Raw genomic sequence first — 56,663 nt, 5'->3', positions numbered from 1 at the left:
ATGGTGTGCACCACCGGGCTGAGCACGCCGGCGTGGCGCGGGGTGCGGATCACATGCACGCCCTCGGATTCAACGAAGTTGCTGTCCTGGTCGGCGAACACGAACAGTTCGCCACCGCGCGCACGCACTTCCTGCATGTTGGATTTGACCTTCTCCAGCAGGCTGTCGTTCGGCGCGATCACCACCACCGGCATGTCTTCATCCACCAGCGCCAGCGGGCCGTGCTTGAGCTCACCGGCCGGGTAGGCTTCGGCGTGGATGTAGGTGATTTCCTTGAGCTTGAGCGCGCCTTCCAGCGCGATCGGGTAATGCAGGCCACGGCCCAGGAACAGCGCACTGCTCTTGCGCGCGAAGCGCTCGGCCCAGGCGGCGATCTGCGGCTCCATGTTCAGCGCGTGCTGCACGCTGCCCGGCAGGAAGCGCAGCTGCTCCAGGTACTCGGCTTCCTGCGCGGCATCCACCCGCCCGTGCAGCTTGCCCAGCACCACGGTCAGCTGGAACAACGCGGCCAGCTGCGTGGTGAACGCCTTGGTCGAGGCCACGCCGATCTCGGCGCCGGCGCGGGTGTAGCAGACCAGTTCGCTGGCACGCGGGATCGCGCTTTCGGGCACGTTGCAGATCGACAGCGTGTGCAGGTGGCCCAGCGACTTGGCGTACTTCAGCGCTTCCATCGTGTCCAGCGTTTCGCCGGACTGGGAGATGGTCACGATCAGGTGCTTGGGGTTGGCATACGCGGCGCGGTAGCGGTACTCGCTGGCAATTTCCACGCTGCACGGCAGCCCGGAAATCGACTCGATCCAGTAACGCGCGGTCAGCCCGGAGTAGTAGCTGGTGCCACAGGCCAGGATCTGCACGCCCTCGATGCCCGACAGCACCGCTTCGGCATTCTTGCCGAACAGCTCGGCCGGGAACCCGCCGGCGTCGATCGCCGCTTCGATGGTGTCACCCAGCGCGCGCGGCTGCTCGTGGATTTCCTTCTGCATGAAGTGGCGGTACGGGCCCAGTTCCAGCGAGGCCAGCGACACGTCGGACAGGTGCACGCCGCGGTCGATCGGCTGGTCGTGCTCGTCGAACACCTGCACGCCGTCGCGGCGGATGTCGGCAGTGTCGCCCTCTTCCAGGAAGATCACCCGGCGGGTGGACGACACGATGGCCGAGACGTCCGAGGCCACGAAGTTCTCGCCCTCGCCCAGACCCACCAGCAACGGGCAGCCCATGCGCGCGCAGACGAAGTGGTCCGGCTCGGCGCGGCTCATCACCGCCAGCGCGTAGGCACCGGTCAGCTCCTTGACGGTGTGCTGCAGCGCGGTCAGCAGGCTGTCACCGCCCTTGAGGTGGTGGTGCATGAGGTGCGCGATGACCTCGGTGTCGGTCTGCGACTCGAACACGTAGCCCAGCGCGCGCAGCTTCTCGCGCTGTTCTTCGTGGTTTTCGATGATGCCGTTGTGGACCAGCGCCACGCCGTGGCTGATGTGCGGATGGGCGTTGGCTTCGGTCACGCCGCCGTGGGTGGCCCAGCGGGTGTGGCCGATGCCCAGCAGCGCGTCGAAGCCCTCCGCGGCCGCGGCCTTCTCCATCTCGGCCACGCGGCCGGTCCGGCGCACCCGGCGCACGTCGGCCTGGGCAGCGGAGCGGTCGATGACGGCAATGCCGGAGGAATCGTAGCCGCGATACTCCAGCCGCTTCAGTCCTTCGATGAGTACCGGTACCACGTCGCGATTGGCGATCGCTCCCACAATGCCGCACATAGTTTCTGATCCCTGCCGTTGATGCCTGCATTCTAGCGTGGCGGCCGGGGACGCTTGGCGCCTGTCCGCTTAACGAAAGTGTCCGGGGCACTGTCCGCGGACGCCCGGACACTCCGGTGGCGCATGCAACCCATTGATTTCAATGGCCGAAAAGTTGGCACGCGGTGTGCTTTGTACTGGGCAACCCAACCGCGAACGAGCCCGATGATCCGCGACACTTCCGCACAGGACCAGACCCTCTCCGTTGCCGGCACCCCTGCCCCGTGGAAGCGCTGGCTGTGGCCGGGCCTGGCCGCGCTGGTGGTGCTGCTGGCCATCGGCTTTGCCGCCCGTGCCTGGCTCGGCGCCAGCCGGTCCTTCGATAGTGCCCGGGTGCGCGTGGCCGAAGTCACGCGCGGCGACCTGGTGCGGGACATCGCCGCCGACGGCCGGGTGATCGCGGCCAACAGCCCGATCCTGTACGCCATCTCGGCCGGCACCGTGGACCTGAAGGTGGTCGCCGGCGACGTGGTCAAGAAGGGCCAGGAACTGGCGGTGATCGACAGCCCCGAGCTGCGCAGCAAGCTGGCCCAGGAGCAGTCCACCCTGGCCGGCCTGGAAGCCGAAGCCAGCCGCGCCAATCTCGATGCCACCCTGGCCCGGGCCAAGGCGCGCAAGGAAACCGACCAGGCCAGCATCGAGCGCCAAGCCGCCGAGCGCGACCTGCAGCGCTACCAGCGCGGCTTCGACGGCGGCGCGGTGCCGCAGATCGACCTGGCCAAGGCCAACGACAGCCTGAAAAAGGCCGACATCCAGCTGGCCAACGCACAGACCGACGCGCGCCTGCAGGGCCAGGGCGCCGACCTGGACGCACGCAACAAGCACCTGCTGGCCGAGCGCCAGAAGGCGGTGGTGGCCGAAGTGCAGCGCCAGGTGGACGCGCTCACCCTGCGCGCACCGTTCGACGGCCAGGTGGGCCAGGTGCAGGCCACCCAGCACACCAACGTGATCGCCAATGCGCCGATCCTGGGCGTGGTCGACCTGTCGCGCTTCGAGATCGAAATCAAGGTGCCGGAGAGCTTCGCCCGCGACCTGGCGATCGGCATCCCGGCGCAGCTGACCAGCGGCAACGGCCAGCCCTTCCCCGGTGAAATCAGCGCGGTGTCCCCGGAGGTGGTGGCCGGTGAAGTGAATGCCCGCATCCGCTTCTCGGACAAGCAGCCGCAAGGCCTGCGCCAGAGCCAGCGGATGCAGGCGCGGGTGGTGCTGGATACGCGCCGCAACGTGCTCAAGATCGAGCGCGGTCCCTTCGTCGAACAGGGCAACGGCCAGGCCTACGTGATGAGCGGCAGCACCGCCGTGCGTCGCCCGGTGAAGCTGGGCGTAAGCAGCCTGGGCGAAGTGGAAATCCTCTCTGGCCTGCAGCCCGGCGACCGCGTCGTGGTGTCTGGCAGCGACCTGTTCGGCGATGCCGAACAGGTGTCCATCAACTGATCCCTCTCCATCCTTCTGAACGAACTGCAAAGGAAAACAGTCATGCTCGAGATGCGCTCGGTCGCCAAAGTGTTCCGTACCGAACAGGTGGAAACCCATGCCCTGCGGTCGCTCGACCTGCATGTGCGCGAGGGCGAGTTCGTCGCTGTCACCGGCCCGTCCGGGTCGGGCAAGACGACCTTCCTCAACATCGCCGGCCTGCTGGAAACCTTCACCAGCGGCACCTACCTGCTTGATGGGCAGGACGTGAGCAAGCTCGGCGATGACGCGCGCAGCCGCCTGCGCAACCAGAAAATCGGCTTCATCTTCCAGGGCTTCAACCTGATCTCCGACCTCAACCTGTTCGACAACGTCGACGTGCCACTGCGCTACCGCGGCATGCCGGCCGCCGAGCGCAAGCAGCGCATCGAAAAGGCGCTGGGCCAGGTTGGCCTGGGCTCGCGCATGAAGCATTACCCGGCCGAACTGTCCGGCGGGCAGCAGCAGCGTGCCGCGATCGCGCGCGCCCTGGCTGGCAGCCCGCGCCTGTTGCTGGCCGATGAACCGACCGGCAACCTGGACAGCCAGATGGCCCGCGGCGTCATGGAGCTGCTGGAGGAAATCAACGCCGCCGGCACCACCATCGTCATGGTGACCCATGATCCGGAACTGGCCGCGCGCGCGCAGCGCAACGTGCACATCGTCGACGGCCAGGCCACCGACCTGGTGCGCGAACCGGTGCTGGCCACCCCGCGCCCCGCCATCGTCACCGTCAACGACTGAGGCCTGCCATGTTCGCCTACTACTTCCGACTGGCCCTGCGCAGCTTCCGGCGCAACAAGGTGCTGACCGCGCTGATGGTGATCGCCATCGCGCTGGGCATCGGTGCGTCGATGACCACCCTCACCGTGTTCCATGTGCTGTCTGGCGACCCGATCCCGCAGAAGAGCGATCGCCTGTTCGCCGTGCAGGTCGATCCGCGGCCGATGCTGGGCTACCAGGCCGGCGAAGAGCCGGAAGACCAGATGACCCGCTTCGATGGTGAAGCCCTGCTGCGCGAAAAGCACGCAAAGCACCAGGCGGTAATGACCGGTGGCGGCGTGACTGTCGAATCGGACAAGGCCTCGTTGCGGCCCTTCGATACGGACGCACGCTACACCTCCACCGACTTCTTCCCGATGTTCGACACCCCGTTCCTGTACGGCCGCGCCTGGCCGACCAGCGATGACGAAGGGCGCGCGCGGGTCGCGGTGATTTCGCGCACGCTCAACCAGAAGCTGTTCGACGGTGCCGACAGCATCGGCAAGCCGCTGCGCATGGACGGCCACGTGTTCACCGTGGTCGGCGTGCTCGACGAGTGGGCCCCGAACCCGCACTTCTACGACCTGGAAACCGGCCGCTATGGCGGCAGCGAAGACGTGTACCTGCCGTTCGCCACGGCCATGGACCTCAAGCTGGGCCGCAACGGCAACATGAACTGCTGGGGCAACAGCAACGGCGACTCGGAAGCCATCAACGCGCCCTGCACCTGGCTGCAGTACTGGGTGGAACTGCCCTCGGCCGCCGATGCAGCCAGCTACCGCGCTTACCTGGACAACTACTCGGCCCAGCAGAAGGCGGCCGGTCGTTTCGAGCGCCCGGCCAACGTGCGGCTGCGCAACGTGATGGAGTGGCTGGACTACAAGCAGGTGGTGCCCAGCGATGTGCGCCTGCAGCTGTGGCTGGCGATGGGCTTCCTGCTGGTCTGCCTGATCAACACCGTGGGCCTGCTGCTGGCCAAGTTCCTTCGCCGCAGCGGCGAGATCGGCGTGCGCCGTGCACTGGGCGCCAGCCGCGGACAGATCTTCCTGCAGTCGTTGGTTGAAGCCGGCACCGTCGGCCTGGCCGGTGGTGTGCTGGGGCTCGGCCTGGCCCTGGTCGGCCTGTATGCGGTCCGCCAGCAGCCGGTGGAGTACGCCAAGCTGGCCACGCTGGACGGGCAGATGCTGTTGCTCACCTTCGGCCTGACCCTGGTGGCCAGCCTGCTGGCCGGATTCCTGCCCGCGCTGCGCGCGATGCAGGTTGCGCCCGCCATCCAACTCAAATCGCAGTAAGGCACCGGAGCACATCATGGATATCCGTCCCATCCTGTCCACCCTGCGCCGGCACAAGACCGCCGCAGCGTTGATCGTGCTGGAGATCGCGCTTACCTGCGCCATCGTCTGCAACGCGCTGTTCCTGATCGGGCAGCGCATCGACACCATCAGCCAACCCAGCGGCATCGCCGAAAATGAGCTGGTGGAAGTGCGTCTCGGCGGCATCGGCAAGCAGGTCAACGTTGAAGCCCGCACCCGCGAAGACCTGGCCGCGCTGCGCGGGATTCCCGGGGTGAAGAGCGCGGTGGCGATCAACCAGCTGCCGTTCCGCCGCAACTCGTGGAACAGCAGCCTGTCGCGCGTTCCCGACCAGGAACGCCCGACGTTGAGCGCCGCGCAGTACTACGCCCGCGAGGGCACGCTGGACACGCTGGGCGTCGAACTGATCGCCGGCAGCGACTTCCAGCCGGGTGAGTACCGCGAGTACGACGAGGTCGTCAACGATCCCGAATCTGAAACCAAGGGCAGCTCGGTGATCCTGACCAAGTCCGCCGCCGACAAGCTCTTCCCCGACGGCGATGCACTGGGCAAGACGGTGTACAGCGGCCGCATGCCGCTGCGCGTGACCGGCGTGGTCAAGGTGCTGGGTCGCCCCAGCCGGGTCGAGGGCAATACGCAGCACTCGATGGTGCTGCCGATCCGCATGTCCTACGACATGGGCTTCTACCTGATCCGGGTTACCGACCCGTCGCGCCGCGATGAAGTGCTCAAGGCCGCCGTGACCGCACTTGAACGGGTGGATTCCAGCCGCCTGGTGCGGGCCAAGGTCACCTACGAGGAAACCCGCAACAAGTACTTCGCCAATGACCGCGCGATGGTCGGCCTGTTGATCACCGTGTGCGTGGCCCTGCTGGTGGTCACTGCGCTGGGCATCGTCGGCCTGGCCAGCTTCTGGGTGCAGCAGCGCACCAAGCAGATCGGCATCCGCCGTGCACTCGGCGCCACGCGGGGGCAGATCCTGCGCTACTTCCAGACCGAGAACTTCCTGCTGGCCACGGTGGGCATCGTGCTGGGCATGTTGATGGCCTACACCATCAACCTGTGGCTGATGAACACCTACGAGCTGCCGCGCATGCCCATCAGCTACCTGCCGATCGGCGCGGTGCTGCTGTGGCTGCTGGGCCAGATCGCGGTGTTCGGCCCGGCCCGCCGCGCCGCCGCCGTGGCGCCGGCCATCGCCACCCGGAGCGCCTGACATGCGCCTGCCTGCCCCTTCCCTGGCGCTGTGCCTGCTGCTGGCCAGCGCCCCGGCACTGTCGGCCACCCACCGCGAGTCATCGCGGCTGGACTGGCGCGAAGACGGCCATCACCTGGCACTGGATGCCGAACAGAGCGTGGTGCGCGTGCGCAACGCCACGCCAGCCGGGCATTTCGGCGTGCGTGCCGGCGACCGCGTGCTGCGGGTGGGCACGCAGCCGGTGCGCAGCGTGGATGACCTGACCACCGCCCTGGGCCGCAGCGGCCCGGGCTCGGTGCCGGTGACCGTGCAGCGCGACGGCCGCGAACAGACCGTGCAGGTGGCCACCGCCGCGTGGCGCGGGGTGCTGCCCCCGCCGGCCCCTGCACCGCCACCACCGCCACCACCACCGCGGCGGTAGCCGGGACGGCGCCGGCGGCCCTGCCCGCCGGCGCCGTGCTCCGGTACTCTCTGTCCTTCTCCCGGTGCCCTGTCGACGCATGCCTTCGATCCTGATCATTGATGACAACGCCAGCGTCGGCACCGCACTGGAAGTGCTGTTCTCGCTGCACGATATCGACGCGTTGCACGCGCTGTCGCCCGAGGCCGGGCTGGCGCTGCTGGAACAACAGCCGGTGGACCTGGTGATCCAGGACATGAATTTCACCGAAGACACCACCTCCGGCGAGGAAGGCGAAGCGCTGTTCCAGCAGATCCGCGCACGCCACCCCGACCTGCCGGTGATCCTGCTGACCGCCTGGACCCACCTCAGCAGCGCGGTGGACCTGGTGCGTGCCGGCGCGGCCGACTACCTGGCCAAACCATGGGACGACCGCAAACTGCTGGTCACGGTGAACAACCTGCTGGAGCTGTCCGAAACGCGTCGCGAGCTGGACCGCCGGCGCGACCGCGAGCAGCGCGACCGCACGGCGCTGGAAGCACGCTATGACCTGCGCGGCGCAGTGGTCGCCGACCCCGCCAGCGAGCGGGTGGTGAACCTGGCCTGCCAGGTCGCACGTTCGGCGCTGCCGGTGTTGATCACCGGTCCCAACGGCGCCGGCAAGGAAAAGATCGCCGAGATCATCCAGGCCAACTCGCTGGTGGCCAAGGGCCCGTTCGTGGCGCTCAACTGTGGCGCCATTCCGGCCGAGCTGATCGAAGCCGAACTGTTCGGCAGCGAGGCCGGTGCCTACACCGGCGCCAACAAGGCCCGCGAAGGCAAATTCGAAGCCGCCGATGGCGGCACGCTGTTCCTCGACGAGATCGGTAACCTGTCACTGGGCGGACAGATGAAACTGCTGCGCGTGCTGGAAACCGGGCGTTTCGAGCGCCTGGGCTCCAACCGCGAACGCCAGGTCAAGGTGCGCGTGGTCAGTGCCACCAACGCCGACCTGCCCGCGATGATCCGCGACGGCAGCTTCCGCGAAGACCTTTACTACCGCCTCAATACCGTTGAACTGGCGCTGCCCCCGCTGGCCGAGCGCCCGGGCGACATCCTGCCGCTGGCAGAACGCTTCCTCAGTGGCGGCAAGGCGTTGTCCAGTGCGGCCGCCACGGCACTGCAGCGCCACCCCTGGCCGGGCAACGTGCGCGAGCTGCGCAACGTCATCCAGCGCGCCGAACTGCTGGCCCAGGGCGCGCGCATCGAAGTGGCCGACCTCAACCTGCCGCGGGCGCCGGCAGCGGCGCGGCCCACCGCACCGAGCGCCGATCCGGATCGCAGCCGCATCGAAGCGGCGCTGGCCCACAACCACGGCATCATCGCCCAGGCGGCCGCCGAGCTGGGCCTGAGCCGCCAGGCGCTGTACCGGCGCATGGATCGCCACGGCATCCCGCGCGAATGACACGCCGCTCCTTCACCTTCCGGCTGTTCCTGCGCCTGCTGCCGGTGCTGGCGCTGGCCGCTGCGTTTCCCTGGTACCTGGCGTTCTGGCTGGACCATGGGTGGGCGGTCAGCGTGGTGTCGATCATCGTGCTGCTGTCGGTGATGTGGTTCAGCCTGCGCCGCGCCACCGCGCCGGTGCGTTCGCTGCTGCGGGCGTTGTCGGGCACCACCAGCAGCTACCGCGACGGCGAATACAATTTTTCGGTGTACTGGCCGGGCGACGACGAACTGGGTGACCTGGTGCAGGCGCACCGCGAGCTGGGCGACGTGCTGCGCGAACAGCGCCAGGGGCTGGTGCAACGGGAACTGCTGCTGGACACCATGGTGCAGAACACGCCGGTGTCGATGCTGCTGCTGGCCAACGGCGGCGACGGCATCCAGCGCGTGGTGTTCTCCAACCTGGCCGCGCGCAAGCTGCTGCACAACGGCTGGAAGCTGGAAGGCCAGCGCATGCAGGACGTGCTGGAAACGATGCCGGTGGAACTGCGCGATGCGATCGTGCGCGGCGGCGACAGCCTGTTCGCGGTTCGCCAGGACGACAGCGACGATGAAGAAGACGAGCAGGTGTACCACCTGTCGCGGCGCAACTTCCATCTCAACGGCCGCCCGCACGACCTGCTGCTGATCCGCCTGCTCACCGCCGAGCTGCGCCGCCAGGAAGTGCAGACCTGGAAGAAGGTGATCCGGGTGATCAGCCACGAGCTCAACAACTCGCTGGCGCCGATCGCTTCGCTGGCCCATTCCGGCGGCGAGCTGGTGCGGCGTGGCAAGACCGAGCGGCTGGAAGAAGTGTTCGCCACCATCGAGGAGCGGGCGCGCCATCTGGAAGGCTTCATCCGCGGCTATGCGCGCTTTGCCAAGCTGCCGCAGCCGCAGCTGCAGAACGTGCAGTGGATTCAGTTCCTGACCAGCCTGCAGCACCAGATTCCATTCCGCATGCAGGGCATCGGCGACGACCTGCACAGCCGGGTGGATATCGCCCAGCTTGGCCAGGCGCTGCTGAACCTGCTGAAGAACGCACATGAAGCGGGCGGCGATGCCGAGCCGCCCAATGATGATGTCGAGGTCCGCCTGACCCGCCTGCCGCAGTGGCTGCGCCTGGAAGTGCTGGACCGCGGCAAGGGCATGAATGAAGCCGTGCTGCAGAACGCGTTGATGCCGTTCTACTCGACCAAGCGCAACGGCACCGGGTTGGGGTTGGCGCTTACCCGGGAAATCGTGGAAGCGCACGGCGGTCGGATTTCGCTGCAGAACCGCCGCGAAGGCGGGTTGTGCGTGGCGATTTTTTTGCCCGTTTGATCGGGTTGCCGGGCAGAGCCCGGCATTACGGGGGCGTTGGCATCGTCGGGTTGCCGGCCAGCGGCCGGCACTACCGGGATCGCTTGGTTGCCGGCCAGCGGCCGGCACTACCTGGATCGCCTGGTTGCCGGCCAGCGGCCGGCACTACCCGGATCGCCTGGTTGCCGGCCAGCGGCCGGCATTACCGGGTGCGCGATGGCGCGTGTCAGCGCTTGGTGGGGCGCTTCCAGCCGTCGATGGTTTCCTGGCGTGCGCGGGCCAGGGTGAGCTTGCCGTCGGGGGCGGTGCGGGTGATGACCGAGCCGGCGGCAATGGTGGCGCCTGCGCCGATCACCACCGGGGCCACCAGCGCGCTGTTGGAGCCGATGAAGGCGTTGTCGCCGATGGTGGTCTGCGACTTGTTCACCCCGTCGTAGTTGCAGGTGATGGTGCCCGCACCGATGTTGACCTTGGCCCCGATCACCGCGTCGCCCAGGTAGGTGAGGTGGTTGGCCTTGCTGCCCGGTCCCAGCGTGACCTTCTTGGTTTCCACGAAGTTGCCCACGTGGCTGCCGGCGGCCAGCACCGTGCCCGGGCGCAGGCGTGCGAACGGCCCGATGTCCGCCGCGCCTTCGCTGACCACGCCGTCGAGGTCGCAATGCGCCTTGACCACGGTGCCCGCGGCCAGCGACACGTCCTTGAGCCGGGTGAACGGCCCGATGCTGACGCCGTCGCCCAGTTCGACCCGACCTTCCAGGATCACGTTGACGTCGATCTGCACGTCGCGCCCGACGCTGACCGTGCCGCGGATGTCCAGGCGCGCCGGGTCCAGCACCCGCGCGCCCTGCGTGCACAGCGCCCGGACCGCGCGCAGCTGCCACGCGCGTTCCAGCTGCGCCAGCTGCCACGGGTCGTTGGCACCCTCGGCTTCCTGCGCGTCCTCGACGAACGCCATGTCGGCCGGGGTGTAGTCATGCGCGGCGGCGGCGAACACGTCGGTCAGGTAGTACTCGCCCTGCGCGTTGGCATTGGACAGCTGCGACAGCCAGGTGCGCAGCGCCGTGGACTCGGCGGTGATGATGCCGGTGTTGATGGTGCGGATGGCCAGCTGCTCGTCGCTGGCGTCCTTCTGCTCCACGATCGCCGCGACCCGGCCCTCGGCATTGCGCACGATGCGGCCGTAACCGGTGGGGTTGGCCACTTCAGCCACCAGCACCGCCAGCCGGCCCGGCTGCGCCAGCAGGTGGCGCAGGGTGTCGGTACGGATCATCGGCACGTCGCCGTACAGCACCAGCACGGTGGCCGCGTCGGGCACGTTCGGCATGGCCTGCTGTACCGCATGGCCGGTGCCCAGCTGTTCGCGCTGTTCGGCCCAGAGCAGGTCGGTCTGGCTGGCGAAGGCCTCGCGCACCGCATCGCCACCGTGGCCATACACGACATGGATGGCGGCGGGCTGCAGGTCGCGGGCGGCATCGATCACGTGGGCCAGCATCGGGCGGCCGGCAATCGGCTGCAGCACCTTGGGCAGGTCGGATTTCATGCGCTTGCCAGCGCCGGCGGCGAGGATGATGACGTGCAGGGCTTGGGTCATGGGGCAGCGTGTGTGGGCGGTAGTGGCTGCGATTCTAGAACGCGGACAGTTAACATGCTGCGTTTCCGCACCGGTATCGCCGTCCCGTGAGTCTGATCCGCCAAGGCAGCCGCTTCATCCTGATCGGCCTGGTGCAGTTGGTCGTGGACTGGGCGGTGTTCGTCGGTGCCACGGCATTGGGCGTGCCGACCGTGCCGGCCAACGTGCTGGGCCGGGTATGCGGGATGCTGCTGGGGTTCTGGCTCAACGGTCGCTATACGTTCGCTGCCGACGGCGACCACCGCCTCGGTTGGGCGCGGTTCGCACGGTTCCTGGCGCTGTGGCTGCTGTTGACCGTGGTCAGTACGCTGTTGGTGAGCACGACGGCGCACCACCTTGGCCTGGCCTATGCCTGGCTGGCCAAACCGGTCGTCGAAGGCGGTCTGGCCGCCGTCTCGTTCCTGCTGTTGCGGCGCTTCGTCTACCGCTGAGCGGCCGGCGCAGGAACCGGGCACCGGTGCGGTGCCCGGCCGGGGTCACCTTATTCGCACTTCAGCGCGCTGACCACCTGGGCGAACTGGTCGTTGGCCGACTTGCAGCCGGCTTCCAGCGCGGTCTTGTCCTGCATGGTGGCCCACTGGGCCTTGGCCTGGTCCACGCCCTGCTGGAAGGCAGCGGCCGTCTGCGGGTTGGACTTGTCGAAGCAGGCCTTGGCGCGGGTCAGGTAGGCCTCGCAGGCCTGCGGCAGGCCCGCGCCGATGCCGGCGTCAGCAACCGGGGCAGCGGTGGTCGGCGCAGCCGCCGCCGGGGTCGGGGTGGCCGGCGCGGCTGCGTCGTCCTTCTTGCCACACGCCACCAGGCCGGTGAGGGCCACTGCGAGAATCAATGCGTTCTTGAACATGGTCATTCCTTGATTGAACGGTCAGGGGTTTCGAATGCCTGCATGACAGTCTCCGGCCGCGCACGTCCGGGTGCATGTCTGGCAGGTGCACTTCTAGCATCAATGCCCGGCGGCGTCATTCTGCGCCGCACCGGCTGCGCCCCCGGCTGGCACCCCGTCGTGCGGGCAGAAGCCCAGCGTGGCCCGCACCAGGGCAATGCGCGTAGCGTCATCCAGCGGCTCGCTCTGCGTGCCCTGCCGGGCGATGGCCCGCGCCAGCTGGCGCGGGCAGTCCGGGGCGGACCGCACATCGTCCAACTGCGCCCAGTGTGAGAGCAGGCGCTCATCGAGGGTATCGATGCGTTCGCGAATGGCGTCCAGCGACGGCGGCGGCGAGGGCGTCCTGCCCAGCAGGAAATGCTGGATATCGACGTGCTGCAGCAACTTGTTGGCCTCGATCAGCTGGCGGTAGGCGGCCTCCACCGCGTCCGGGTCCAGTCCCAGCTGCACGGCGCGGTCGCGCTTTCCGGCGAGCACGGCTGCCTCGCGCTGCGGGTCTTCGATCGGGCGTCCGGCAACAAACTTGTAGGCCGCCACGTCGTGGGCGATCGCGTTGCGCGCCGCCACCCGTTGTACCCAGACGCCCAGGCTGTCCAACGGCGCGAGCGCGGATACGCGGGCAGACAGCAGCAGGCTGCAAAGGACCGCAATGACCAGCGGGGTGCGTGCAGGATTCATCATAAGGACTCTGGCAAAGGATGCCGCCGATTCTGCCCGCCCTGCCCGCGCGCCGATGCCGTGTCGATCACAGTCCGGGCCATCGGGTCGCCCGCTGGCCCAGATACGACAACGCCGGCACAAGGCCGGCGCGGTCGAACACCAGCAGGCGAGCTGCTTAGTGCTTGAGCGTCTTGCGCAGGCGCTCCAGCGCCTGCAGCTGGACCACCGCTTCGGCCAGCTTCTGCTGGGCTTCGGCGACGTCCATGGCTTCGCCACGGTTGGCCAGCACGCGTTCGGCTTCTTCCTTGGCCTTGCGCACCGACGCTTCGTCGATGTCCTGGGCACGGATCGCGGTGTCGGCCAGCACGGTAACCACCTGCGGCTGCACCTCGAGGATGCCGCCGGAAATGGCGAAGTCGAGCTGCTCGCCGTTCGGCGTGGTCACTACCACCTTGCCCGGCTTCAGGCGGGTGATCAGCGGGGCATGCTTGGGCGCAATGCCCAGCTCGCCCAGCTCGCCGGTGGCCACGACCAGGGTCGCTTCACCACGGAAGATTTCCTGCTCGGCGCTGACGATGTCGCAACGGATGGTGCTCATGTAACTCTCTTCGCTAGGGGGCGGGTGTGACCCACCGCAGGGATTCCGCAGCGGTGGGCAGATGCCCACCCCGTGTCACGGTCGGGACGGGCGTGTGCCCGTCCCCGCCGCCTCAGGCCTTCTCGGCCATCTTCTTGGCCTTCTCGACCGCTTCTTCGATGCTGCCGACCATGTAGAACGCCTGCTCCGGCAGGTGATCGTACTCGCCATCGACGATGGCCTTGAAGCCACGGATGGTGTCCTTCAGGGTCACGTACTTGCCCGGCGAGCCGGTGAACACTTCGGCCACGTGGAACGGCTGGCTGAAGAAGCGCTCGATCTTGCGGGCGCGGGTCACGGCCTGCTTGTCTTCTTCGGACAGTTCGTCCATGCCCAGGATGGCGATGATGTCCTTCAGTTCCTTGTACTTCTGCAAGGTCTGCTGGACGCGCTGGGCGGTGTCGTAGTGTTCGTTGCCGATGACCAGCGGGTCCATCTGGCGGCTGGTCGAATCCAGCGGATCCACGGCCGGGTAGATACCCAGCGAGGCGATCGAACGCGACAGGGTCACGGTCGAATCCAGGTGGGCGAAGGTGGTGGCCGGCGACGGATCGGTCAAGTCATCGGCGGGCACGTACACGGCCTGGATCGAGGTGATCGAGCCATTCTTGGTCGAGGTGATGCGCTCCTGCAGGACGCCCATTTCCTCGGCCAGGGTCGGCTGGTAGCCCACTGCCGACGGCATACGACCCAGCAGTGCCGACACTTCGGTACCGGCCAGGGTGTAGCGGTAGATGTTGTCGACGAACAGCAGCACGTCCTTGCCCTTGCCGTTCTCGTCCTTCTCGTCGCGGAAGTACTCGGCCATGGTCAGGCCGGTCAGCGCGACGCGCAGGCGGTTGCCCGGCGGCTCGTTCATCTGGCCGTACACCATCGCGACCTTGTCCAGGACGTTGGAGTCCTTCATCTCGTGGTAGAAGTCGTTGCCCTCACGGGTACGCTCACCCACGCCGGCGAACACGGACAGGCCGCTGTGCGCCTTGGCGATGTTGTTGATCAGTTCCATCATGTTGACGGTCTTGCCGACGCCGGCGCCGCCGAACAGGCCGACCTTGCCGCCCTTGGCGAACGGGCACATCAGGTCGATGACCTTGATGCCGGTTTCCAGCAGCTCGGTGGCCGGGGACTGGTCTTCGTACGACGGGGCTTCACGGTGGATTTCCCACGTGTCGCTGGCGGTCACCGGACCGGCTTCGTCGATCGGACGACCCAGCACGTCCATGATGCGGCCCAGGGTGCCTGCACCGACCGGCACCGAGATGGCGCGTTCGGTGTTGGTGGCCACCAGGTTGCGCTTCAGGCCGTCGGTGGAGCCCAGCGCGATGCAACGGACCACGCCGTCGCCCAGCTGCTGCTGCACTTCCAGCGTGATTTCGGTGTTGTCCACCTTCAGCGCGTGGTACACCTTCGGCACCGACTCGCGGGGGAATTCGACGTCGACGACGGCGCCGATGATCTGAACGATCTTGCCCTGACTCATTGCTGCAATCCTCTAATGTGTGCTTTGACTGTGCGCGTCAGACTGCTGCCGCGCCGCCGACGATTTCGGAAATTTCCTGGGTGATCGCTGCCTGGCGGGCCTTGTTGTAGACCAGCTGCAGGGTTCCGATCAGCTTGTTCGCGTTGTCGCTTGCCGACTTCATCGCGACCATGCGGGCTGCATGCTCGGACGCGACGTTTTCCAGAACCGCCTGGTACACCAGCGACTCGACGTAACGCGTCATCACGTGCTCCAGCACGGTCGCGGCGTCGGGTTCGTACAGGTAGTCCCAGTCGTGGTGCGCGACCTGCTTCTCAGCGGCCGGCAACGGCAGCAGCTGGTCGAAGCTGGCCTTCTGCGTCATCGTGTTGATGAAGCGGTTGTAGACCAGGTACACGCGGTCGACCTTGCCTTCGGTGAAGGCATCGAGCATGACCTTGATCACGCCGATCAGCTGTTCCAGGTGCGGCACGTCGCCCATGTGGGTGACGCTGCCGACCATGTTGACCTTGATGCGGCGGAAGAAGGTCGAGGCCTTCTGGCCCACCGTCACCACGTCGATCTCGGCACCCTTGTCCTGGTACTGGCGGACTTCGCCCAGCATCTTGCGGAACAGGTTGTTGTTCAGGCCGCCGGCCAGGCCGCGGTCGGAGGAGATCACGATGTAACCGACCCGCTTCACCTCGTCACGCTGGACCAGGAACGGATGCTGGTAATCGGTGCTGGCCTGGGCCAGGTGACCGATCACCTGCTTCATCGCCTGCGCATACGGACGCGACGTCTTCATCCGCTCCTGCGCCTTGCGGATTTTGGAGGCCGAGACCATTTCGAGCGCGCGCGTCACCTTGCGGGTGTTCTGCACGCTCTTGATCTTGGTTTTGATTTCGCGTCCGCTTGCCATCTCTTCTTCCCGTATAGCGGGGCTCTGCCCCGCTGCCATTCAACGGTGAAGCGAGGCCGTCAGGCCCCGCCACACATGCGGCTTACCAGCTGCCGGTGGTCTTGAACTCGGCGATGCCCTTCTTGAAGGCCGCTTCGATGTCGTTGTCCCAACCGCCGGTGGCGTTGATCTTGCTGATCAGCTCGCCCTGGGTGTTGGCGAAGTGGGCGTGCAGGCCCTCTTCCAGTGCCAGCAGCTTGTTGACCGGCACGTCGTCGAGGTAACCCTCGTTGACGGCGTAGATGGTCAGCGCCTGGTTGGCGATCGACATCGGGGCGTACTGCTTCTGCTTCATCAGCTCGGTGACGCGCTGACCGCGCTCAAGCTGCTTGCGGGTGGCTTCGTCCAGGTCCGAGGCGAACTGCGCGAACGCAGCCAGCTCGCGGTACTGGGCCAGCGAGATACGGATGCCGCCGGACAGCTTCTTGATGATCTTGGTCTGGGCCGCACCACCGACGCGCGACACCGAAATACCGGCGTTCACGGCCGGGCGGATGCCCGAGTTGAACAGATCGGTTTCCAGGAAGATCTGGCCGTCGGTGATCGAGATCACGTTGGTCGGCACGAACGCCGAGACGTCACCGGCCTGGGTTTCGATGATCGGCAGCGCGGTGAGCGAGCCGGTCTTGCCCTTGACGGCGCCGTTGGTGAACTTCTCCACATACTCTTCGGACACGCGGGCAGCGCGCTCGAGCAGGCGGGAGTGCAGGTAGAACACGTCACCCGGGTAGGCTTCGCGGCCCGGCGGACGCTTCAGCAGCAGCGAGATCTGGCGGTAGGCCACGGCCTGCTTGGACAGATCGTCGTACACGATCAGCGCGTCTTCGCCGCGGTCCATGAAGTACTCACCCATGGTGCAGCCCGAGTAGGCGCTGATGTACTGCATCGCGGCCGATTCGGACGCGGTGGCAGCCACCACCACGGTGTGCGCCAGGGCGCCGTTCTCTTCCAGCTTGCGCACGATGTTGGCCACGGTCGAGGCCTTCTGGCCGATCGCGACGTACACGCACTTGATGCCGGTGCTTTTCTGGTTGATCACCGCATCGATGGCCAGGGCGGTCTTGCCGGTCTGGCGGTCACCGATGACCAGCTCGCGCTGGCCGCGGCCGATCGGAATCATGGAGTCGACCGACTTGTAACCGGTCTGCACCGGCTGGTCGACCGACTTGCGCCAGATCACGCCCGGGGCAACGCGCTCCACCGGCGCGGTGGCCTGTGCAGCGATCGGGCCCTTGCCGTCGATCGGCTCGCCCAGCGCGTTGACCACGCGGCCGAGCATTTCCGGACCCACCGGCACTTCCAGGATACGACCGGTGGTCTTGGCGACGTCGCCTTCGCGCAGGTGCTCATAGCCACCCAGGACCACGGCGCCGACCGAGTCGCGCTCCAGGTTCAGGGCCAGGGCGAAGGTGTTGTTCGGCAGTTCGATCATTTCGCCCTGCATCACGTCGGCCAGACCGAAGATGCGCACGATGCCGTCGGACACGCTGGTCACGGTGCCTTCGTTGCGCGATTCCGCGGCCAGCTTGACCTTCTCGATGCGGTTCTTGATCAGTTCGCTGATTTCGGAGGGGTTGAGCGTGGTTGCCATCGTCAAGTCCTAGTGCCGGCGATCACGCCGGACGTTAAATGAATTCAGTTAGCGAGCGCGGTCTGCAGGCGCGACAGCTTGCCCTTGAGCGAGCCATCGATGACCACGTCGCCGGCGTCGATGACGGCACCGCCGATCAACGAAGCATCGACTGCGGTCGAGACGTCCACTTCACGACCGAAGCGCTTGCGCAGCGCGGCCTTGATGGCGTCCAGTTCAGCGGCGGACAGTTCCGTGGCCGAGGTCACGGTGGCCTTGACCACGTGTTCGGCGTCGGCGCGCAGCTGGTCGTACATACCGGCGATTTCCGGCAGCAGCGGCAGACGGTGCGCTTCGGCCAGGATGGACAGGAAGCGACCGAAGGTCTCGCTGGACGATTCCGGCACCAGCAACGCGACGGCATCGCCGCGGTCCAGTTCCGGATTCGACAGCAAGGCCGCCACGCGTGGGTCGGCGGCTACATGGGCGGAGAACGCAAGCGCGTCCGACCACGGCGCGAACGTGCCTTCGTCGCGCGCGGTCGCGAACGCGGCGCGGGCATACGGGCGTGCAAGCGTGAGGGCCTGGCTCATCGATCAGATCTCCGATGCCAGCTCGTCGAGCAGCGCCTTGTGGGCGTTGGCGTCGATTTCGCGCTTGAGCAGCTTTTCGGCACCGCTCACGGCCAGTGCGGATACCTGCTTGCGCAGATCTTCACGGGCACGGTTGGCGGCAGCCTCGATTTCAGCGTGGGCCAGATCTTTCTGGCGGTTCGCTTCGGCGATGGCTTCATTCTTGGCGGCTTCAACGATCTGGTTGGCGCGCGCGTGGGCCTGGTCGATGATCTCGTTGGCCTTGCCGCGTGCATCCTTCAGTGCTTCGTTGACCTTTTCCTGCGCCTGGGCCAGATCCTTCTGGCTGCGGTCAGCAGCGGCGAGGCCTTCAGCGATCTTCTGCTGGCGCTCTTCGATGGCGTTCATCAACGGCGGCCAGATCTTGGTCGCGATGATCCAGATCAGACCGGCGAAAGCCAGTGCCTGGGCAACGAGGGTAAAACCGATATCCATGGGGTTCGCTCAATCTGGGGTGATGGGGTGGTTGCGCCGCCCAAGGCGGCGCAGCCTTTCCTTCATCCGCGATCAGGCGCACACGGCGCCTGATCGTTTCGCTTTCGCTGGATCAGCCTGCAACGGCCGGCAGACGGGCAACGAACTCGCCGATGGTCGGGTTGGCGAAGGCCAGCAGCAGGCCGACGGCGACCGAGATGATGAACGCGGCGTCGATCAGGCCGGCGGTGATGAACATGCGGACCTGCAGGACCGGAATCAGTTCCGGCTGGCGGGCAGCCGATTCCAGGAACTTACCGGACATGATGGCCAGACCAAGACCGGCACCGAGCGCGGCCAGGCCGATCATGATGCCGACGGCGAGGACGGTGGAGCTCTGGACTTGGGCGAGGTTGGTCAGGACGGCGAGGTACATGGTTTTCTCCTGGAACTTTGAATAGCTAAGGGTTTAGAAACAAACGGATGAAGGGTGAAGCGAAAACTCAGTGAGCGTCTTCCGACAGGCTCAGGTACACGATGGACAACATCATGAAGATGAAGGCCTGCAGCGGAATCACCAGCAGATGGAACAGCATCCAGCCCAGGCCGAATGCACCGCCTGCGATGGCGCCGGCGATACCCGCGCTGCCCAGCACCCAGATCAGCAGGAAGACGATTTCGCCGCCGAACATGTTGCCGAACAGTCGCATCGCCAGCGAGATCGGCTTGCTGAGCCACTCGACGATGTTGAGGATCAGGTTGAACGGCATCATCCACTTGCCGAACGGTGCGGTCAGGAATTCCTTGGTGAAGCCACCAATACCCTTGGCACGCAACGCGAAGAACAGCATCAGGAAGAACACGCTGATCGACATGCCCAGGGTGGCATTGACGTCGGCGGTGGGGACCGGCTTCCAGTACGGCACGCCGAGGGCTTCCAGCGGCAGGGCGATGAAGTCGGCCGGGATCATCTTGATGAGGTTCATCAGGAGGATCCAGAAGAAGATCGTGATGGCGATCGGGGTCACCAGCTTGCTGGTGCCGTGGTAGGTGTCCTTGGCCTGGCGGTCAACGAACTCCAGGCAGATCTCCACGAACGCCTGCCACTTGCCCGGCACGCCGGCGGTGGCCTTGCGGGTTGCCATCCAGAAGCCGAACACCATCAACAGGCCCATCAGGACCGAAGTCACCATGGTGTCGACGTGGATCGCCCAGAAACCACCTTCCTGCATATGGAACGTCAGGTTGTGCAGGTGATGTTGGATGTAGGAGGTGGGTGTCAGCGCCTCGCCTGCCATGTGTCCGGAACCTTGAGTTAAATAAAGGGGATCAGCGCCTGGCCAGAGCCAGGACCTGGAACATCAACCCGACGGCGATACCGGCCAACAGCGCCAATGCAGGCAGCTTGAAGACCAGGAACCCCACCATCAGGACACCGAAAACGAGTACCCACTTTGCCACCACGGCCAGGATCAGGCGGGTCATTGCCGATCCAGCCGCCTGCACCCCGCCACCCAACGCCATGCGCGCCGCGACCCAGCCACCGGCCGACACCGCCACACCCGATGCCAGCGCCCCCAGGGCGTACATCGTTCCTGCCAGCAGCAGGAAGGCCAGAGCCAGGACAGCCACTGCAGCCAGCGGGTAAACCGCTGCGCGCAGCATCAGTCGCCGACCCGAATCAACGGAGTTCAGCACACGTATGTCCTGCAAGATCTTGAGTAGAAAGGCCGAGGTCGCAAGCAAGCGCCCCGTCGAGCCGCCAAATTATAGCAACGGGACAATTTGCGAGACAACCGCCCCCTGTTCATCCCGGATAGCCGCAAGTTGCTGCATCGCCACAGATTTTGCGTTCCACCGGCGGGCTAATCCCGGCCTGACTGGCTCTACGCCTGTTGCGACGCACCAATTGAACTTTGGTCGCAGCCTCCTGTCAGATCAATCGACCTGCTCATTTCGATCCTCGTCGACGCCCTTGTGGCAGGTCTGGCACCCCAAAGTGGCCCCGAACTCTCTCCGGGGCCACTTTTTTTCCGGCCGTGGCCCGGTCGTTGGCGCCGAATCCGCGCCACGGCGGTTGCCTGAACGGGCTCCAGGGCGCGTTGCGGCCACCGATGTGACCGACGGCACGCCCCGGCGCATGAACGGTACACACAGCGTCCACCATACGTTCACGAATGGTGGACGCGGCGCTGGGCAAAGTGATTCCACATCAATGAATCACTGCAAGGACACACACCGATGCGCCTGATGCTCCCCCTGCTCGCCCTGCCGCTGGCCATGGCGGCACTGACCCACGCCAACACTGCCAGCGCCGCTGAAGGTGATGATCGCTTCGCCCTGCGCCTGGGCGCGATGAACATCGATTCGGACAACACGATCCGTGGCAACACCACCGTTGCCGGCCAGGACGTGGGCTTCTCCGAGGACTTCAAGCTGGGTGGCAAGGAGTGGGAGCCGCGCATCGACGGTATGTTCCGCATCAGCGACCGCCAGCGCCTGCTGTTCAACTACTTCAAGTACGACAAGGACCGCCGCGAGACGCTCGGCCAGGACATTTCCTACGGCGGCGTGACGGTGCCTGCCGACAGCTTCGTCAAGGGCGAGCTGAAGTATCAGGTGGCCAGCCTGGTGTACGACTACTCGGTGGTGGACACCGAGAAGTTCGACCTGGGCCTGCAGCTGGGTGCCGAGTACGCCAAGGTGAGCACCAAGGCCTATGCCGACGTGGGTGACCTGTACCAGGGCCGCTTCCTCGACGAGAAGGCCGATGGTGTGGCCCCGGTGGTGGGCGCCCGCATGAGCTTCACGCCGTCGGAAAAGTGGCTGATCACGCTGCAGGGCCAGTACCTCAACACGAGCTGGGGCAACTTCGACGACTACAAGGGCGACCTGACCCGCGCCAATGCGATCGTGGATTACCGCCTGACCAAGAACTTCGGCGTGTTCGCCGGCTACGACTGGTTCAAGCTGGACGTGGACCAGAAGGGCAGCGACGGCACCATCGGCCTGAAGCAGGAATTCAAGGGTCCGGTGGCCGGCATCAGCCTCACCTTCTAAGCAACCGCAGAACCTCTCTCCGAGCGCGGCAACAGGGCAACCTGTTGTCGCGTTTTTGTTTGGGTGGGCTGTCAGGCAACAGGTGTGGAGGGCACCAAGGAGCGACGCTGTTTCTTGCAGCAAGCGGAGCCCCTTCGTGGCCGGCAGGTCTTTCGCAAAATAAAGGAGGAGGTGACGGCCGTAGGCCGGCGCCGGGGGACATTTGCAGAAAGGCCTGCCGGTCACGAAGGGGCCCATCCGGTCGCGACCAAAGCAGGCAAAGACACAGCCCCGCCCCGCGCCACGCAGCAACGAAAAACCCCGGCGTTTGCCGGGGTTTTTGTTGAACCGGTGTCGCGACCAACGGACGTGATTTACCGCTTCTTGGGCATGTACAGATCGGTGATCGTGCCGTCGTAGATTTCCGAGGCCATCGCCACTGATTCGCTCAGCGTCGGGTGCGCATGGATGGTGTGGCCGATGTCCTCGGCCTCTGCACCCATCTCGATTGCCAGGCCGATCTCGGCCAGCAGATCACCAGCATGCACACCGACGATGGCACCACCGATGATGCGATGGCTGTCTTCGTCGAAGATCAGCTTGGTGAAGCCCTCGGTGCGACCGATGCCGATCGCGCGGCCGCTGGCGGCCCACGGGAACTTGGCCACGCCGACCTTCAGGCCCTTGGCCTTGGCTTCGGTCTCGGTCACGCCGACCCAGGCGATTTCCGGGTTGGTGTAGGCCACCGACGGAATCACGCGGGCCACCCACTCCTTCTTGTGGCCGGCAGCCACTTCGGCCGCCAGCTTGCCCTCATGCGTGGCCTTGTGGGCCAGCATCGGGTTGCCGACGATATCGCCGATGGCAAAGATGTGCGGCACGTTGGTGCGCATCTGCCGGTCGACCGGAATGAAGCCGCGGTCGGTGACCTGCACGCCGGCCTTGTCCGCGTCGATCTTCTTGCCGTTCGGCGAGCGGCCCACGGCCACCAGCACGCGGTCGAAGGTGCCCTGCGCCAATGCCGGCGTCTGACCTTCCTCGGCGGCTTCGAAGGTCACCGTGATGCCCTTGGCGTCGGCGCTCACGCCCGACGCCTTGGTCTTCAGATGAACCTCCACGCCCTGCTTCTTCAGACGGTCGGCCAGCGGCTTCACCAGGTCCTTGTCGGCGCCCGGCATCAGCTGGTCCATGAACTCCACCACCGTCACCTTGCTGCCCAGGGCCGCATACACCGTCGCCATTTCCAGGCCGATGATGCCGCCGCCCACCACCAGCAACGAACCCGGCACCTCGGCCAGCTCCAATGCATCGGTGGAATCCATCACGCGCTTGTCGTCCCACGGGAAGTTCGGCAGCTTCACCGCCTGCGAACCGGCGGCGATGATGCACTGCTCGAAACGCAGCAGCTGGGTCTTGCCGTCGTCGCCGACGATCTCCAGCTCGTTGGCCGACACGAACGTGGCCAGGCCCTGCACCGTGCGCACCTTGCGCTGCTTGGCCATGCCGGCCAGGCCCTTGGTCAGCTGGGTGACCACCTTTTCCTTGAAGCCGCGCAGCTTGTCCAGGGTGATCGTGGGCGCGCCGAACTCGACGCCGAAATCACCGGCATGGGCGACTTCATCGATCACCGCGGCAGCATGCAGCAGCGCCTTGGACGGAATGCAGCCCACGTTGAGGCAGACGCCGCCGAGGCTGGCGTACCGCTCGATCAACACCGTGTCCACGCCCAGGTCGGCCGAGCGGAACGCGGCGGTGTAACCGCCCGGGCCGGCGCCCAGCACCACCATCTTGCATTCGATGTCGGCCGGCTTGCCCGACGACAGCGCCGGCTGCGGCGCGGCCGGTTCGGCCGGGGCGCGGTGCGACGGGGTCACCGGCGGCTTGCTGGCCGGTGCGGCCTCCGCCTTGGGTGCGTCGGCCTTGGCCGGCGCAGCCGGTGCGGCGGCCTCGCCTTCGGCGTCCAGCAGCAGCACCACGTCGCCTTCGGACAGGTTGTCGCCGAGCTTGACCTTGATTTCCTTGACCACGCCGGCGGCCGACGACGGCACTTCCAGCGTTGCCTTGTCCGACTCCAGCGTGACCAGACCCTGGTCCTTCTTCACCGTGTCGCCCACGGCAACCAGCAGTTCGATCACCGGCACACCGCTGTAATCGCCGATGTCGGGAACCTTGATTTCAATTGCGGCCATTGTTGTTCTCCTGGTACTCAGCCGGCGGTGCCGGCGAGCAGTTGCTGCAGTTCGTCGAGCGACTCGTCCAGATCTTTCCAGCGACGGTCGAGCTTCTTTTCCTTGGTGTCGCTGGCTTCGATCAGCAGCGCCACCTGTTTCATCATCAGCTTGCCGGTACCGCATTCCGGGCGCGGGCCGCTGAAGCGCTGCCCGCCCACCTGGAAGGACAGCACCTCGCCGTCCAGCACCGCCGCCTTGCGGTCGGCCGGCACCGCCGCGTCCAGCGCGGCCTGCCAGCTGCGCACCAGGCGCTGTGCCAGCGCGGCCGGGATGCTGACCTGGTACTGGTCCGGCTCCTGGTCCACGCGCAGTTCAAGACCGCCCTGGCGGGCGCTGTTGTTCCAGCTGTAGACCCGCTTGTCGGCGCGGCTGTAACGCAGCGTCCATTCCTGTTCCTGGGTGCCCGGCAGCAGTGCCACGCCGGTTTCAACCCCGCTCTTGGGCAGGGTCACCAGCGACAGCGCCGGCTGTGCCTTGCCTTCGAACAGGGTTTCCACGGCCTGGCCGTAGTTGCCCACCGCCGGCGGCCAGCCGCGGCCGAGGCCGGAGCTGCAGTCCGCCGCGAGCGCCTGCGCCGCCGGCACCATGCCCAGCACCAAAGCCACGTAGAGCCGGGCTCTGCCCGGCTTCATGGCGGCCCTGCCCGGCTGCAACGCCAGGCCTTGCCTCACAGCAGCACGCGCCGCATGTCGGCCAGCACCTGCGACAGGTAGGTGGTGAAGCGGGCGGCCAGCGCACCGTCGATGACGCGGTGGTCGTAGCTCAGCGACAGCGGCAGCATCAGCTTCGGGGCGAATTCCTTGCCGTTCCAGACCGGCTGGATCGACGACTTGGACACGCCCAGGATGGCCACTTCCGGTGCATTGACGATGGGGGTGAACGCGGTGCCACCGATCCCGCCCAGCGAGCTGATCGAGAAGCAGCCACCGCTCATGTCGGCCGGGCCCAGCTTGCCGTCGCGCGCCTTCTTGGCCAGTTCGCCCGATTCCTGCGCGATCTGCACCACGCCCTTCTTGTCGACATCGCGGATCACCGGCACGACCAGGCCGCTCGGCGTATCGGCGGCGAAGCCGATGTTGAAGTACTTCTTCAGGGTCAGGTTCTCGCCGCTGGCATCCAGCGAGGCGTTGAACTCGGGGAACTTCTTCAGCGCCGCGGCGCTGGCCTTGACCAGGAAGGCGAGCATGGTCAGCTTGATGCCAGCCTTCTCGTTTTCCTTGTTCAGGGCCACGCGCAGGGCCTCCAGCTCGGTGATGTCGGCCTGCTCGAACTGGGTGACGTGCGGGATCATGGCCCAGTTGCGCGCCAGGTTGGCGCCGGAGATCTTCTTGATCCGCGACAGCGGCTGGACCTCGACCTCACCGAACTTGCTGAAGTCCACCTTCGGCCACGGCAGCAGGTTCAGGCCACCACCGGCGGCCGCGGTGCCGCCGCTGGCAGCGACGCCGCCGGTCAGCGCGGACTTGACGAACGTCTGCACGTCGCCCTTGGTGATGCGGCCACCCTTCTCGGTGCCGCTCAGCTGGTTCAGGTCCACGCCCAGTTCGCGAGCGAACACGCGCACCGCGGGGGAGGCATAGGGCACCTTCTGCGGCAGCACGCTGTCGGCGTTGAACTGCACCGGCGGGCTGGTCGGCGCGCCGGCCGACGGGGTCGCAGCGGCCGGGGCCGGCTGGGTCGGCTTGGCGGCGGCCTGCTCGATCTCGCGGGCGGCCAGCTTGTCCGGCTGCGCCGGGGCGGCAACCGGCTCGACCTTGGTCGCGGTCTCGGCGGCTTCGGTCTTGGCGGCGGCAGCCGGGGCAGCGGCAGCGGCCGGCGTGGCCTCGCCTTCGGCCACTTCGATCAGCGCCACGACCTTGCCCTCGGACAGGTTGTCGCCGATCTTGACCTTGATCTCCTTGACCACGCCCGCCACCGAGGACGGCACTTCCATCGTGGCCTTGTCCGATTCCAGCGTGACCAGGCCCTGGTCCTTCTTGACGGTGTCACCAACGGCGACCAGCACCTCGATTACCGGGATATCGCTGTAGTCACCGATATCGGGGACAAGTGCTTCCTTGATTTCGGCCATGGGGATAACTCCGGCAATCTGGTGTAGGGAATCGCCTATTGTAGGGCAGGAGGCGGCAGCGCCAACCGGCTGGGCGATTTTTTGCTGCCCCTGTCCCGGGACAAGCTGTTGCAGTGGCCTGCCTTGGCGGGCTTGTGCTTGGTACAGCACGAAGCAGTATTTTCCAGTCGGTACCGTATTGTCCGGCCCGGGCCATTCCCTCAGCCCTGCAACGCGTCCGCCAGCGGCTGCCATGCCGCCTGCAGCCGGGGCAGCGGCCAGGCCGCATTGGCCGGGCTGGTGGACGGCAGCGACCAGACCACCGGCGCGCCATCGGTGACCGGCAGCGCCGGTGCAATGCGGGCCATGAACAGCTGGTGGGCAGTGCCGCCGTTGCAGGCGATGGCCTGCAGCCGGGGCAATCCGGCCATCAGTGCAGGCAGCGCATTGGGAACTTCACTGCCGCGCACGATCGACGCATCCAGGCTGCCACGTCGCTCGCAGCGCCCGATGACATCCCACAGGCCCACGCCGGCCGCGTTGAGTGCGGCCATGCGCGCGGGGTAGGCAAGCGTTGCCTCCACGCCGCACAACAACTGCATCAGCGGCCAGAACCGATTGCGCGGATGTGCGTAGTACTGCGCGGCCAGCAGCGACGCCACACCGGGCATGGAGCCCAGCACCAACACGCGGCACTGCGGTGATACCTGCGCGGGCAAGCCGATGCACGTGGTTGCTTCCATCACATCTCCAACAGGTGCATGAACATCTTCGCCGGCCAAATTGCCCGCGATTGCAGGGATTTTCCGCTGTTCGCTGAACGGAACAAACTAAAATTTAACGCGCGTCGGATTCGATTCATGTTGCGGGGACTACGTTTGCCTCGCCCCGGAAGCAACGGGGCCCAGAACAAAAAAATACCTGAGGAGATTCCCCCATGCGCTCCATCCGTACCCTGACCCTGGCAACCCTGACCGCACTGGCCTTTGCACCGGCCGCTTTCGCGCAGGACACCACCACCACTGACGACACCGCCTCGGGCAAGCATTTTGCCGTGGTCGGCGGCGTGTCGCTGCTGCAGCCCAAGAACGATCCCATCGACGGCGTGCGCAAGGTAGACGGTGGCCCGGCGCCGACGGTCAGCTTCAGCTACTACATCAACGACAACTGGGCCGTGGAACTGTGGGGCGCAGCCGACAAGTTCGACCACCGCGTGCGCGGCACCAACGGTGCGCGCCTGGGCACGGTTGAGCAGCAGCCGATCGCGCTGAGCGGCCAGTACCACTTCGGCCAGGCCGACAATGTGTTCCGTCCGTTCGTGGGCGTCGGTTACTACGAGTCGAACTTCAGCAATGAAGACCTGGCCAGCGACGTAGGCCACATCGGGCTGGAAACCGCCAAGGGCGCCATCGGCACCGTGGGCGTGGACATGAACATCAACAGCACCTGGTTCGCCCGCGCCGATGCCCGCTACATGCATTCGCGCCCGGAACTGACCGTCAACGGTGACAAGACCGGCGACAAGGCCAAGCTGGATCCGTGGACCGTCGGCTTCGGCATCGGTGCCCGCTTCTAAGCACCGGCCAGCCAACACGCAGTAACGCAACGGGCCCCTCGCGGGCCCGTTGTTGTTTCAGGCGCACGGCCAGGCGTTCATTCCGTCTTGCCCCGCGCGCGGCAATACTGGCCCTGACGCGAAACGGGGAGCGCGCATGGGCAATACCGGAACCGGACAGGACCTTCTCGACGTGCTGGTGGTGGGCGGCGGCATCAACGGCGCCGGCATTGCCCGTGACGCGGCCGGGCGCGGCTGGTCGGTGTGCCTGTGCGAACAGGACGACCTGGCCTCACACACCTCCAGCGCCAGTACCAAGCTGATCCACGGCGGCCTGCGCTACCTGCAGTACGGCGAGTTCGGACTGGTGCGCAAGGCGCTTCGCGAGCGCAGCGTGCTGCAGCGGCTCGCCCCGCACCTGGTGGTCCCTACCCGATTCGTGCTGCCGCATGCCGCACACCTGCGGCCGGGCTGGATGCTGCACGCCGGGCTGTGGCTGTACGACCACCTGGGCCACGCCGGCAGCGCGTTCCCGCGCTCCCGGCGGCTGGACCTGCACAGCGACCCGCGCGGTGCGGCGCTGCAACCGGGCTTCCGCACGGGCTTCAGCTACTCCGATGCGCGCGTGGATGATGCGCGGCTGGTTGTGCTGAATGCTCTGGACGCGCACGAACGCGGCGCGCAGATCCACGTGCGCACCCGCTGCGAACAGCTGATCCGCCACCGTGACCACTGGTGGGCGGTGTTGCGCCACGCCGATGGCCGCGTGCAGCGCCTGCGGACCCGCGCCGTGGTCAACGCCACCGGGCCCTGGGCCGGCAACCTGCTGGAGCGCGCCGGCATGGACGCACCGATCGGGCTGCGACTGGTACAGGGCAGTCATATCGTGGTGCCCCGCCTGTATGCGCACGACAGCGCCTACCTGCTGCAGCAGCCGGACCAGCGCATCGTGTTCGTGGTGCCGTTCGAGCAGGACTTCACCCTGATCGGCACCACGGACGTGGACTACGACGGCGACCCGGCGCAGGTGCAGGCCGCCAGCAGCGAGGTGGCGTACCTGTGCGCAGCGGCCAACCGCTGGCTGCGCACGCCGGTGCAGCCGGCCGACGTGGTCTGGCAGTACAGCGGGGTGCGGCCGCTGCTGGCCGACCACCACCACGACGCGGCCAAGGTCACCCGCGATTACCGCCTGCAGCTGGATGCCAGCCAGGCCCCGCTGCTGAGCGTACTGGGCGGCAAGCTCACCACCTACCGCACCTTGGCCGAAGAGGCCGTGGACCAGCTCGGCGCGGCGCTGGGCCGTGGCGAACCGGCGTGGACCGCCGACGGCGCGCCCCTGCCCGGCGGCGACATCGGTGCTGCGCCGGTGGTGCTGGCACGCCTGCAGGAGCAGTACCCGGGCGTGTCGCCGTCGCTGCTGGCCACGCTGGCCCGACGCTACGGCAGCCGCGCCAGTGCCGTGCTCGGCGACGCGGCCAGCACGGTGCAGCTGGGCACCGGTTTCGGCGCGGACCTGTACACGCGCGAAGTGGATTACCTGATCGCGCACGAATGGGTGCGCACCCTGGATGACCTGCTGTGGCGCCGCACCAAGCTGGGCCTGCGGCTGGACGCGGCGCAACGCGACGTACTGGCCCAGTACGTCGCGCAGCGGGTGGCGGCGATGGCGTAGGCTGGGGCGCTGGCCGTGGCACGTCCCCGACCGGGCCACCCTTGATTCGTTGTACGGAGCAACGCATGGACAAGCAGTACGTGCTCGCGATCGACCAGGGCACCACCAGTTCACGGGCGATCCTGTTCGACCGCGCCGGCCGCAGCGTCGGCAGTGCGCAGCGCGAATTCAGCCAGTTGTTTCCCCAGCCCGGCTGGGTGGAACATGACCCGCGCGAGATCCTCACCAGCGTCTACACCACGCTGACCGAACTGCTCAACCGCGAGCAGGTGGACCCGCGCAGCATCGCCGCGATCGGCATCACCAACCAGCGCGAAACCACGGTGGTGTGGGACAAGGCCACCGGCCAGCCGATCCACAACGCCATCGTGTGGCAATCGCGGCAGAGCCATGCGATCTGCGAGCGGCTCCAGGCCGACGGCCATGAGCCGCTGGTGCGTGAGCGCACCGGGCTGCTGATCGATGCGTATTTCTCGGCCACCAAGATCCGCTGGATCCTGGACCACGTGGACGGCGCCCAGGCCCGCGCCGAGCGCGGCGAGCTGCTGTTCGGCACCATCGACAGCTGGCTGGTGTGGAACCTGAGCGGTGGCACCACGCACGTGACCGACTACAGCAATGCCGCGCGCACGCTGCTGTTCAACATCCATACCCTGGCGTGGGACGACCAGCTGCTGCAGGTGTTCAACATCCCGCGCGCGATGCTGCCGCCGGTGCGCAGCTCCAGTGAGGTGTATGCCACCACCCAGGCGCAGTTCTTCTTCGACCAGCAGATTCCCATCGCCGGGATCGCCGGCGACCAGCAGGCCGCGCTGTTCGGGCAGGCCTGCTTCGAGCCCGGCATGGCCAAGAACACCTACGGCACCGGCTGTTTCATGCTGATGAACACCGGCGACAAGGCGGTGGTATCGCGCAACGGCTTGTTGACCACGCTGGCCTGGGGCATCGACGGCAAGGTGGAGTACGCACTGGAGGGTTCGATCTTCGTCGCCGGTTCGGTGGTGCAGTGGCTGCGCGACGGGTTGCGCATGTTCGGCAGGTCCAGCGACTGCCAGGCCTATGCCGAACGCGTGCCCGACACCGGCGGGGTGTACCTGGTGCCGGCCTTTGTGGGGTTGGGCGCGCCGTACTGGCGCAGCGACGTGCGCGGGGCGATGTTCGGCATCACCCGCGGGACGCGCAAGGAGCACTTCATCCGTGCCGCCGTGGAGTCGATGGCCTACCAGACCCGCGACGTGCTGGCCGCGATGCAGGCCGACGCCGGGATCGAACTGAAGGAGCTGCGCGCCGATGGCGGTGCGATCGGCAACGACTTCATGGCGCAGTTCCAGAGCGACATCCTGGGCGTGCCGGTGGTGCGCCCGCAGGTGGCTGAAACCACTGCCCTGGGCGCGGCCTACCTGGCCGGGCTCGCCACGGGGTTCTGGGGCAGCCGGGACGAGATCGCCGCGCAGTGGGCGGTGGACCGGCGCTTCCTGCCGCAGATGGCGGTGGACCAGCGCGAGGCGCTGTACGCCGGCTGGCAGCAGGCGGTACAGGCCACGATGGGGTTCCGGGTGGGGTAAGTTTTTGGGTCTTCGCCCGTCTGCGGGGCCAGCAGAACCGCGGGCCCTTTCCAGGCGCGGGTGTCGTTGGGTCGGGCGCTGGGCCCCCATGCCCTTTCCGGCGAATGTCCTCCGGCGTCGGCCTGCGGCCGCCCCCTCCCCCTTTAGTTCGCCTCCAAGGGCATGGGGGCCCAGCGCCCGACCCAACGACTACAGGAAAAAGCCTTGCCTTCCGCCCATACCGCAAGCCGAGCCCCGTCGCAGCCGGTAGGCTCCTGGGCAAAATAAAGGAGGAGGCCGCCCCGCGGCCGGGGGACATTTGCACCAGGGGCCTACCGGCCGCGACGGGGCCCACACGCTCGCGACAGACCCGGAAGAACCTTTTTTGGCGGGGTGTCCGACCATGGGTCGGACCCACCTCAGTCAAAACGCCGGCAACACCGCGCCCTTGTACTTCTCGGCGATGAAGGCCTTCACTTCCGGGCTGGTCAACGCCTTGGCCAGCTGCTGCACGCGGGCGTCGTCCTTGTTGTCCGGACGCGACACCAGGAAGTTCACGTACGGCGAGTCCTTGCTTTCGATCGCCAGCGCGTCCTGGGTCGGGTTGAGCCCGGCATCCAGGGCGTAGTTGGTGTTGATCAGGGCCAGGTCAACCTGGTCGAGCACGCGCGGCAGCATGGCCGAATCCAGCTCGCGGAACTTCAGCTGCTTCGGGTTGGCGATGATGTCGCGCTGGGTGGCCAGCGCGTTGGTCGGGTCCTTCAGCGTGATCAGCCCGGCCTTGTGCAGCAGGATCAGCGCGCGGCTGTTGTTGCTGGGGTCGTTGGGGATCACCACGTCGGCGCCGAACGGCACCTCGTCCAGCGATTTGAAGCGGCGCGAGTACGCGCCGAACGGCTCGATGTGCACGCCGATGACCTTGACCAGGTTGGTCTTGCGGTCGCGGTTGTAGGCGTCCAGGTAGGGCTCGGTCTGGAAGTAGTTGACGTCCACCTGCTTCTGCACCAGCTGGTCGTTGGGCTGCACGTAGTCGTTGAACACGCGCACGTCCAGTTCCAGGCCTTCCTTCTGCAGGATCGGCTTGACCACCGCCAGGATCTCGGCGTGCGGCACGGCCGTGGCGGCCACCACCAGCTTCTTCGAATCGGGGTTGGATTTACCGCAGGCGGCCAGGGCCAGCGAGGCGGCGAGCAGCGGGAGCAGCAGGTACTTCTTCATGGGGGGTATCCGGGGGCAGCGATAGCGCCCAACCTTACCGCACACCCCGGCCCTGCGGTATCGGGGGCATATGACCGCCGGGCATGAGGCCGGCGCTCACTCGTAGTTGCTGAGGGCCAGCGCCAGCAGTGCCTTGGCCTGTTCGCGCAGCATCACCGGTTCGATGATCTCCGCGTCCGAGCCGTAGTGCAGCACGTCCATCAGCAGTTCGCGCGACACGCTGTAGGGCACCTTCAACTCGTAGCGGCCGTCGGCCAGGAAGCGCCCCTGCTGCTTGGAATGCCAATGTTCGTCGGCCACCCAGCGCGCGGCCTTGGCACTGAAGACGATGGTGGCCCAGCCCTTGGGCGGCCCGGAGAAGATGCCGTAGCTGGCGCCGAGCTGTTCGTCCAGCTCGGTGTCATCCACGTCGCGGGCCACGGTGTCGACCACCCGGGCCTTGTAGATGCGGTCCACCGCGAAACTGCGCAGGCCCTCGCGGCCGTGATCCCAGGCATCCAGGTACCAGTTGTCGCGGTAGTGGGTCATGCGCTGCGGCGACACGGTGCGCTTGGTGGCCTCGTCGGTGGAACGGGCGCGGTACTCGAACGCCAGCTGCTTGCGCTCCAGCACGGCCGAGGCCACGGCGCGGAAGCTGGCCTCGTCGAATTTGCGGCCGCGGTGCGGAATGACCCGGACCCGGTCCACCGGCCAGGTGGACACGCCGGCCTGGGCGGCCAGCAGGCCTTCAATGCGCTGCTGCAGCGGTGCCAGCACCGAGGACAGCACGCCGCCGCCGGTGCGCGCCAGCAGGTGCTGGGAGGCCAGCAGCGCGTGCAGTTCTTCGGAACTGAGCCACAGGCCAGGCAGCTCGAAGCGGTCGCTTTCGTCGTCCTGGTAGCGGAAGCCGGCCTCGCCGTCGCCCTCCACCGGTGCCATCAGCGCATCGCGCAGGAAGGCCAGGTCGCGGTAGACGGTGGCGCGGGAACACTCCAGTTTTTCCTGCAGGGTGGCCACCGTCACCGGGTAACGGGCGGACTTGAGCAGGCGATGCAGGGCGTTGATGCGTTCGTATCGGTCCATGACCCGATTATGTCCGAGTCGCCGTCGTTGTGGCGGCTTCGGCATCATCTTCGGCTATCGTGGAGCCCCCGAAAACCCCGTTGCCGCCTGTCATGCGCCTGTTACCTGCCCTTGCCGTGCTGTCCCTGCTGCTGTCCGGTTGCGCGCGTGCGCCCGATCCGGCCGCCACTGCGCCGGCCCCGGCGCAGGGCAGCGTGCCGGCCGCGGTGGATCCAGTGCAGGCGGTGCTGGGCGCCAGCCAGCGCTTCGGCCAGCTGCGCAGCTTCCACGCCAGCCTGCGCATGCAAGGGCCGCGTACGGTTGAGGCGACGATGGACTTCGTTGCCCCCGACCGCTACCGGCTGGTCACCGATGACGGCCCGCAGCTGATCATCGGCGACACCTTATTCCTGCAGCGCGCCGGCGAGGTACGCCAGGTGCCGGTGCCGCCCGGCCTGCTGGCGCAGTGGCGCAACCCGTTGCCGCCGGACCTGGCCCCGGCCCAGCTGCAGGTGGAAGACCTGGGCAGCGACGCCATCGGCGGGCAACCGGCCCACAAATACCGGGTACGCCATGCCAGCGCCGCGCCGGACGGCATGCTGTATTGGATCAATGCACAGGGTCTGCCGGTGCAGATCGAGCGCCAGGGCCAGACCAAGGGCGAGACGTTCCGGATCACGCTGCGCTTCTCGCGTTTCGACGACCCGGCGCTGCGCATCGATCTTCCCTGAACAGGGCATTCGACCGAACCCCGCCTAAAGCGGCGGCAGATGGCGGGAATGTCGCGCCGGATGCATCAAGTATCATCCCCCGTTGCCCGTCCCCCACTGGTTGATCCGGAGAACCGTTGATGTCCCTGCGCGTCTCGTTGCTTGTTCCCCTGCTGTTGTGCGCCCCGGCGGCGTTTGCCCAGGACACCACCGATCTGGCTGCGATGACCTCGCCATGGAGCGGCAGCGGCGGTGAGCTCGGCTTCGCCTCGGCCCGCGGCAACAGCAACACCGAAAGCGCCAACGGCCGCCTGCGCCTGCGCTACACCGACGACGATTGGGTGCACAGCATGGACCTGTTCGGGCTGCGCTCGCGCTCGGAATATGTCGAGACCGCCGATGACGGCACGGTCACCAAGCGCCGCAACACCACCGCCAACCGCTACACCGGCAGCGCCGGCAGCGCGTTGCAGCTGGGCGAGCACCGCCAGTTGACGGCCACGGTGCGTTACGAACGCGACGACTTCGCCACCTACGACCGCCAGAGCTCGTTCGGTCTGGGTTACGGCACCCGGCTGGTGGAAGGCGACCGCTTCTACATGGATGCGCAGATCGGCCCCGGTGTGCGCCGCACGCACAACACCGAAGACGATGAAACCCGCACCGGCCTGATCGGCCGTGGCCTGTTCGACGTGAAGTACTCGCTGACCCCCAACACCGACCTGGTCAACACGCTGCTGGTGGAATCGGGCTCGTACAACACCTTCGGCCAGAACGATTTCGGCGTGTCGGTGAGCATGAACGAACACCTGGCGCTGAAGGCCGGCTGGCAGGCGCGTTACAACAGCGACGTGGCCGAAGACAAGCGCAAGACCGACACCCTGACCACCATGAACGTGGTCTACAAATTCAAATGATGTCCCCGATCGGCTCTACCCCCGGGTAGAGCCGACCGTTGGTCGGCTGCCCTCAACCCGGCTGCCCCTAAACCCGGCGGGCGGCAACCCGGCACCCGGCTAAACCCCCAACAACTCCCCCGCTCCACCGGCCAGCAACCCTGCCGCCACCTGCCTGCCCAGCGCATCCGGGTCACGGCCCGGGCCACGCGCCTCGGCACGCACCAGACGGCCATCGGCCACGCCGCCCACCAGGCCCTGCAGGAACAGCTCCTCGCCTTCCCACTGCGCGAACCCGGCCACCGGCACGTGGCAGCTGCCATGCAGCGCACGGTTCATGGCGCGCTCGGCTTCCACACAGGCGCGGGTGCGCGCATCGTCGAGTGCGGCGAACAACGCCATCACCCGTGCATCCTCGCCATTGCATTCCACCGTCACCGCGCCCTGCGCCGGGGCCGGCAACCACGCCGGTGCGTTCAACCGGGCCACGATGCGCCCGCCCAGCCCCAGCCGCTCCAGCCCGGCCACCGCCAGCACGATCGCGTCGTAACCGCCGTTGTCCAGCTTGGCCAGGCGCGTGTTGACGTTGCCCCGCAGGTCCAGCAGTTCCAGGTCCGGGCGCAGTGCGCGCAACTGGGCCTGGCGGCGCAGCGACGAGGTGCCCACGCGCGCGCCGATCGGCAGCGCGTCCACCGAGGCATACAGGTTGGAGATGAAGCCGTCGGCCGGATCGTGGCGGGTCAGCATGGCCGGCAGCGCGAACGGTGCGTCCAGCTCCATCGGCACGTCCTTGAGCGAGTGCACCGCGCAATCGGCCTCGCCGCGCAGCATCGCCAGCTCCAGTTCCTTCAGGAACAAGCCCTTGCCGCCAATCGCGGCCAGCGAACGGTCCAGTACTTCATCGCCACGGGTGCTCATCGGCACCAGCACCACGTCCAGCCCGGGGTGAACCTCGCGCAGGCGGTCGGCAACGTGTTCGCTCTGCCACAGGGCAAGCGGGCTCTTTCGGGTGGCGATGCGCAGGGTTGTCATGCTGCCCATTATCCGCGCAGCAGCGCGTATCGGCCAACGCCGGCATGCTTCGCTGCGCGGACAAACGGCGTATCGACCAGCGGTCGATACCTACAGGAGGTCCTGCTTGATGCTGGCCACGCAGCGCCGGCTGACCTCCAGCGGGGCTTTGCCATGGCGCAGCACGGCCTGGACCTGGCCTGCGCCATTTCGTCGCAGCTCGATCAGCTCGTGGCGGGCGACCAGGCAGTTGCGGTGGATGCGCACGAAACGGCCGACGAATTCCTCTTCCAGCGACTTCAGCGATTCCTCGAGAAGGTCTTCGCCGCGCGCGTGGTGCACCACCACGTACTTTTCCTCGGCCTGCAGGTAGTGGATGTCCTCGATCGGAATCAACCGCAGGCTGCCGCGCAGGCGCGCGCACAACACGGTGCGGGCCTGCTGGCTGGGTGTACCGGGATGCCCGCTGCGCCCGGCCAGGAAGGTGCGCGCACGCTCCAGCGCGGCGGCCAGCCGTTCGGGGCGCACCGGTTTCATCAGGTAGTCGATCGCGGCGGCCTCGAAGGCCGACAGCGCGTGGGCGTCGTAGGCGGTGCAGAACACCACCGCCGGGCGCGGGTCGAAGGTGGCCAGGTGACGGGCCGCTTCCAGGCCATCCAGGCCGGGCATGGCGATGTCCAGCAACACCAGGTCCGGCTGCAGCGCGGCGCAGGCATGCAGCGCCTGTTCGCCGTTCTCGGCCTCGGCCACCACCTCTACGCCGGCCTGTTCGGCCAGCAGGCTGCGCAGGCGCTCGCGGGCCAGCGGCTCATCGTCGGCAATGACCACCTTCAAGGCTGATTCCTCACGGCACCGGGACGGTGATGTCGCACGCATAGTAGCCGTCGCTCCATGCTCCCGTCATCCGCGCGGCCGGGCCGAACCGCCACGCCAGCCGGTGGGCGATGCTGCGCTGGGCGTGGCCGGCGCCCTGGGTGAGCGGCAGCGCGCGTGCCTGCGGGTCCGGCGCGGGGTTGTGCACGCGGATATGCAGCTGGCCGTCCACGCACGACAACGCGATGACGATGGTGCCGCCCCCGGGCAGCCGCGAAATGCCGTGCAGCACGGCGTTTTCCACCAGCGGCTGCAGCACCAGCGGCGGCATCGGCAACGACCACGGCAGCGGTTCGTCGCGCTGCCACTGCACCTGCAGGCGTTCGCCCAGGCGCAGGGATTCGATCGACAGGTAACGCTCGGCCAGTTCGCACTCGGCCTGCAGGGTGGAGTCGCCCTCGCCCGCGCCCAGCGCCGCGCGGAACAGGTCGGACAGGTCCAGCACCGCGCGCTCGGCCACCACCGGGTCGCGCCGCACCAGGCTGGCGATCAGGTTCATGCTGTTGAACAGGAAATGCGGGCGGATCCGCGCCTGCAGCGCGTCGGCCTGGGCACGCGCGTTGGCCACCACCTGCGCGGCCCAGCGATCGCTGACATAGAAGTAGCGCAGCGCCAGCGCCACGATCAGGGCGGTCATGGTGGCGCTGCCCAGGGTGAAGCGCCAGAACCCGATGTGCCGCGCGAAGCCCTCGGCATCGAGCACGCCGTACAGGCCGTGCACGACGCCGGCGCAGGCGGCGGCGATCAGCACGGTCATGGCCACCGCCAGCGCCGTGCCGGCTGCTTCGGGCAACCGCGACAACGCGGTGCGCGCCGCGCACAGGCACACCGTCACCGCCAGCGACAGCCACAGCGCAAAGCCGCTGGCCGTCAGGAAATCAGACACGCTCCAGTGGCGGCTGCCATCCGGCGCCAACGCCACTACCACCACCACCAGCTCGGCCAGGCCCAGCATCGCCGCCAGCCGTGGCAACCGGCACAGCTCGGGCAACCACGGCTGCTGGCGCGGGTCGTTCATGGCTCAGGCGGCCCGGAACCGTGCGTCCAGCCAGTCGCCCAGCGCCTCCAGCTCTTCGGCGCAGACCTGGTGGGCCATCGGGTAGGAATGCCACTCCAGCGGGAAGCCGAGGTCCTTCAAGGTCTGCGCGGTGTGCGCGGCGATCGCCTGCGGAATCACCGGGTCCTGCACGCCGTGGGCCATGAACACCGGCGGCCGGATGCCGTCGGGGGCACGCTGGGCGGCGGCGGTTTCCGGGTCGGGCAGGTAGGTGGACAGCGCGATCAGGCCGCCGATCGGGCGGCTGCGGCGCAGTACCGCGCTCAGGATCACCGCCCCACCCTGCGAGAACCCGGCCAGCAGGATGCGTTCGGCCGGAATGCCGGCGGCCACCTGCTGGTCGATCAGGGTGTCCAGCGCCTGCACCGAAGCCGCCACGCCGGCCGCGTCGGCGCGCGAGCGGAAATCCATGCTGACGATGTCGTACCAGGCGCGCATCGGCACGCCGTTGTTGATCGTGATCGGCTGTACCGGCGCATGCGGAAAGACGAAGCGGATGGCCGGCCAGTGCGGGCGCAGCAGCTCGGGCACGATGGGGGCGAAGTCGTTGCCGTCGGCGCCCAGGCCGTGCAGCCACAGCACCGCCCATTGCGGGTCGGTGCCGGTTTCGTTGATGACGCTGTCCAGCATGGTGCGGCTCCAATACGTTCGAACCGCATTATGCCGCGCCGCTCAGCCCAGCGCGGTGTGCTCCGCTGCGGCCTTGCGCAGTTCGGCGGCGCGCACCAGCACCTTGGGCGGTGCGGTTTCCTCGGGAATCTCCATCAGCCGCAACCGATGCATGACCGTGCCGGCACTGCGCGAGGAGGTCAGCGCCACCACCGGAATGGCCAGCACCATGCCCACCACCACCGGGGCCATCCACGCCGCCAGTGACGGCGACACGGCATAGGCCAGGGTGCCCATGAACAGCCCGAACACGCTCAGCCCGCCATAGCCGCGGATGAGCGCCGGCCAGGAGATGCCGCCGTCGTCGCGCTGCTGCGCATCCCAGCCCGAATCCTTGCCGGCCAGCACCTCGGCCACGCCGCGCGACTGCACGTACATCACCACCGGTGCCATCAGCGCGGCCAGCACGGTTTCCAGCAGCATCGACAACAGCGCGCGGATGCCGCCGCCGCAGCCACGGCGATCCACCCGGTCCAGCAGCATGGCGATGTAGCCCAGCACCTTGGGGGTGAGCAGCACCACCATGGTGATGGCGAACATGCGGATCACCTTCTCTTCGTCCTGGTGGCGCCAGTACACGCCCGGCGACAGGTGCAGCATTTCGTTGAAATCGATGCCGCCCTGGAACAGCGGGATGGCAATACCGACCAGCATCAACATGCCCCACATCGGCGCGGTGAAGTAGTGGCCGATGCCGATCATCATGTGCATGCGGCTCACCCAGTGCAGGCCCTTGGAGCCGACCACCTTGGCGTGCTGCAGGTTGCCCTGGCACCAGCGCCGGTCACGGACCAGCATGTCGGTGAGGGTGGGCGGGCCTTCTTCGTAGCTGCCCTTGAGGTAGGGCACCATGTGCGTGGCCCAGCCGCCGCGACGCATCAGCGCCGCTTCGACGAAATCATGGCTGAGCACGTGGCCGCCGAACGGCTCGCGGCCCGGCAACGCGGGCAGCCCGGCGTTCTCGGCGAAGGCCTGGGTACGGATGATGGCGTTGTGGCCCCAGTAGTTGCTTTCCGCGCCATGCCACCAGGCCACGCCACGGCCGATCACCGGCCCGTACACGCGCCCGCCGAACTGCTGCATGCGCGCAAACAGCGTGCGCCCGCCGATCACCGCCGGCAGGGTCTGGATCAGGCCGACGTCGGGGTTGTGTTCCATGCCGGCCACCAGGCGCACGATGGTGTCGCCGGTCATCAGGCTGTCGGCGTCCAGGATCAGCATCTGCGGGTAACCACCGCCGAAGCGGCGCACCCAGTCGGCGATGTTGCCGGCCTTGCGGCCACTGTTGTCACCGCGGCGCCGGTAGAACAGGCGGTCGTGTCCGCCCACGGCATCGCACAGCGCGGCGAACGCCTGCTCCTCGGCCAGGCCGATGTCCTCGCGGCGGGTGTCGCTGAGCACGAAGAAATCGAACTGCGCCAGCTGCCCGGTGTCGGCCACCGATTCGTAGATTGCCTGCAGCCCGGCCAGCAGCCGGCGCGGGTCTTCGTTATAGGTGGGCATCAGCAGCGCGGTGCGGGTGTGGACCACCGGCAACGGCTGGTCCGGGTCGATGCCGAGCTTGTAGCCCCGGTCGAAGACCGCGGTGAGGAAGCCGGCCACGGCGCCGGAGAACGACAGCGCGATCCACGCGAACAGGGCCACGAACAGCACCAGCAGGCAGGCCTCGAGCACGCTGATGCCATTCATGGCCAGCACCTTCCACATCATCACGGTCGCGGCGATGGTCATCGCCGCCGTGCCGCCCAGGATGTAGAGGCGCCGCAACGCCATCAGCCGCGGCGCAGTGCGTTGCCGCGGCACCTGCAGCCGGCCGTCCCGGAAGGACTGCTCGGGCATCGACATCGGCACTTCGGCCGGCAGGATCGCCTGCCCGGCATCGGCCACGTGCATGACGGACTGCACACTCATCGGTGGCGCCCCTGCGTGGGTGATGACGGGCCGGGCGTGCCCGGTGCGGAGAGGGTCATCCAGATCCCGTCACGCCCAGCGGCGTGCTTGCGTCCTGCCTGCGCGGGGCCGTAGCCGGCACGCAGCTGATGTCTGTCACTACCGGAACCCACGAACTCTCCACCGTACCGAGACGAAAAATGCGGCTCAGCATAGGGGGGCAAATGTAAGCCGGGCGCGAAAGTTCCTTTCGTGATTTCTCCCCATTCAGCCTGAGCGGGCCGTGGCATCCAGATCCCCGCTGCGACAGAACGCCGCAGGCCTTGTGGCACAGGCCTCTCCCCATTCATTTTGTAAACGGTTATCATTACGTTAACCAGGCAGGCATGCGTTACCGCACTACCCACCCAGACGCGTCGGCCCCCCGCCGTGCGCAGTCCCTCCGGTCGGGTTGCCTGCTTCGTCGTGCTGTCTTCGCGAGTCGCTTCCCGGTCGGGTACTCCTTACCCCTCCATGGAAGACCCTCATGTCTGCTCCCCGTCCCTCCCCCCTGCACCGCCGCCCTGCGTGCCTGGTCCGCGCACCGTTGGCGATGGCCGTGTGCCTGCTGCTGGCTACCCCTGCCGTTGCGCTGGCCGACGCCGCCGGCGAGCCCGCCGCCAAGAACCTGGACACCGTGGTGGTCACCGCCTCGGGCAACCAGCAATGGATCAAGGATGCCCCGGCCAGCATCAGCGTGATCTCGCGCGAGGATATCGAGCGCCAGCCCGTGCATGACCTGGGCACCCTGCTCAGCCGCATTCCCGGTGTGACCGGCGGGCTCAGCGCCGCCGGTGAGCAGTCCAAGATCAAGCTGCGCGGCATGCCGTCCAATTACACGTTGATCCTGGTGGACGGCAAGCGCGTGGGCAGCTCGGCCTCCACCAACTACCGCCCGGACCTGGGTCGCCAGGACCTCAACTGGATCTCGCCGGACCAGATCGAACGCATCGAAGTGGTGCGTGGCCCGATGTCCTCGCTGTACGGTTCGGATGCGATGGGCGGGGTGATCAACATCATCACCCGCCGCATCGGCGACACCTGGGGCGGCAGCGCCACCCACAGCTACACCTCGCCGCAGGACGGCAAGCGCGGCGATACCCAGCAGATCGGCACCAACTTCTCCGGCCCGCTCACCGAGAACATCGGCATGCGCGTGGGCGCCAGCTACACCAACCGCGACTCCGACCGCAGCAATGGCGGCGTGTACGGCAACGCCTATGGCGGCGAGAAGGACCGCAACTTCGATGCCCTGCTGGACTGGACGCTGAGCGACGCGCAGAGCCTGCAGTTCGAAGCCGGCTACGGCGTGCAGCAGGCCTTTGCCAGCACCTCGCTGGAAGACGAGGGCGACGGCGCCTGGGGCGCCAGCGAGCTCAAACGCACCAGCCTGTCGTTGAGCCACACCGGCAACTGGTCCTTCGGCACCTCCAAGGTCACCGGCTACTGGACCGAGTTCAAGAACGACATCGGCCCGACCGGCCGCTCCGAAGCCAAGGACATGATCCTGGAAGGCAGCCTGAGCACGCCGTTCACCCTGTGGGTGGACCACCAGCTGAGCGTGGGCGGCCAGTGGAAGCGCCAGGAGCTGACCAACACCGACACCATCGGGCAGGCCCCGGTGGACTACGCCGGCAACCCGGTGAATGGCGCGTCGCTGGAAGTGGACACCTGGGCGGTGTTCGTCGAAGACGAGCTGAAGCTGCACGAAAAGCTGGCCCTGACCCTGGGCGCCCGCCTGGATCACCACGAACAGTTCGGCAGCCACGTCAGCCCGCGTGCGTATCTGGTCTACCATCCGGCGGAAAGCTGGACGCTGCGCGGCGGCATCTCCAAGGGCTTCCGTGCGCCCAGCCTGACCGAGAACGCGGCGTCGGCGGCCACCCAGTCCGGCGGCCGCGGCTGCGGTTCGCTGCGTCCGCTGGGCTATGTCACCGGCGGCTGCTACATGGCCGGCAACCCGAACCTGGACCCGGAAACCAGCACCAACCGCGAGATCGGTTTCAACTTCGACAACGGCACCGTCGATACCGGGCTGACCTACTTCCATACCGACTTCAAGAACAAGATCGAGTACGAACCCCTCGGCTTCTTCAACGGGTACTGGTGGACGCGCATGGACAACGTCGAGCGCGCCCGCACCAGCGGCATGGAAGGCAACTTCAACCTCACCCTGGGCGACCACTGGCGCTGGCGCACCGCGGCCACCTGGATGAAGGAAGCCAAGAACCTCACCACCGGCGAGAACCTGATCGACACGCCGGAGTTCTCCGGCTATTCCTCGGTGGACTGGACCCCGGTGGATGCGTTCTCGGCCACGGTGTCGGCGCAGTACACCGGCAAGCAGGCCGGCATCGCCAGCACCTTCATCAAGGCCTACACGCTGTATGACCTGACCGCGGCGTGGCACGTCAACAGCACGCTGACCATGCGCGGCGGGGTGAGCAACCTGGCCGACAAGAAGCTGTACGCCGAAGGCGCCACCGACTACTTCGTGGCCGGGCGCAGCTACTTCCTGAGCATGACCGCGCGCTTCTGAGGCGTGCGTGGCAGCGCGCGGGGATTCCCCGCGCGCGCGCCGATCAGGCGCTCAGGGGTGAGCTGGCGGCCGCGATGTCGGCCACCACCGGCGGGCGCGCCAATGCACGTGACGCGGACTGCGAGAACTGCAGGTGCGCCAGCTGGTGCTGGGCCTGGGTGGCGATAGGGCAAGGCGCGATGCACGGACCCGCTTCAGCGCGTTCGGGCAGGGTGACAACACTCGACATGGTCTGGTTTTCTCGATGCATTCCAATACGCCCCACGGCTCCCCGCCGCGCGGAATGCGCACCCTATATCAAATCGTTTTCGAATGTGTGACGGCGCCTGCACTACCGGTCAGACGCGCCAAAATACTGGCGCTGGGTCGACGGCCACAGTTATCATGTAAGCGTTTACACACAAACTACGGACATGGACTCCAATACCTCTTCTTCTGCACCGCTCAGCCCGAAGTGGCAGTTCCGCTTCAACTTCTTCAGCCAGCATGGCGCCCCGAGTTCGCCGGCCTTCAAGGCCGCGTACAAGCAGCTGCCGTTCGGCGAGAAGATCAAGGTCAACTTCAACTTCTTCGCGCTGTTCTTCAGCTGGATCTACTTCCTGATCCTGGGCATGTGGCGCAAGGCCCTGACCATCCTGGGTCTGTCGATCGTGGTGATGGTGGTGGCTGCCTTCATGCCGAAGGCTGTCGGCAACGGCATCGCCATTGCGTGGTCGCTGCTGATCGCGCTGACCGCCAACTACTCCTACTACCTGGAAAAGGTGAAGGGCGACACCAGCTGGAACCCCTTCGCGGGCATGCGCTGGTAAGCACTGCCCTGACGCGTTGAATGAAAGCCCGGTCGCATGACCGGGCTTTTTTTTGGTTCTTCGCCCATAAGCGGGGCAAGAAGAAACGTGCTTTGACGCTTTCCAAGCGCAGCTGTCGGCGGGTCGGGCGCTGGGGCCCCCTGCCCTTTCCGGCGACGCCCCCGGCGTCGGCCTGCGGCCGCCACCTCCTCCTTTATTTCGCCTCCAAGGGCATGGGGCCCCAGCGCCCGACCCACCGACAGCGCCAGAAAAGCCTGGCTTCCCCTGCTTACCGCGAGCCGAGCCCCGTAGCAGCCGGTAGGCTCCTGGGCAAAATAAAGGAGGAGGCCGCCCCGCGGCCGGGGGACATTTGCACCAGGGGCCTACCGGCTGCTACGGGGCCCTCACGCTCGCGACCGGCCGATCGGAGACGCCAGCCGCGGCGCTTTGCACACCCGGCTACGCGCGCAGCCTCGTGCTCACGCTTCGACAGTTCTTGCAACAAGACGCTTCCCTCAGATGGAAGAAGAACCTTTTTTGGTTCTTCGTCCATTCGCCAGGGAAAATACGTGGCGTCCGTACCAACCAACGGTTGGTACCTACCGGTTTGGCGCGATGCGGTGCGCACCTCAGCCCAAGGTCAGGTGGCCGTGCCACAGCCCCCACACCGCCGCCAGCGACACCGCCAGCACGCACACCGCGATCACCCGCTCCACCGGGGTGAACACCGGCTGCCCGCGCTGCCGCTTGGCCTGCGCGAACATCAACATGCCCGGTGCATACAACAGCGCCGACAGCAGCACCTGCGTCACCCCGCCGGCATACACCAGCCATAGCGCGTACACCGTGGCCAGCACCGCAATCACCAGATCGCGTCGGCGCGGTGCCGAAGGGTCGGCGTACCCTTCACCACGCCAGGCCACCAGCACCCCGTAGGCGGCCGAGAACAGGTACGGCACCAGCGCCATCGATGCACCCAGCAGCACCAGACTGGTATAGGTGCTGGCACTGAACAGCGTGATCAACAGGAACAGCTGGATCAGCCCATTGGTCAGCCACAACGCGTTGGCCGGCACATCGTTGGCGTTCTGCCGGGCCAGGAAGGCCGGCATGGTGCCGTCGCCGGCAGCGGCGTGCAGCACTTCGGCACACAGCAGCACCCAGGCCAGCAACGCACCCAGCACCGACACGACCATGCCGATGATGATCAGGCGCGCGCCCCACGGGCCGACGATGGCCTCCAGCACGAACGCCATCGACGGATTGTGCAGGTGTGCCAGCTGCTGCTGGCCCAGCACCCCCATCGACAGCAGGTTGACCAGCATCAGCAGCGCCAGCACGCCCAGGAAGCCGATCACCGTGGCCCGGCCGACATCGGCGCGGCGTGCCGCCCGGCGCGAATAGATGCTGGCGCCTTCGATGCCGATGAACACCCACACGGTGATCAGCATCATCCCGCGCAGCTGCCCGCCAAGGCCACCCAGCGACAGCGTGCCCCAGAAGTCCGCGGTGAAAACCTCCAGCCGGAAGCCGACGGCGGCAATCACCACGAACACCACGATCGGCACCACCTTGGCCACCGTCACCACCGCGTTGATCAGCGCCGCCTGGCCGATCCCGCGCAGGACCATGGCGTGCATGGCCCACAGCAGAACCGACGCGCAGGCGATGGCCTGCCAGGTATTGCCCTCGCCGAAGGCCGGCACGAAGTAGCCCAGCCCGCTGAAGATCAGCACGAAGAAGCTGACGTTGCCCAGCAGCGAACAGATCCAGTAGCCCCATGCCGACGAGAAGCCGATGTAGTCGCCGAAGCCCGCCTTGGCATAGGCGTAGATGCCGGCGTCCAGCTGCGGCTTGCGATTGGCCAGGTTCTGGAACACGAACGCCAGCATCAACATGCCCAGGCCGCTGATGGTCCAGCCCAGCAGCGCCGCGCCAGGACCGGCGCTGCGGGCGATGTTCTGCGGCAGCGAGAAGATGCCCGCGCCCACCATCGAGCCCACCACCAGGGCGGTCAGTGCGGCCAGGCCAAGCCGGTTGGAGGTCGCAGTCATGCGCGCACCGACGACAACGCCGCGGGGTCACCAGTACATAGCGGGGAGCGTGCAGTGCGTGCCATCCAACGTCCTGTGCGTGGCAGGTGCAGGGGCACCTGCCGTGTTCCAGGCACAGTCTAGCCGAGCGCGCGGCGGGCTCCGCCGCGCGCCGGGATCAGAACGTCTGCCAGTCGTCGCCGGCCAGCGCCGGCGCACGCGGGGCGCCGCGTGCCGCGACGACGGCACGCTTGGCCGGTGGCGCCGCGTGCGGGCGGGACGCAGGGGCCGGGGAGGCACCGGCATCGATACGGAAGATCGCCACGGCGGTGCCCAGGTGCTGGGCCTGCTCTTCCATCGCACGGGCGGCCGCGGTGGCTTCTTCCACCAGCGCGGCGTTCTGCTGGGTGGTTTCGTCCATCTGGGTGATGGTCTGGTTGACCTGCTCGATGCCGGCCGACTGCTCCTTCGACGCCGCCGAGATCTCGGCCATGATGTCGTTGACGCGGCGCACGCCACTGACGATTTCCTGCATGGTGTCACCGGCGGTGCGCACCAGTGCCGAGCCCTGGGTGACCTGGCTGACCGAGTCGTCGATCAAGGTCTTGATCTCCTTGGCCGCACCGGCGGAACGCTGCGCCAGCGCGCGCACTTCGGAGGCCACCACCGCGAACCCGCGGCCCTGCTCACCGGCACGGGCGGCTTCAACGGCGGCGTTCAGCGCCAGGATATTGGTCTGGAAGGCGATGCCGTCGATCACCGAAATGATCTCGGCGATGCGCTTGGACGAGGCCTCGATGCCCGCCATGGTGGTGACCACCTGGCCCACCACCTGCCCGCCCTGCGACGCCACCTCGGCCGCGTTGGCCGCCAGCGCATTGGCCTGCACGGCGTGATCGGTGTTCTGGCGCACGGTGGAGGTCAGTTCCTCCATCGAGGCGGCGGTTTCTTCCAGGCTGGCCGCCTGCTGCTCGGTGCGGCGCGACAGGTCGCTGTTGCCCGAAGCAATCTCGCCGGCGGCCAGGTTGATGCTGGCCGTGGCCTGCTGGATGCGGCCCACGATGTCGGTCAGCTGGGTCACGGTGGTGTCGGCGTCGTCGCGCATCTGCGCGAACACGCCATGGAACTGCCCTTGCATGCGCGCGGTAAGGTCACCGGCGGCGATCGACCGCAGCAGCGCGGAAATCTGCTGCAGGTTGTCGTCGCTGACCTGCATCATGGTGTTGAGGTTTTCGACCATGCCGCGGAAGTCGTGGTCGAAGCGCACCACATCGCCACGCTGGCTGAAATCGCCCAGCGCGGCAGCACCGGCCAGGTCGCGGATCTGGGTGTTGATCGCGCGCAGGTTGGCCTTGGTGGTGTCCATCGCCTCGGTGAAGCGCGCCTGCTCGCCCGGCAGGCGGTCCATATCCTGGGACAGGTCGCCCACCGCGTACCGCTGCATCACTTCCACCAGGCGGCGGGTGACGGCGATGTTCGCGCCAACCAGCTGGTTGGTGTCGCCCACCATCTGCCCGTATTCGCCCGGGAAGGACTGGGCGTCCATGCGGTAGCTGAGCTCACCGGCTTCATGCCGCTGCGCCATTTCGCCCTGGGCGGCCATCACCGCACGCACCTGGCTGCGCATGCGCTGCATCGATTCGAGCAGGCGCCCCACTTCGTCGTTGCGCGGCGGCGGCAGCGCGGTATCCAGGCGGCCTTCGGCAACATCGGCCGACAGCCGTACCGCTTCGGCCAGCGGACGGATCGCCTGGCGGCGCAGCAGTACGTAGACGCTGGCGCTGAGCACCAGCGCCGCGCCCAGGCCCACGGCCAGGATGATCCACAGCAGCGAACGCGCCTGTGCGGTGATCAGGTCGTGCGGCACCACCACACCCAGGGCGAAGCGCTCCTGGCTGGTGCCGATGCGCAGCGGCACATACGCCTTCACGTTGCCGGCCGCGTCCACGCTGAAGTCTTCGTAGGGCTTGTCGGCGCCCACCGCGGCCAGGATCCGGCGGGTGGTGGCATCGTCGCGACGCTTGCCGATCTCCTTGGCATCCTGGGCAGCCAGGACGATGCCACCCGGGGAAATCAGTTCGACGTGGCCTTCGCCCATCGGGCGCAGCGCCGCCAGGCGCTCCTGCAGCGCGGCCAGGCCGAAGTCGACGGTGACCGCGCCGAGGAAGGTGTCCTTGTCCAGCACCGGGGTGGACAGGGTGGTCATCAGCACGGGCTTGCCGGCGATCTCGTAGCTGTACGGTTCGGCCACGGTCTGGCGCTTCAAGGAGCGCGGGCGCAGGTACCAGTCGCCATCACCGGGGACGTCGTAGCCCTTCAGCGGATCCTGCTTGGGCGTGCCGTCCTGCCAGGACCAGTAGCTCATGAAACGGCCCGTCGCGTCGTGTGCTTCCGCATCGACGAACTCGCTGTCCTTGCCATCGAAGGCCTGCGGCTCCCACAGCGTGCCCAGCCCCACCCACTCCGGATGCGAGCGCAGCTGCTGTTCGATCACGTGCGAGGCGGTGGCCCGGGTCAAGCCGCCGACCGCGTGCTGCACCACCAGGCTGTCGGCCAGCGCCTGGCTGGTGGAGAACGCGGCGGCCAGGTCGGCACCGACCCGGCGTGATTCGGCATTGGCCTCGCTCTGCATGGTCTGCCGCGAAGAGTCGATCAGCGCCTGGCTGGCTTCGCGGTAGCTGATGGCAGCGGTGATGCCGAAGCAGAGCATGGCGATCAGCGCGGTCCCCAGCATCAGCCGGTTGGCGATGCTTCCGGGGCGCTGGGAAGAGGTCGGGCGGGACGCAGGCATGGGGGCGGTTCCGGGAAAAGGGTCGGATCAGCGGTCGCCTGGGGGCGCCACTACGGCTTCGCGCAGTCCATTGCGGTCCGGGTGGCGCGGTGCAACTCACGGCCAGCCCTTGCCCCGATCGCAGACATCGGGGCATTGAGCTGGATAACGGCGCTGGCGCGCCGATGTTGAGGACCGTTTCCTGACCCCGTTCAGTGTTCGCCGGGGCGCGCGGCCGCGTGGCCGGTCGAACGCCCCACGCGCTCGACCAGGGTCTGGCTGGCCGCGTTGAGCCCGCGCACCTCCACCTCGGCGCCATGGGCGCGCAGCTTGTCCACCACCCGCTCCAGCGCCGCCACTGCGCTGAGGTCCCAGAAGTGCGCGTGGGTCAGGTCGATCACCACCCGCCCCGGCACCTGCTGCAGGTCGATACTGGCTGCGAACTGCCCGGCCGAGGCAAAGAACACCTGGCCGCTGACCGTGTACACGCGGGTGCCGTCGGCCAGCACCGTATCGCCCACCTGCAGCAGGCGCCCCACCTTGCGGGCGAAGAACAGCGCCGACAGCAACACCCCGGTCAGAACGCCCTTGGCCAGATCGTGGGTGGCCACGGTCACCACCACGGTGGCGATCATCACCACCGAGGAGCTCTTCGGGTGCTGGCGCAGCTCCTGGAAGGAGCGCCAATGGAACGTGCCGATGCTGACCATCACCATCACCGCCACCAGCGCTGCCATCGGAATCTGCCGCACCCACTCGGCGCCATATACCACCAGCAGCAACAGCAGCACGCCGGCCACCAGGCACGACAGCCGCCCGCGCCCGCCGGACGACACGTTGATCACCGACTGGCCGATCATCGCGCAGCCGCCCATGCCGCCGAACAACCCGGCGGTGATGTTGGCCAGGCCCTGTCCGGCGCACTCGCGGTTGCGCTGGCTGGGCGTGTCGGTCATGTCCTCCACGATCTGCGCGGTCATCATCGACTCCAGCAGGCCCACCACCGCCAGCGTGGCCGACACCGGCAGCAGCAGGCGCAGCGTGTCCCAGGTAAGCGGCACGTCGGGGAACAGGAACACCGGCAGGCTGTCGGGCAGCGCGCCCATGTCGCCCACGGTGCGCACATCCCAGTGCAGGCCGATCGACAGCGCGGTGAGCACCACGATCGCCACCAGCGGCGAAGGCACCGCGCGCGTCACCCGCGGCAGCAGGTAGATGATGGCAAGCCCGGCCGCGCAGACGGCCCACACGTGCCAGGAGCGCCCGATCAGTTCCGGCATCTGCGCCAGGAAGATCAGGATCGCCAGCGCGTTGACGAACCCGGTGATCACCGAGCGCGACACGAAGCGCATCAGCACGCCCAGCTTCAACGCCCCGGCCAGTACCTGCAGCAGCCCGGCCAGAATGGTGGCGGCGAGCAGGTATTGCAGGCCGTGGTCCTTGACCAGGTCCACCATCACCAGCGCCATCGCACCGGTGGCCGCCGAAATCATGCCCGGGCGGCCGCCGGCGATGGCGGTGACCACCGCGATGCAGAACGAGGCATACAGCCCCACCTTGGGGTCGACCCCGGCGATGATCGAAAACGCGATCGCCTCGGGGATCAGGGCCAGCGCGACCACGGTACCGGACAGCAGGTCACCGCGGATATTGCCGAGCCATTGCTGGCGCAGCGGGTAGGAAACAGACATGGGCAGACTCCGCGCACCGGCGATACGCACGGCGCGCTGTGTGATGAAGACAGGACACTCCCTGGAACCCGGCAGTGGCACGGGCGCGTGGTGAACGCGGTATCAGGGTGGGGTCATCACAATCCAGCGGGGCGGGCAAAGGCGGCGCGCAGGATAGCGCAGCGGTGGGGCCGGCTCAAACGCCGGTTGACCACCGCCGCGCGCCGCGCGCACGATGCCCGCTGATTCCTCGTGGCAGGTGGCAGGCATGTACGGCTTGATTGGCAGGATGTTGATCGCACCCGGGCAGCGCGACGCGGTCATCGCGATCCTGCAGGAAGGCACCGATGCCATGCCCGGTTGCCGCAGCTACGTGGTGGCCCGCGATCCCACCGATGCCGATGCGCTCTGGATCACCGAGGTGTGGGACAGCCAGGACCACCATCGCGCGTCGCTGGCACTGCCTGCGGTACAGGCCGCGATCGCCAGGGCCCGGCCGCACATCACCGGGTTCGGCGAACGCTTCGAGACCGAGCCGGTGGGGGGCGTGGGTCTTTAGAGCCCTAAGCCCGGCCGCAGCTCAGCGGGCAAACCGCCGGGCCCCGGCCACGCAGCTCACCGCACACACGGTGACCGCCAGCATCGTCCAGCTCACCTGTTCGTGCAGCAGCAGGGCGGCCAGGCCCAGCCCGAAGAACGGCTGCAACAACTGCAGCTGGCCCACCGCGGCGATGCCTCCCTGGGCCAGCCCGCGATACCAGAACATGAAGCCGACCAGCATGCTGAACACCGACACGTAGGCCAGGCTCCACCAGGCCGGCGCGCCGATGGTGGCCAACGTGGGCGGCCAGCGCACCCACATCAGCGGCACCATCAGCGGCAACGCCAGCAGCAGCGCCCAGCTGATCACCTGCCACCCACCCAGCGTGCGCGACAGCCGCGCCCCTTCGGCATAGCCCAGCCCGCATACCACCACCGCCGCCAGCATCAGCAGGTCGCCCTGCAACGACCCAGCACCGCCGCCGAGCAGCGCGTAGCCGGCAACCGAGGCACTGCCCAGCAGCGAGAACCCCCAGAACGCCGGGCGCAGCCGTTCGCCGCCGCGCAGCACGCCGAACACCGCCGTGCTCAGCGGCAGCAGGCCCAGGAACACGATCGAGTGCGCCGAGGACACATGCTGCAGGGCCAACGCGGTGAGCAGCGGGAACCCCACCACCACGCCCAGCGCCACCACCAGCAATGACGCCACCGCGGTGCGTGGCGGGCGCGGTTGGCGCAGCGCCAGCAGCATCGCCGCGGCGATCAGGGCGGCGATGCTCGCGCGCGCGGCGGTCAGCAAGGTCGGATCGATGTCGGCGACCGCCACGCGCGTGGCGGGCAGTGAGCCGGCGAAGATCAGTACGCCGATGAATCCGTTGATCCAGCCCCGGGTGGTGGTATCCATTCTGGTGTTCCTGAGAGTGGCCACCAGTGGACTACGCGGCGCCTGCCGCCCCCAGACACAGTCCAGTACACTTTCACTGAACTGTTATGCCCACACCCCCAGTACGGACCCCGTGGCATGGATCTTCCCCCTACCCGCATCGCCGCCGTGATGGCCAGCGTGCGCGCCCGCATCAACGCCCGCAGCTACGTGCCGGGCATGCGCCTGCCGTCGGTGCGCGCCCAGGCCAAGGCCCTGCAGGTGTCTGTGTCCACGGTGGTGGAAGCGTACGCACGGCTGGTGGCCGAAGGCGTCATCAGTTCACGCCCCGGCGCAGGATTCCACGTCAACGGACCGGTGGCACCGCTGGCGCTGAGCGGCATCGACCCGCCCCGCGACCGCCAGGTCGACCCGCTCTGGCTGGCCCGGCAATCGCTGGAACACGATGCGCGCGTGCTCAAGCCCGGCTGCGGTTGGTTGCCCGAAGACTGGATGTACGTCGAGGGCATTCGCCGTGGCCTGCGCAGCGCGGCCCGCGCATCGGCCACGTCCCTGGCCGACTACGCCAGCCCGTTGGGCCTGCCGCCACTGCGCCAGCTGCTGGCACGGCGGCTGGCCGGCCAGGGGGTGGACGCAGCACCGGAGCAGATCCTGCTGGCCGAGTCGGGCTCGCATGCCATCGACCTGATCTGCCGCTTCCTGCTGCAGCCCGGCGACACCGTGCTGGTCGATGACCCCTGCTATTTCAATTTCCTGGCCCTGCTCAAGGCCCACCGGGTGCAGGTGGTGGGCATTCCGTACACGCCCAACGGGCCCGACGTGGGGGTGTTCGGTGCGGCGCTGCAGGCGCATTCGCCGCGGCTGTACATCACCAATTCGGGCCTGCACAACCCGACCGGGGCGGTGCTCTCGCCGGTGACCGCACACCGCCTGCTGACGTTGGCCGAAGGCAGCGACCTGGTGATCGTCGAAGACGACCTGTTTGCGGATTTCGAACACAGCCCCGCGCCGCGGCTGGCCGCCTTCGACGGGTTGTCGCGGGTGATCCAGATCGGCAGCTTTTCCAAGACGCTGTCTGCCGCGGTGCGATGCGGTTTCATCGCCGCACGACCGGAGTGGATCGACGCCCTTGCCGACCTGAAGATCGCCACCAGTTTCGGCGGCGGTCGCCTGGCCGCCGACATCCTGCTCACCGCACTCACCGACAGCGGCTACCGCCGCCACGTGGAGACCGTGCGCACGCGCCTGGCCGCCGCGCGCGACGTCACCCTGGACCGCCTTGCCACGCTCGGCATCCAGCCCTGGATCGTGCCGCAGGCGGGCATGTTGCTGTGGTGCCGTTTGCCCGATGGCCTGGACGCTGCAGCCATCGCGCAGCGCAGCCTGGCCGACGGCGTGGTGCTGGCGCCCGGCAATGCGTTCAGCCCGTCGCTGGGTGCGACCGGCTTCCTGCGTTTCAATGCCGCGCAGGCACAGGACACGCGTGTGTTCGAGGTGCTGGCGCGGGCCATGCGGGGGTGATCCATCGTGAACGCTTCATGCTTGCGCGCCGCAATGCGCTGCACTTCACGGGCGTTGCGCACGCCGCGCGGGATAGTAGCTGCAAGGCAGGGGACGACAGGCGCAGTGCATGTGGGACAGAAGCGACGATAGTGATCGGGTGGCGTTGATCGAAGCCCTGAACGTGATGGACCCCGCGCTGGGGAAATCACTGGACCCGATCACCGAGCTTGCGGCCTTCACCTTCGGCGTTCCAATCGCGCTGATCTCCATTATCGATGCCGACAGCCAGCGCTTCATTTCGCGCGTCGGGCTGGCGCTGGATCGCACCGACCGGCATGCCTCGGTGTGCGCCTGGGCGATCCAGTCCGACCAGGTGATGCAGGTGGCCGACCTGCGCGAAGATCCGCGCTTTGCCACCCACCCGTTGGTTACCGGGCCAGAGCAGCTGCGCTTCTATGCCGGCGCACCGCTGGTGACCAAGGCCGGGCTGGCGCTGGGTACGCTCTGCCTGATGGACCGTGCGCCGCGGGTGCTGTCGCCCCTGGAAACCCAGCAACTGCAGACCCTCGCGCGCGTGGTGATGGCGCAGATGGAACTGAAGGTGTCGATGGGCCGTCGCGAGCAGGTCACCGGGCTGCCCAACCGCCAGCAGTTCCAGGCCGATCTGGACCTGCTGACGCGGCGCGGCGACGGCGGACGCTTCACCGCTGTGATGCTGGATGTGTTCGACGTGCACAGCGCCAACGACGCCGGCCAGGCGTTGGGCATGAAGCCGGTGGAAACCCTGTTGCGGCAGGCCGCCCTGCGCGTGCAGCACGTATTGCAGGACCAGGCGGCGGCCTACCACGTGGGCGTGAGCCGCTTCGCGTTCGTGCTCAGCGGCCAGGACCACGCGCAGGTGGACGCGCTGCTCGACCGCCTGCGTGAGCGCCTGCGGCGGCCGTTGCTGGCCGGCAGCATTCCGATGTCGCCGCAGTTCCATGCCGGCGTCTGCGATTTCCAGGCCACGCCGGTGGACACCGGCGATGTGATCCGCAAATGCCTGGTGGCAATGAACCACGCCATCCAGACCGATGCGGGCCGCTGCTGGTATTCGGCAGACCGCGATACGCGCCTGCGCCGCCGCTACCGGCTGGCCTCCGACGCGGCGCGCGGCCTGGCGCAGCATCAATTCAACCTGGTCTACCAACCCCGCTTCGCGCTGTGCGACGGCCTGCCGGTCGCTGCCGAAGCGCTGCTGCGCTGGGTGCACCCGATGCTGGGGCCGGTAGGGCCGGGCGAGTTCATCCCCGTGCTGGAGCGCACCGCGCTGATGCCGGCGATGAGCCGCTGGGTGGTGGACCATGCCCTGGCCCAGCTGGCGCGCTGGCAACACTCGTTGCCCGGCTTCTGCCTGTCATTGAACCTGTCGGCGCGTGACTTCGATGATGCCGGCCTGTGGGACATGCTGTCCTCGCAGCTGGCCGCACACCACGTGCCGGCGTCGTTGCTGGAAGTGGAAATCACCGAAGGCGAATGGCTGCAGGGCCACCCGTCGGCGCTGCCGCAACTGCGCGCGATGGCCGCGGCCGGCATCCGCATCGCCATCGACGACTTCGGCAGCGGCTACAGCAACTTCAGTTACCTCAGCGAACTGCCCATTTCGCTGATCAAGATCGATCGCAGCCTGGTCACCGGCATGGCCCAGTCACGCACCGCGCGGCTGAAAGTGGAGGCGATCATCAAGCTTGCGCGGCAACTGGGCTACCGCACGGTGGCCGAAGGCGTGGAGAACGAGGCGGAGCTGTCGCTGCTGCGCCTGTGGGGATGCGACGAAGCACAGGGGTACCACCTGGCCCGGCCGATGCTGGCCGAGGCGGTCGCCCACCTGGTAGCCGCCTGCCGCGCTGGATCGCCTGCCGACGAAGCCGGCTAGCGCCGCCACGCGCTGGGTGCCTGGCCCACCACCCGCCGGAACGCGGCGGCGAACTTGCCCGGGTTGGCGTAGCCCACCGCCAAGGCAATGACGGTCACCGGCTGCCCGGCCTGCAGCATCTGCTTGGCCGCTTCCATGCGACGCCAGGTGAGGTAGGCGTAGGGCGTCATGCCACTGGCCCGGGTGAAGCCACGGCTGAAGCCGCTTGCATCCCGCGCCACTTCGCGGGCCATGCGGGCCACGCTGATGTCCTCGCCCAGGTGATGTTCGATGAACGCCTGCACGCGCGCCATCTCCGCGCGGGGCAACGGCCGTGCCGGTGGGCGACGCGCGGGCAACGGCGCGCCGACACTGGCCAGCCGGCGCAGCACGATGTCCACCCCATGATCGAAAAATGCCGTCGAACAGGCGTTCGCCTCGGCGCACTGCCACAACGCATGCAGCACTGCGGCCACCACCGGGTCGGCATGCAGGCGTGCGGCGGCGTGCTCAAGGCCGGCCATCAACGGCGCGGCAGCGTCGGGCCTGAAACGCGGCAGGTCCACCACCAGCCCAAGCAGGTTCAGCGCCGGGCTGCGGTACTCGCCGGGGCAGCCCGGCAAGGCCACGTTGGTGTCGCCCACCCGCCAGCGACCGTCGATGGTTCCCAGCGCGGTGCGCTGGTGGAGCAGGCCACCCCCACCCACCAGCAGCCCGATGCGGACGCCGCTGCCCTCTCCCATGCGTCCCTCGGCAGCGGCAAAGGGCTGGCGGACCAGCAGGACGCTGCCGTCGGCGTTGCGGATACACGCGTCCGGCCGCAGCCCGCCGTCGTCCTCGAGAAGGCGCGGGGGAATGGGTTCGGCGGCAGCGCGCAACGACGACATCGGCAGGGGATCCGGTTCTGGAGCAGTCCGCGCAGGAATGGAGCGGCGGCGACCAATTGTTACACCATAACATTGCCGGATCATTCGCATCGCGGTGCCCGTCACCGCCATCCAGGGGTTCTGTGTGAAGCACGCCGTACTTGCCGCCGCCCTCGCTGCGGCACTCCCGTCCCTGCAGGCCAGCCCTGCCCACGCGCAGGACGCGCCCACCATCGCCAGGGCCACCGAGCTGGACGGCATCGTGGTCACCGGCAGCAAGCGCGATACGCCGTACCTGCGCAGTGACATCTCGGTAACCGTGCTGGACCGCGACGCCCTGCAGCAGGCCAACGTCACCGAGTTCCGCGACCTGGACAAGCTCGCCCCCAACGTGAAGTTCAACGTGATGGGCCAGCTCAGCGACATGTTCATTTCCATCCGCGGCATCGAGTCCAATCCGTTCCTGGTCAACCGGGCCTCGGTCTACATCGACGGCATCCCGTTCCGCGAACTCAGCAACGCGGTGCTCAACCACGTCGAGTCCGTCGAGATTCTGCGCGGGCCGCAAGGCACGCTGTACGGTGCCAACAGCGAATCGGGGCTGGTGCTGGTGCGCACGCGCGCGCCGTCGGCCACTACCGAAGGCGAGGTCAACCTGCGTGCCACCCACTTCGGCAATGGCCACGGCACCAGCGTGGATGGCTTTCTGGGCGGTGCACTGGGCAGCAGCAACCGCCTGTTCGGCTCGCTGGCGTTCATGGCCTCCGACGAGGACAGCCACCTGAAGAACCTCACCCCGTTCGACGGCATCCCAGGCAAGGTCAAGGAGACCTACCTGCAGGGCAAGCTGCGCTGGGAACCCACCGACACGCTGTCCATCAACGCCATCGCCTACCACCTGGGCACGCGCGCGCCGGGGATGTTCGAATACGAATACCTGCCGCTGGACGTGGGCCTGTACAACCAACGCTACGCCGACCTGTACAACGGCGGCCGCCACGCCGGCGACTTCACCTACATCAACGACGCGCCCAAGCGCACCAGCAAGACCGAGAACGTGGCCGGTGCCAGCGCGCAGTGGCAGCTGGCGCGCGGCACGGTGGACGCGGCGGTGTCCTACCGCGAGCAGCGCGACACGTCCGGCGGCTACGACTTCGACATGAC

50 protein-coding genes (2 of these 50 only partly in view) are annotated in these 56,663 nt (G+C 67.5%); 20 read left to right on the top strand and 30 right to left on the bottom strand.

The features are described from left to right. On the bottom strand, window positions 1–1,748 hold the 5' portion of the coding sequence (gene glmS, locus DX03_RS02660) for a glutamine--fructose-6-phosphate transaminase (isomerizing) (RefSeq protein WP_038686118.1). Its footprint begins 94 nt before the window's first position; 1,748 of the gene's 1,842 nt are visible here — the first part of the coding sequence; it begins with the start codon at window positions 1,746–1,748; the stop codon falls past the left edge of the window. Between the two features lie 204 nt (window positions 1,749–1,952). Here glmS and DX03_RS02655 point away from each other — a divergent pair, with 204 nt between their 5' ends. The 7 genes from DX03_RS02655 to DX03_RS02625 all read left to right on the top strand — a co-directional run bounded on the left by DX03_RS02655 (window position 1,953) and on the right by DX03_RS02625 (window position 9,696). Beyond that, entirely contained in the window at window positions 1,953–3,221 is a 1,269-nt protein-coding gene (locus tag DX03_RS02655) for an efflux RND transporter periplasmic adaptor subunit (protein ID WP_038686116.1), read from the top strand. 42 nt (window positions 3,222–3,263) lie between these two features. After that, on the top strand, window positions 3,264–3,983 hold the full coding sequence (locus tag DX03_RS02650; RefSeq protein ID WP_038686113.1) for an ABC transporter ATP-binding protein: 720 nt from the start codon (window positions 3,264–3,266) through the stop codon (window positions 3,981–3,983). An 8-nt stretch (window positions 3,984–3,991) separates the two neighbouring features. Then, window positions 3,992–5,293 carry an ABC transporter permease gene (locus DX03_RS02645; protein ID WP_038686112.1) on the top strand — a complete coding sequence of 434 codons (1,302 nt, stop codon included), beginning with the start codon at window positions 3,992–3,994 and terminating at the stop codon, window positions 5,291–5,293. Between the two features lie 16 nt (window positions 5,294–5,309). Next, window positions 5,310–6,530, top strand: a complete 1,221-nt coding sequence (locus tag DX03_RS02640; protein WP_038686110.1) for an ABC transporter permease — start codon at window positions 5,310–5,312, stop codon at window positions 6,528–6,530. Between the two features lies 1 nt (window position 6,531). Then, the gene (locus tag DX03_RS02635; RefSeq protein WP_038686108.1) at window positions 6,532–6,933 is read left to right on the top strand and encodes a PDZ domain-containing protein; all 402 of its coding nucleotides are present in this window, start codon (window positions 6,532–6,534) and stop codon (window positions 6,931–6,933) included. Between the two features lie 79 nt (window positions 6,934–7,012). Then, a complete protein-coding gene (locus DX03_RS02630; protein WP_038686107.1) occupies window positions 7,013–8,356 on the top strand; it encodes a sigma-54-dependent transcriptional regulator in 1,344 nt (447 codons plus the stop codon). Beyond that, window positions 8,353–9,696: a sensor histidine kinase gene (locus DX03_RS02625; RefSeq protein ID WP_038686105.1), complete on the top strand. Its 1,344-nt coding sequence runs from the start codon at window positions 8,353–8,355 to the stop codon at window positions 9,694–9,696. Before DX03_RS02630 ends, DX03_RS02625 begins: the two co-directional genes overlap by 4 nt. 205 nt (window positions 9,697–9,901) lie before the next feature. Here DX03_RS02625 and glmU read toward each other — a convergent pair whose 3' ends face one another. Further along, complete coding sequence (glmU, locus tag DX03_RS02620; protein ID WP_038686103.1) at window positions 9,902–11,266, bottom strand: bifunctional UDP-N-acetylglucosamine diphosphorylase/glucosamine-1-phosphate N-acetyltransferase GlmU; 1,365 nt, start codon at window positions 11,264–11,266, stop codon at window positions 9,902–9,904. An 86-nt stretch (window positions 11,267–11,352) separates the two neighbouring features. Between glmU and DX03_RS02615 the strand changes: the two genes are divergently transcribed. Next, entirely contained in the window at window positions 11,353–11,736 is a 384-nt protein-coding gene (locus DX03_RS02615; RefSeq protein WP_038686102.1) for a GtrA family protein, read from the top strand. Between the two features lie 50 nt (window positions 11,737–11,786). Here DX03_RS02615 and DX03_RS02610 read toward each other — a convergent pair whose 3' ends face one another. From DX03_RS02610 to DX03_RS02560, 11 genes are all read right to left on the bottom strand, one after another. Then, window positions 11,787–12,146 (bottom strand): hypothetical protein, encoded by a 360-nt coding sequence (locus tag DX03_RS02610; protein WP_081797307.1) that lies wholly within the window; start codon window positions 12,144–12,146, stop codon window positions 11,787–11,789. A gap of 99 nt (window positions 12,147–12,245) precedes the next feature. Continuing rightward, on the bottom strand, window positions 12,246–12,863 hold the full coding sequence (gene aroQ / locus DX03_RS02605) for a gamma subclass chorismate mutase AroQ (protein WP_185753451.1): 618 nt from the start codon (window positions 12,861–12,863) through the stop codon (window positions 12,246–12,248). A gap of 157 nt (window positions 12,864–13,020) precedes the next feature. Next, window positions 13,021–13,443, bottom strand: a complete 423-nt coding sequence (locus DX03_RS02600) for a F0F1 ATP synthase subunit epsilon (protein WP_038686101.1) — start codon at window positions 13,441–13,443, stop codon at window positions 13,021–13,023. A 112-nt stretch (window positions 13,444–13,555) separates the two neighbouring features. Continuing rightward, window positions 13,556–14,962, bottom strand: coding sequence for a F0F1 ATP synthase subunit beta (gene atpD / locus DX03_RS02595; protein ID WP_038686100.1), 1,407 nt, complete (start codon window positions 14,960–14,962; stop codon window positions 13,556–13,558). Window positions 14,963–14,999: 37 nt separating this feature from the next. Continuing rightward, window positions 15,000–15,863, bottom strand: a complete 864-nt coding sequence (atpG, locus tag DX03_RS02590; protein ID WP_038686099.1) for a F0F1 ATP synthase subunit gamma — start codon at window positions 15,861–15,863, stop codon at window positions 15,000–15,002. Window positions 15,864–15,945: 82 nt separating this feature from the next. Then, window positions 15,946–17,493, bottom strand: a complete 1,548-nt coding sequence (atpA, locus tag DX03_RS02585; RefSeq protein WP_038686097.1) for a F0F1 ATP synthase subunit alpha — start codon at window positions 17,491–17,493, stop codon at window positions 15,946–15,948. A 44-nt stretch (window positions 17,494–17,537) separates the two neighbouring features. Beyond that, window positions 17,538–18,065, bottom strand: coding sequence for a F0F1 ATP synthase subunit delta (locus DX03_RS02580; protein ID WP_038686096.1), 528 nt, complete (start codon window positions 18,063–18,065; stop codon window positions 17,538–17,540). 3 nt (window positions 18,066–18,068) lie between these two features. Next, window positions 18,069–18,539, bottom strand: a complete 471-nt coding sequence (locus tag DX03_RS02575) for a F0F1 ATP synthase subunit B (RefSeq protein ID WP_038686094.1) — start codon at window positions 18,537–18,539, stop codon at window positions 18,069–18,071. A 112-nt stretch (window positions 18,540–18,651) separates the two neighbouring features. Next, complete coding sequence (gene atpE / locus DX03_RS02570) at window positions 18,652–18,954, bottom strand: F0F1 ATP synthase subunit C (protein ID WP_038686092.1); 303 nt, start codon at window positions 18,952–18,954, stop codon at window positions 18,652–18,654. Between the two features lie 67 nt (window positions 18,955–19,021). Continuing rightward, the gene (atpB, locus tag DX03_RS02565) at window positions 19,022–19,816 is read right to left on the bottom strand and encodes a F0F1 ATP synthase subunit A (RefSeq protein WP_038686091.1); all 795 of its coding nucleotides are present in this window, start codon (window positions 19,814–19,816) and stop codon (window positions 19,022–19,024) included. A gap of 31 nt (window positions 19,817–19,847) precedes the next feature. After that, window positions 19,848–20,216 carry a hypothetical protein gene (locus DX03_RS02560; RefSeq protein WP_181394075.1) on the bottom strand — a complete coding sequence of 123 codons (369 nt, stop codon included), beginning with the start codon at window positions 20,214–20,216 and terminating at the stop codon, window positions 19,848–19,850. Between the two features lie 552 nt (window positions 20,217–20,768). Between DX03_RS02560 and DX03_RS02555 the strand changes: the two genes are divergently transcribed. After that, window positions 20,769–21,578 carry a hypothetical protein gene (locus DX03_RS02555; RefSeq protein ID WP_425598308.1) on the top strand — a complete coding sequence of 270 codons (810 nt, stop codon included), beginning with the start codon at window positions 20,769–20,771 and terminating at the stop codon, window positions 21,576–21,578. 353 nt (window positions 21,579–21,931) lie between these two features. On the opposite strand, the gene lpdA is transcribed toward DX03_RS02555, so the two are convergent. From lpdA to DX03_RS02535, 4 genes are all read right to left on the bottom strand, one after another. Continuing rightward, window positions 21,932–23,746, bottom strand: coding sequence for a dihydrolipoyl dehydrogenase (gene lpdA / locus DX03_RS02550; RefSeq protein WP_038686087.1), 1,815 nt, complete (start codon window positions 23,744–23,746; stop codon window positions 21,932–21,934). A 17-nt stretch (window positions 23,747–23,763) separates the two neighbouring features. Further along, complete coding sequence (locus DX03_RS02545) at window positions 23,764–24,420, bottom strand: hypothetical protein (RefSeq protein ID WP_051598720.1); 657 nt, start codon at window positions 24,418–24,420, stop codon at window positions 23,764–23,766. Window positions 24,421–24,455: 35 nt separating this feature from the next. Next, window positions 24,456–25,859 carry a dihydrolipoyllysine-residue acetyltransferase gene (aceF, locus tag DX03_RS02540; protein WP_038686085.1) on the bottom strand — a complete coding sequence of 468 codons (1,404 nt, stop codon included), beginning with the start codon at window positions 25,857–25,859 and terminating at the stop codon, window positions 24,456–24,458. A 200-nt stretch (window positions 25,860–26,059) separates the two neighbouring features. Then, window positions 26,060–26,581 carry a DNA-deoxyinosine glycosylase gene (locus DX03_RS02535; RefSeq protein ID WP_038686083.1) on the bottom strand — a complete coding sequence of 174 codons (522 nt, stop codon included), beginning with the start codon at window positions 26,579–26,581 and terminating at the stop codon, window positions 26,060–26,062. Window positions 26,582–26,775: 194 nt separating this feature from the next. Between DX03_RS02535 and DX03_RS02530 the strand changes: the two genes are divergently transcribed. From DX03_RS02530 to glpK, 3 genes are all read left to right on the top strand, one after another. Further along, window positions 26,776–27,414, top strand: coding sequence for an OmpW/AlkL family protein (locus tag DX03_RS02530; RefSeq protein WP_038686081.1), 639 nt, complete (start codon window positions 26,776–26,778; stop codon window positions 27,412–27,414). Between the two features lie 136 nt (window positions 27,415–27,550). Further along, a complete protein-coding gene (gene glpD / locus DX03_RS02525) occupies window positions 27,551–29,065 on the top strand; it encodes a glycerol-3-phosphate dehydrogenase (RefSeq protein ID WP_038686079.1) in 1,515 nt (504 codons plus the stop codon). Window positions 29,066–29,130: 65 nt separating this feature from the next. Further along, entirely contained in the window at window positions 29,131–30,630 is a 1,500-nt protein-coding gene (gene glpK / locus DX03_RS02520; protein ID WP_038686078.1) for a glycerol kinase GlpK, read from the top strand. 402 nt (window positions 30,631–31,032) lie between these two features. Here the strand turns inward: glpK and DX03_RS02515 are convergent, their stop codons facing one another. Both DX03_RS02515 and DX03_RS02510 read right to left on the bottom strand, forming a co-directional pair. Then, window positions 31,033–31,827: a MetQ/NlpA family ABC transporter substrate-binding protein gene (locus DX03_RS02515; protein WP_038686076.1), complete on the bottom strand. Its 795-nt coding sequence runs from the start codon at window positions 31,825–31,827 to the stop codon at window positions 31,033–31,035. Window positions 31,828–31,923: 96 nt separating this feature from the next. Further along, entirely contained in the window at window positions 31,924–32,889 is a 966-nt protein-coding gene (locus DX03_RS02510; RefSeq protein WP_038686074.1) for a helix-turn-helix transcriptional regulator, read from the bottom strand. Between the two features lie 92 nt (window positions 32,890–32,981). On the opposite strand from DX03_RS02510, the gene DX03_RS02505 reads away from it, so the two are divergent. Continuing rightward, complete coding sequence (locus DX03_RS02505) at window positions 32,982–33,599, top strand: hypothetical protein (RefSeq protein ID WP_038686072.1); 618 nt, start codon at window positions 32,982–32,984, stop codon at window positions 33,597–33,599. A gap of 119 nt (window positions 33,600–33,718) precedes the next feature. Then, window positions 33,719–34,495 (top strand): DUF481 domain-containing protein, encoded by a 777-nt coding sequence (locus DX03_RS02500; protein WP_038686071.1) that lies wholly within the window; start codon window positions 33,719–33,721, stop codon window positions 34,493–34,495. Window positions 34,496–34,594: 99 nt separating this feature from the next. On the opposite strand, the gene hemC is transcribed toward DX03_RS02500, so the two are convergent. From hemC to mdoH, 5 genes are all read right to left on the bottom strand, one after another. Further along, entirely contained in the window at window positions 34,595–35,506 is a 912-nt protein-coding gene (gene hemC / locus DX03_RS02495) for a hydroxymethylbilane synthase (protein ID WP_038691783.1), read from the bottom strand. A gap of 90 nt (window positions 35,507–35,596) precedes the next feature. Then, window positions 35,597–36,361, bottom strand: a complete 765-nt coding sequence (locus DX03_RS02490) for a LytR/AlgR family response regulator transcription factor (protein ID WP_185753450.1) — start codon at window positions 36,359–36,361, stop codon at window positions 35,597–35,599. Further along, the gene (locus DX03_RS02485; protein WP_038686068.1) at window positions 36,330–37,376 is read right to left on the bottom strand and encodes a sensor histidine kinase; all 1,047 of its coding nucleotides are present in this window, start codon (window positions 37,374–37,376) and stop codon (window positions 36,330–36,332) included. Before DX03_RS02485 ends, DX03_RS02490 begins: the two co-directional genes overlap by 32 nt. A gap of 3 nt (window positions 37,377–37,379) precedes the next feature. After that, window positions 37,380–38,045 carry an alpha/beta hydrolase gene (locus tag DX03_RS02480; protein ID WP_038686066.1) on the bottom strand — a complete coding sequence of 222 codons (666 nt, stop codon included), beginning with the start codon at window positions 38,043–38,045 and terminating at the stop codon, window positions 37,380–37,382. Window positions 38,046–38,087: 42 nt separating this feature from the next. After that, the gene (gene mdoH, locus DX03_RS02475) at window positions 38,088–39,995 is read right to left on the bottom strand and encodes a glucans biosynthesis glucosyltransferase MdoH (RefSeq protein WP_038686064.1); all 1,908 of its coding nucleotides are present in this window, start codon (window positions 39,993–39,995) and stop codon (window positions 38,088–38,090) included. A gap of 505 nt (window positions 39,996–40,500) precedes the next feature. On the opposite strand from mdoH, the gene DX03_RS02470 reads away from it, so the two are divergent. Further along, complete coding sequence (locus DX03_RS02470; RefSeq protein WP_038686062.1) at window positions 40,501–42,552, top strand: TonB-dependent receptor domain-containing protein; 2,052 nt, start codon at window positions 40,501–40,503, stop codon at window positions 42,550–42,552. Between the two features lie 43 nt (window positions 42,553–42,595). Here the strand turns inward: DX03_RS02470 and DX03_RS20350 are convergent, their stop codons facing one another. Beyond that, window positions 42,596–42,781, bottom strand: a complete 186-nt coding sequence (locus tag DX03_RS20350; protein WP_185753449.1) for a hypothetical protein — start codon at window positions 42,779–42,781, stop codon at window positions 42,596–42,598. Window positions 42,782–42,965: 184 nt separating this feature from the next. Here DX03_RS20350 and DX03_RS02465 point away from each other — a divergent pair, with 184 nt between their 5' ends. Further along, on the top strand, window positions 42,966–43,361 hold the full coding sequence (locus DX03_RS02465) for a DUF2628 domain-containing protein (protein WP_038686060.1): 396 nt from the start codon (window positions 42,966–42,968) through the stop codon (window positions 43,359–43,361). Between the two features lie 608 nt (window positions 43,362–43,969). On the opposite strand, the gene arcD is transcribed toward DX03_RS02465, so the two are convergent. The 3 genes from arcD to DX03_RS02450 form a co-directional block, all read right to left on the bottom strand. Next, complete coding sequence (gene arcD / locus DX03_RS02460; protein WP_038686058.1) at window positions 43,970–45,394, bottom strand: arginine-ornithine antiporter; 1,425 nt, start codon at window positions 45,392–45,394, stop codon at window positions 43,970–43,972. Window positions 45,395–45,551: 157 nt separating this feature from the next. Next, the gene (locus DX03_RS21465; RefSeq protein WP_038686056.1) at window positions 45,552–48,164 is read right to left on the bottom strand and encodes a methyl-accepting chemotaxis protein; all 2,613 of its coding nucleotides are present in this window, start codon (window positions 48,162–48,164) and stop codon (window positions 45,552–45,554) included. 191 nt (window positions 48,165–48,355) lie between these two features. Continuing rightward, a complete protein-coding gene (locus tag DX03_RS02450; protein ID WP_038686054.1) occupies window positions 48,356–49,834 on the bottom strand; it encodes a SulP family inorganic anion transporter in 1,479 nt (492 codons plus the stop codon). Between the two features lie 214 nt (window positions 49,835–50,048). On the opposite strand from DX03_RS02450, the gene DX03_RS02445 reads away from it, so the two are divergent. Further along, window positions 50,049–50,372 carry a putative quinol monooxygenase gene (locus DX03_RS02445; protein WP_342342000.1) on the top strand — a complete coding sequence of 108 codons (324 nt, stop codon included), beginning with the start codon at window positions 50,049–50,051 and terminating at the stop codon, window positions 50,370–50,372. Between the two features lie 21 nt (window positions 50,373–50,393). Here the strand turns inward: DX03_RS02445 and DX03_RS02440 are convergent, their stop codons facing one another. After that, window positions 50,394–51,257 (bottom strand): DMT family transporter, encoded by an 864-nt coding sequence (locus DX03_RS02440; RefSeq protein ID WP_038686052.1) that lies wholly within the window; start codon window positions 51,255–51,257, stop codon window positions 50,394–50,396. 117 nt (window positions 51,258–51,374) lie between these two features. Between DX03_RS02440 and DX03_RS02435 the strand changes: the two genes are divergently transcribed. Beyond that, complete coding sequence (locus DX03_RS02435; protein WP_038686050.1) at window positions 51,375–52,757, top strand: aminotransferase-like domain-containing protein; 1,383 nt, start codon at window positions 51,375–51,377, stop codon at window positions 52,755–52,757. A gap of 109 nt (window positions 52,758–52,866) precedes the next feature. After that, window positions 52,867–54,654, top strand: coding sequence for a bifunctional diguanylate cyclase/phosphodiesterase (locus DX03_RS02430; protein WP_244880168.1), 1,788 nt, complete (start codon window positions 52,867–52,869; stop codon window positions 54,652–54,654). On the opposite strand, the gene DX03_RS02425 is transcribed toward DX03_RS02430, so the two are convergent. After that, entirely contained in the window at window positions 54,651–55,520 is an 870-nt protein-coding gene (locus DX03_RS02425; protein ID WP_051598718.1) for a helix-turn-helix transcriptional regulator, read from the bottom strand. The genes DX03_RS02430 and DX03_RS02425 overlap by 4 nt on opposite strands. A 124-nt stretch (window positions 55,521–55,644) precedes the next feature. Here DX03_RS02425 and DX03_RS02420 point away from each other — a divergent pair, with 124 nt between their 5' ends. After that, window positions 55,645–56,663: the 5' portion of a TonB-dependent receptor gene (locus DX03_RS02420; protein WP_038691777.1), read on the top strand. The gene runs 1,186 nt beyond the window's last position; 1,019 of the gene's 2,205 nt are visible here — the first part of the coding sequence; its start codon is at window positions 55,645–55,647; its stop codon lies beyond the right edge, outside the window.

The sequence above is a fragment of the Stenotrophomonas rhizophila genome (assembly GCF_000661955.1).
GTDB classification, from domain to species: domain Bacteria; phylum Pseudomonadota; class Gammaproteobacteria; order Xanthomonadales; family Xanthomonadaceae; genus Stenotrophomonas; species Stenotrophomonas rhizophila.
This window is presented reverse-complemented; position numbering and strand designations above follow the sequence as displayed.

Bases quoted from the DNA above. Each gene is read 5' to 3' on its own strand.
- DX03_RS02655 (WP_038686116.1), top strand. From the start codon at position 1,953: ATGATCCGCGACACTTCCGCACAGGACCAGACCCTCTCCGTTGCCGGC.
- DX03_RS02650 (WP_038686113.1), top strand. From the start codon at position 3,264: ATGCTCGAGATGCGCTCGGTCGCCAAAGTGTTCCGTACCGAACAGGTG.
- DX03_RS02645 (WP_038686112.1), top strand. From the start codon at position 3,992: ATGTTCGCCTACTACTTCCGACTGGCCCTGCGCAGCTTCCGGCGCAAC.
- DX03_RS02640 (WP_038686110.1), top strand. From the start codon at position 5,310: ATGGATATCCGTCCCATCCTGTCCACCCTGCGCCGGCACAAGACCGCC.
- DX03_RS02635 (WP_038686108.1), top strand. From the start codon at position 6,532: ATGCGCCTGCCTGCCCCTTCCCTGGCGCTGTGCCTGCTGCTGGCCAGC.
- DX03_RS02630 (WP_038686107.1), top strand. From the start codon at position 7,013: ATGCCTTCGATCCTGATCATTGATGACAACGCCAGCGTCGGCACCGCA.
- DX03_RS02625 (WP_038686105.1), top strand. From the start codon at position 8,353: ATGACACGCCGCTCCTTCACCTTCCGGCTGTTCCTGCGCCTGCTGCCG.
- glmU (WP_038686103.1), bottom strand. From the start codon at position 11,266: ATGACCCAAGCCCTGCACGTCATCATCCTCGCCGCCGGCGCTGGCAAG.
- DX03_RS02610 (WP_081797307.1), bottom strand. From the start codon at position 12,146: ATGTTCAAGAACGCATTGATTCTCGCAGTGGCCCTCACCGGCCTGGTG.
- aroQ (WP_185753451.1), bottom strand. From the start codon at position 12,863: ATGAATCCTGCACGCACCCCGCTGGTCATTGCGGTCCTTTGCAGCCTG.
- DX03_RS02600 (WP_038686101.1), bottom strand. From the start codon at position 13,443: ATGAGCACCATCCGTTGCGACATCGTCAGCGCCGAGCAGGAAATCTTC.
- atpD (WP_038686100.1), bottom strand. From the start codon at position 14,962: ATGAGTCAGGGCAAGATCGTTCAGATCATCGGCGCCGTCGTCGACGTC.
- atpG (WP_038686099.1), bottom strand. From the start codon at position 15,863: ATGGCAAGCGGACGCGAAATCAAAACCAAGATCAAGAGCGTGCAGAAC.
- atpA (WP_038686097.1), bottom strand. From the start codon at position 17,493: ATGGCAACCACGCTCAACCCCTCCGAAATCAGCGAACTGATCAAGAAC.
- DX03_RS02580 (WP_038686096.1), bottom strand. From the start codon at position 18,065: ATGAGCCAGGCCCTCACGCTTGCACGCCCGTATGCCCGCGCCGCGTTC.
- DX03_RS02575 (WP_038686094.1), bottom strand. From the start codon at position 18,539: ATGGATATCGGTTTTACCCTCGTTGCCCAGGCACTGGCTTTCGCCGGT.
- atpE (WP_038686092.1), bottom strand. From the start codon at position 18,954: ATGTACCTCGCCGTCCTGACCAACCTCGCCCAAGTCCAGAGCTCCACC.
- atpB (WP_038686091.1), bottom strand. From the start codon at position 19,816: ATGGCAGGCGAGGCGCTGACACCCACCTCCTACATCCAACATCACCTG.
- DX03_RS02555 (WP_425598308.1), top strand. From the start codon at position 20,769: ATGCTCCCCCTGCTCGCCCTGCCGCTGGCCATGGCGGCACTGACCCAC.
- lpdA (WP_038686087.1), bottom strand. From the start codon at position 23,746: ATGGCCGCAATTGAAATCAAGGTTCCCGACATCGGCGATTACAGCGGT.
- DX03_RS02545 (WP_051598720.1), bottom strand. From the start codon at position 24,420: ATGAAGCCGGGCAGAGCCCGGCTCTACGTGGCTTTGGTGCTGGGCATG.
- aceF (WP_038686085.1), bottom strand. From the start codon at position 25,859: ATGGCCGAAATCAAGGAAGCACTTGTCCCCGATATCGGTGACTACAGC.
- DX03_RS02535 (WP_038686083.1), bottom strand. From the start codon at position 26,581: ATGGAAGCAACCACGTGCATCGGCTTGCCCGCGCAGGTATCACCGCAG.
- DX03_RS02530 (WP_038686081.1), top strand. From the start codon at position 26,776: ATGCGCTCCATCCGTACCCTGACCCTGGCAACCCTGACCGCACTGGCC.
- glpD (WP_038686079.1), top strand. From the start codon at position 27,551: ATGGGCAATACCGGAACCGGACAGGACCTTCTCGACGTGCTGGTGGTG.
- glpK (WP_038686078.1), top strand. From the start codon at position 29,131: ATGGACAAGCAGTACGTGCTCGCGATCGACCAGGGCACCACCAGTTCA.
- DX03_RS02515 (WP_038686076.1), bottom strand. From the start codon at position 31,827: ATGAAGAAGTACCTGCTGCTCCCGCTGCTCGCCGCCTCGCTGGCCCTG.
- DX03_RS02510 (WP_038686074.1), bottom strand. From the start codon at position 32,889: ATGGACCGATACGAACGCATCAACGCCCTGCATCGCCTGCTCAAGTCC.
- DX03_RS02505 (WP_038686072.1), top strand. From the start codon at position 32,982: ATGCGCCTGTTACCTGCCCTTGCCGTGCTGTCCCTGCTGCTGTCCGGT.
- DX03_RS02500 (WP_038686071.1), top strand. From the start codon at position 33,719: ATGTCCCTGCGCGTCTCGTTGCTTGTTCCCCTGCTGTTGTGCGCCCCG.
- hemC (WP_038691783.1), bottom strand. From the start codon at position 35,506: ATGACAACCCTGCGCATCGCCACCCGAAAGAGCCCGCTTGCCCTGTGG.
- DX03_RS02490 (WP_185753450.1), bottom strand. From the start codon at position 36,361: ATGCGTGCGACATCACCGTCCCGGTGCCGTGAGGAATCAGCCTTGAAG.
- DX03_RS02485 (WP_038686068.1), bottom strand. From the start codon at position 37,376: ATGAACGACCCGCGCCAGCAGCCGTGGTTGCCCGAGCTGTGCCGGTTG.
- DX03_RS02480 (WP_038686066.1), bottom strand. From the start codon at position 38,045: ATGCTGGACAGCGTCATCAACGAAACCGGCACCGACCCGCAATGGGCG.
- mdoH (WP_038686064.1), bottom strand. From the start codon at position 39,995: ATGAGTGTGCAGTCCGTCATGCACGTGGCCGATGCCGGGCAGGCGATC.
- DX03_RS02470 (WP_038686062.1), top strand. From the start codon at position 40,501: ATGTCTGCTCCCCGTCCCTCCCCCCTGCACCGCCGCCCTGCGTGCCTG.
- DX03_RS20350 (WP_185753449.1), bottom strand. From the start codon at position 42,781: ATGTCGAGTGTTGTCACCCTGCCCGAACGCGCTGAAGCGGGTCCGTGC.
- DX03_RS02465 (WP_038686060.1), top strand. From the start codon at position 42,966: ATGGACTCCAATACCTCTTCTTCTGCACCGCTCAGCCCGAAGTGGCAG.
- arcD (WP_038686058.1), bottom strand. From the start codon at position 45,394: ATGACTGCGACCTCCAACCGGCTTGGCCTGGCCGCACTGACCGCCCTG.
- DX03_RS21465 (WP_038686056.1), bottom strand. From the start codon at position 48,164: ATGCCTGCGTCCCGCCCGACCTCTTCCCAGCGCCCCGGAAGCATCGCC.
- DX03_RS02450 (WP_038686054.1), bottom strand. From the start codon at position 49,834: ATGTCTGTTTCCTACCCGCTGCGCCAGCAATGGCTCGGCAATATCCGC.
- DX03_RS02445 (WP_342342000.1), top strand. From the start codon at position 50,049: ATGCCCGCTGATTCCTCGTGGCAGGTGGCAGGCATGTACGGCTTGATT.
- DX03_RS02440 (WP_038686052.1), bottom strand. From the start codon at position 51,257: ATGGATACCACCACCCGGGGCTGGATCAACGGATTCATCGGCGTACTG.
- DX03_RS02435 (WP_038686050.1), top strand. From the start codon at position 51,375: ATGGATCTTCCCCCTACCCGCATCGCCGCCGTGATGGCCAGCGTGCGC.
- DX03_RS02430 (WP_244880168.1), top strand. From the start codon at position 52,867: ATGTGGGACAGAAGCGACGATAGTGATCGGGTGGCGTTGATCGAAGCC.
- DX03_RS02425 (WP_051598718.1), bottom strand. From the start codon at position 55,520: ATGTCGTCGTTGCGCGCTGCCGCCGAACCCATTCCCCCGCGCCTTCTC.